The sequence below is a fragment of the Streptomyces sp. NPDC051105 genome (genome assembly GCF_040682795.1).
Taxonomy (GTDB): Bacteria; Actinomycetota; Actinomycetes; order Streptomycetales; family Streptomycetaceae; genus Streptomyces.
Genome location: NZ_JBFBBR010000001.1, coordinates 395,796 through 452,575, shown reverse-complemented (window position 1 = coordinate 452,575; position 56,780 = coordinate 395,796). Strand labels below are relative to the sequence as shown.

The 56,780-nt window shown below is 71.5% G+C and carries 49 protein-coding genes (2 of these 49 cut by a window edge); 28 read left to right on the top strand and 21 right to left on the bottom strand.

Annotated features, from left to right (window positions below):
- Window positions 1-371, top strand: the 3' portion of a protein-coding gene (locus tag AB0N16_RS02105) for a hypothetical protein (protein WP_365792069.1). Its footprint begins 154 nt before the window's first position; 371 of the gene's 525 nt are visible here — the last part of the coding sequence; its start codon lies off the left edge, out of view; its stop codon occupies window positions 369-371.
- A 7-nt stretch (window positions 372-378) separates the two neighbouring features.
- Here AB0N16_RS02105 and AB0N16_RS02100 read toward each other — a convergent pair whose 3' ends face one another.
- Both AB0N16_RS02100 and AB0N16_RS02095 read right to left on the bottom strand, forming a co-directional pair.
- Window positions 379-2,499 (bottom strand): glycosyltransferase family 39 protein, encoded by a 2,121-nt coding sequence (locus AB0N16_RS02100; protein ID WP_365792067.1) that lies wholly within the window; start codon window positions 2,497-2,499, stop codon window positions 379-381.
- Window positions 2,496-3,341 (bottom strand): glycosyltransferase, encoded by an 846-nt coding sequence (locus AB0N16_RS02095; RefSeq protein WP_365792065.1) that lies wholly within the window; start codon window positions 3,339-3,341, stop codon window positions 2,496-2,498. Before AB0N16_RS02095 ends, AB0N16_RS02100 begins: the two co-directional genes overlap by 4 nt.
- Window positions 3,342-3,617: 276 nt before the next feature.
- Between AB0N16_RS02095 and AB0N16_RS02090 the strand changes: the two genes are divergently transcribed.
- From AB0N16_RS02090 to AB0N16_RS02080, 3 genes are read left to right on the top strand one after another with little or no spacing between them, the layout of a single operon-like run.
- Window positions 3,618-4,748: an ABC transporter ATP-binding protein gene (locus tag AB0N16_RS02090; protein WP_365792063.1), complete on the top strand. Its 1,131-nt coding sequence runs from the start codon at window positions 3,618-3,620 to the stop codon at window positions 4,746-4,748.
- Window positions 4,745-5,395 (top strand): ABC transporter permease subunit, encoded by a 651-nt coding sequence (locus AB0N16_RS02085; RefSeq protein WP_365792061.1) that lies wholly within the window; start codon window positions 4,745-4,747, stop codon window positions 5,393-5,395. Before AB0N16_RS02090 ends, AB0N16_RS02085 begins: the two co-directional genes overlap by 4 nt.
- The gene (locus AB0N16_RS02080; protein WP_365792059.1) at window positions 5,392-6,060 is read left to right on the top strand and encodes an ABC transporter permease; all 669 of its coding nucleotides are present in this window, start codon (window positions 5,392-5,394) and stop codon (window positions 6,058-6,060) included. The genes AB0N16_RS02085 and AB0N16_RS02080 overlap by 4 nt, the downstream gene beginning before the upstream one ends.
- A gap of 111 nt (window positions 6,061-6,171) precedes the next feature.
- Here the strand turns inward: AB0N16_RS02080 and AB0N16_RS02075 are convergent, their stop codons facing one another.
- From AB0N16_RS02075 to AB0N16_RS02060, 4 genes are read right to left on the bottom strand one after another with little or no spacing between them, the layout of a single operon-like run.
- Window positions 6,172-6,768: an ATP/GTP-binding protein gene (locus AB0N16_RS02075; protein ID WP_351729130.1), complete on the bottom strand. Its 597-nt coding sequence runs from the start codon at window positions 6,766-6,768 to the stop codon at window positions 6,172-6,174.
- The gene (locus tag AB0N16_RS02070) at window positions 6,755-7,171 is read right to left on the bottom strand and encodes a DUF742 domain-containing protein (RefSeq protein WP_351710291.1); all 417 of its coding nucleotides are present in this window, start codon (window positions 7,169-7,171) and stop codon (window positions 6,755-6,757) included. Before AB0N16_RS02070 ends, AB0N16_RS02075 begins: the two co-directional genes overlap by 14 nt.
- 34 nt (window positions 7,172-7,205) lie before the next feature.
- The gene (locus tag AB0N16_RS02065) at window positions 7,206-7,685 is read right to left on the bottom strand and encodes a roadblock/LC7 domain-containing protein (protein ID WP_351325995.1); all 480 of its coding nucleotides are present in this window, start codon (window positions 7,683-7,685) and stop codon (window positions 7,206-7,208) included.
- Window positions 7,682-10,090, bottom strand: coding sequence for an ATP-binding protein (locus AB0N16_RS02060; protein ID WP_365792056.1), 2,409 nt, complete (start codon window positions 10,088-10,090; stop codon window positions 7,682-7,684). The genes AB0N16_RS02065 and AB0N16_RS02060 overlap by 4 nt, the downstream gene beginning before the upstream one ends.
- 344 nt (window positions 10,091-10,434) lie before the next feature.
- On the opposite strand from AB0N16_RS02060, the gene AB0N16_RS02055 reads away from it, so the two are divergent.
- A complete protein-coding gene (locus AB0N16_RS02055; RefSeq protein ID WP_365792054.1) occupies window positions 10,435-11,397 on the top strand; it encodes an ABC transporter substrate-binding protein in 963 nt (320 codons plus the stop codon).
- A gap of 634 nt (window positions 11,398-12,031) precedes the next feature.
- Here AB0N16_RS02055 and AB0N16_RS02050 read toward each other — a convergent pair.
- On the bottom strand, window positions 12,032-12,487 hold the full coding sequence (locus AB0N16_RS02050; RefSeq protein WP_351729144.1) for a TerB family tellurite resistance protein: 456 nt from the start codon (window positions 12,485-12,487) through the stop codon (window positions 12,032-12,034).
- Between the two features lie 171 nt (window positions 12,488-12,658).
- On the opposite strand from AB0N16_RS02050, the gene AB0N16_RS02045 reads away from it, so the two are divergent.
- From AB0N16_RS02045 to tatA, 3 genes are all read left to right on the top strand, one after another.
- Complete coding sequence (locus AB0N16_RS02045) at window positions 12,659-13,021, top strand: metalloregulator ArsR/SmtB family transcription factor (RefSeq protein WP_351710267.1); 363 nt, start codon at window positions 12,659-12,661, stop codon at window positions 13,019-13,021.
- The gene (mgtA, locus tag AB0N16_RS02040) at window positions 13,011-15,506 is read left to right on the top strand and encodes a magnesium-translocating P-type ATPase (RefSeq protein WP_365792051.1); all 2,496 of its coding nucleotides are present in this window, start codon (window positions 13,011-13,013) and stop codon (window positions 15,504-15,506) included. The genes AB0N16_RS02045 and mgtA overlap by 11 nt, the downstream gene beginning before the upstream one ends.
- 140 nt (window positions 15,507-15,646) lie before the next feature.
- A complete protein-coding gene (tatA, locus tag AB0N16_RS02035) occupies window positions 15,647-15,913 on the top strand; it encodes a Sec-independent protein translocase subunit TatA (RefSeq protein ID WP_365792049.1) in 267 nt (88 codons plus the stop codon).
- 250 nt (window positions 15,914-16,163) lie between these two features.
- On the opposite strand, the gene AB0N16_RS02030 is transcribed toward tatA, so the two are convergent.
- On the bottom strand, window positions 16,164-16,619 hold the full coding sequence (locus tag AB0N16_RS02030) for a DUF6114 domain-containing protein (protein WP_365792047.1): 456 nt from the start codon (window positions 16,617-16,619) through the stop codon (window positions 16,164-16,166).
- Window positions 16,619-17,317 (bottom strand): DUF6230 family protein, encoded by a 699-nt coding sequence (locus AB0N16_RS02025; RefSeq protein ID WP_365792045.1) that lies wholly within the window; start codon window positions 17,315-17,317, stop codon window positions 16,619-16,621. Before AB0N16_RS02025 ends, AB0N16_RS02030 begins: the two co-directional genes overlap by 1 nt.
- A 615-nt stretch (window positions 17,318-17,932) precedes the next feature.
- On the opposite strand from AB0N16_RS02025, the gene AB0N16_RS02020 reads away from it, so the two are divergent.
- Window positions 17,933-18,577: a Tat pathway signal sequence domain protein gene (locus tag AB0N16_RS02020; protein ID WP_365792043.1), complete on the top strand. Its 645-nt coding sequence runs from the start codon at window positions 17,933-17,935 to the stop codon at window positions 18,575-18,577.
- 16 nt (window positions 18,578-18,593) lie between these two features.
- Here AB0N16_RS02020 and AB0N16_RS02015 read toward each other — a convergent pair whose 3' ends face one another.
- A complete protein-coding gene (locus AB0N16_RS02015) occupies window positions 18,594-19,520 on the bottom strand; it encodes a lytic polysaccharide monooxygenase (RefSeq protein WP_365792041.1) in 927 nt (308 codons plus the stop codon).
- A 433-nt stretch (window positions 19,521-19,953) separates the two neighbouring features.
- On the opposite strand from AB0N16_RS02015, the gene AB0N16_RS02010 reads away from it, so the two are divergent.
- The 7 genes from AB0N16_RS02010 (at window position 19,954) to AB0N16_RS01980 (ending at window position 27,558) form a co-directional block, all read left to right on the top strand.
- Entirely contained in the window at window positions 19,954-20,601 is a 648-nt protein-coding gene (locus AB0N16_RS02010; protein WP_365792039.1) for a ScbR family autoregulator-binding transcription factor, read from the top strand.
- A 52-nt stretch (window positions 20,602-20,653) separates the two neighbouring features.
- Window positions 20,654-21,805 carry a damage-control phosphatase ARMT1 family protein gene (locus AB0N16_RS02005; RefSeq protein WP_365792037.1) on the top strand — a complete coding sequence of 384 codons (1,152 nt, stop codon included), beginning with the start codon at window positions 20,654-20,656 and terminating at the stop codon, window positions 21,803-21,805.
- A 251-nt stretch (window positions 21,806-22,056) separates the two neighbouring features.
- The gene (cyc2, locus tag AB0N16_RS02000) at window positions 22,057-24,219 is read left to right on the top strand and encodes a germacradienol/geosmin synthase Cyc2 (protein WP_365792035.1); all 2,163 of its coding nucleotides are present in this window, start codon (window positions 22,057-22,059) and stop codon (window positions 24,217-24,219) included.
- 16 nt (window positions 24,220-24,235) lie between these two features.
- Window positions 24,236-24,559 (top strand): hypothetical protein, encoded by a 324-nt coding sequence (locus AB0N16_RS01995; protein ID WP_365792033.1) that lies wholly within the window; start codon window positions 24,236-24,238, stop codon window positions 24,557-24,559.
- Window positions 24,560-24,650: 91 nt separating this feature from the next.
- On the top strand, window positions 24,651-25,205 hold the full coding sequence (locus AB0N16_RS01990; protein ID WP_365792031.1) for a PDZ domain-containing protein: 555 nt from the start codon (window positions 24,651-24,653) through the stop codon (window positions 25,203-25,205).
- Between the two features lie 215 nt (window positions 25,206-25,420).
- Window positions 25,421-26,551: an aminopeptidase P family protein gene (locus tag AB0N16_RS01985; protein ID WP_365792029.1), complete on the top strand. Its 1,131-nt coding sequence runs from the start codon at window positions 25,421-25,423 to the stop codon at window positions 26,549-26,551.
- A gap of 62 nt (window positions 26,552-26,613) precedes the next feature.
- On the top strand, window positions 26,614-27,558 hold the full coding sequence (locus AB0N16_RS01980) for an aminoglycoside phosphotransferase family protein (protein ID WP_365792027.1): 945 nt from the start codon (window positions 26,614-26,616) through the stop codon (window positions 27,556-27,558).
- A 15-nt stretch (window positions 27,559-27,573) separates the two neighbouring features.
- Here the strand turns inward: AB0N16_RS01980 and treZ are convergent, their stop codons facing one another.
- Window positions 27,574-29,319, bottom strand: a complete 1,746-nt coding sequence (gene treZ / locus AB0N16_RS01975) for a malto-oligosyltrehalose trehalohydrolase (RefSeq protein WP_365792025.1) — start codon at window positions 29,317-29,319, stop codon at window positions 27,574-27,576.
- A gap of 176 nt (window positions 29,320-29,495) precedes the next feature.
- Here treZ and AB0N16_RS01970 point away from each other — a divergent pair, with 176 nt between their 5' ends.
- From AB0N16_RS01970 to AB0N16_RS01960, 3 genes are all read left to right on the top strand, one after another.
- On the top strand, window positions 29,496-30,047 hold the full coding sequence (locus AB0N16_RS01970) for a DUF1707 and FHA domain-containing protein (RefSeq protein WP_365792023.1): 552 nt from the start codon (window positions 29,496-29,498) through the stop codon (window positions 30,045-30,047).
- 160 nt (window positions 30,048-30,207) lie between these two features.
- Window positions 30,208-31,533, top strand: a complete 1,326-nt coding sequence (locus AB0N16_RS01965; RefSeq protein WP_365792021.1) for a M14 family zinc carboxypeptidase — start codon at window positions 30,208-30,210, stop codon at window positions 31,531-31,533.
- Window positions 31,530-31,946 (top strand): SSI family serine proteinase inhibitor, encoded by a 417-nt coding sequence (locus AB0N16_RS01960; RefSeq protein ID WP_365792019.1) that lies wholly within the window; start codon window positions 31,530-31,532, stop codon window positions 31,944-31,946. Before AB0N16_RS01965 ends, AB0N16_RS01960 begins: the two co-directional genes overlap by 4 nt.
- A gap of 54 nt (window positions 31,947-32,000) precedes the next feature.
- On the opposite strand, the gene AB0N16_RS01955 is transcribed toward AB0N16_RS01960, so the two are convergent.
- The 3 genes from AB0N16_RS01955 to glgX all read right to left on the bottom strand — a co-directional run bounded on the left by AB0N16_RS01955 (window position 32,001) and on the right by glgX (window position 38,269).
- Complete coding sequence (locus tag AB0N16_RS01955) at window positions 32,001-33,254, bottom strand: M14 family zinc carboxypeptidase (RefSeq protein WP_365792759.1); 1,254 nt, start codon at window positions 33,252-33,254, stop codon at window positions 32,001-32,003.
- Window positions 33,255-33,596: 342 nt separating this feature from the next.
- Entirely contained in the window at window positions 33,597-35,999 is a 2,403-nt protein-coding gene (gene treY / locus AB0N16_RS01950) for a malto-oligosyltrehalose synthase (protein ID WP_365792017.1), read from the bottom strand.
- A gap of 161 nt (window positions 36,000-36,160) precedes the next feature.
- On the bottom strand, window positions 36,161-38,269 hold the full coding sequence (gene glgX, locus AB0N16_RS01945; protein WP_365792015.1) for a glycogen debranching protein GlgX: 2,109 nt from the start codon (window positions 38,267-38,269) through the stop codon (window positions 36,161-36,163).
- A gap of 196 nt (window positions 38,270-38,465) precedes the next feature.
- Here glgX and AB0N16_RS01940 point away from each other — a divergent pair, with 196 nt between their 5' ends.
- The 4 genes from AB0N16_RS01940 (at window position 38,466) to AB0N16_RS01925 (ending at window position 42,841) form a co-directional block, all read left to right on the top strand.
- Window positions 38,466-39,281, top strand: coding sequence for a Tat pathway signal sequence domain protein (locus AB0N16_RS01940; RefSeq protein ID WP_365792013.1), 816 nt, complete (start codon window positions 38,466-38,468; stop codon window positions 39,279-39,281).
- A 76-nt stretch (window positions 39,282-39,357) separates the two neighbouring features.
- On the top strand, window positions 39,358-40,674 hold the full coding sequence (locus AB0N16_RS01935; RefSeq protein ID WP_365792011.1) for a copper amine oxidase: 1,317 nt from the start codon (window positions 39,358-39,360) through the stop codon (window positions 40,672-40,674).
- Window positions 40,675-40,776: 102 nt separating this feature from the next.
- Window positions 40,777-42,018 (top strand): SAV2148 family HEPN domain-containing protein, encoded by a 1,242-nt coding sequence (locus AB0N16_RS01930; protein WP_365792009.1) that lies wholly within the window; start codon window positions 40,777-40,779, stop codon window positions 42,016-42,018.
- Between the two features lie 103 nt (window positions 42,019-42,121).
- The gene (locus AB0N16_RS01925) at window positions 42,122-42,841 is read left to right on the top strand and encodes a 3'-5' exonuclease (protein ID WP_365792007.1); all 720 of its coding nucleotides are present in this window, start codon (window positions 42,122-42,124) and stop codon (window positions 42,839-42,841) included.
- Between the two features lie 133 nt (window positions 42,842-42,974).
- On the opposite strand, the gene AB0N16_RS01920 is transcribed toward AB0N16_RS01925, so the two are convergent.
- Complete coding sequence (locus tag AB0N16_RS01920) at window positions 42,975-43,838, bottom strand: aminoglycoside phosphotransferase family protein (RefSeq protein ID WP_365792005.1); 864 nt, start codon at window positions 43,836-43,838, stop codon at window positions 42,975-42,977.
- A gap of 195 nt (window positions 43,839-44,033) precedes the next feature.
- Between AB0N16_RS01920 and AB0N16_RS01915 the strand changes: the two genes are divergently transcribed.
- The 3 genes from AB0N16_RS01915 to AB0N16_RS01905 are packed head-to-tail and all read left to right on the top strand — an operon-like array spanning window position 44,034 to window position 47,058.
- Window positions 44,034-44,948 carry a sugar ABC transporter permease gene (locus AB0N16_RS01915; protein WP_365792757.1) on the top strand — a complete coding sequence of 305 codons (915 nt, stop codon included), beginning with the start codon at window positions 44,034-44,036 and terminating at the stop codon, window positions 44,946-44,948.
- Window positions 44,945-45,778 (top strand): carbohydrate ABC transporter permease, encoded by an 834-nt coding sequence (locus tag AB0N16_RS01910; protein WP_365792003.1) that lies wholly within the window; start codon window positions 44,945-44,947, stop codon window positions 45,776-45,778. Before AB0N16_RS01915 ends, AB0N16_RS01910 begins: the two co-directional genes overlap by 4 nt.
- Window positions 45,778-47,058 (top strand): sugar ABC transporter substrate-binding protein, encoded by a 1,281-nt coding sequence (locus tag AB0N16_RS01905; RefSeq protein ID WP_365792001.1) that lies wholly within the window; start codon window positions 45,778-45,780, stop codon window positions 47,056-47,058. Before AB0N16_RS01910 ends, AB0N16_RS01905 begins: the two co-directional genes overlap by 1 nt.
- Window positions 47,059-47,138: 80 nt before the next feature.
- Here AB0N16_RS01905 and AB0N16_RS01900 read toward each other — a convergent pair whose 3' ends face one another.
- Entirely contained in the window at window positions 47,139-49,388 is a 2,250-nt protein-coding gene (locus AB0N16_RS01900; protein WP_365791999.1) for an MMPL family transporter, read from the bottom strand.
- Window positions 49,389-49,770: 382 nt separating this feature from the next.
- Between AB0N16_RS01900 and AB0N16_RS01895 the strand changes: the two genes are divergently transcribed.
- Together AB0N16_RS01895 and AB0N16_RS01890 are read left to right on the top strand one after the other, a co-directional pair.
- Window positions 49,771-50,322, top strand: a complete 552-nt coding sequence (locus AB0N16_RS01895) for a DUF1697 domain-containing protein (protein WP_365791997.1) — start codon at window positions 49,771-49,773, stop codon at window positions 50,320-50,322.
- A gap of 108 nt (window positions 50,323-50,430) precedes the next feature.
- Window positions 50,431-51,462, top strand: a complete 1,032-nt coding sequence (locus AB0N16_RS01890) for a 2-dehydropantoate 2-reductase N-terminal domain-containing protein (RefSeq protein ID WP_365791995.1) — start codon at window positions 50,431-50,433, stop codon at window positions 51,460-51,462.
- Between the two features lie 314 nt (window positions 51,463-51,776).
- Here AB0N16_RS01890 and AB0N16_RS01885 read toward each other — a convergent pair whose 3' ends face one another.
- From AB0N16_RS01885 to AB0N16_RS01865, 5 genes are all read right to left on the bottom strand, one after another.
- Window positions 51,777-52,517: a sirohydrochlorin chelatase gene (locus tag AB0N16_RS01885; RefSeq protein ID WP_365791993.1), complete on the bottom strand. Its 741-nt coding sequence runs from the start codon at window positions 52,515-52,517 to the stop codon at window positions 51,777-51,779.
- 5 nt (window positions 52,518-52,522) lie between these two features.
- Window positions 52,523-53,401 (bottom strand): ABC transporter permease, encoded by an 879-nt coding sequence (locus tag AB0N16_RS01880; protein WP_365791991.1) that lies wholly within the window; start codon window positions 53,399-53,401, stop codon window positions 52,523-52,525.
- Entirely contained in the window at window positions 53,388-54,173 is a 786-nt protein-coding gene (locus AB0N16_RS01875) for an ABC transporter ATP-binding protein (RefSeq protein ID WP_365791990.1), read from the bottom strand. Before AB0N16_RS01875 ends, AB0N16_RS01880 begins: the two co-directional genes overlap by 14 nt.
- A gap of 34 nt (window positions 54,174-54,207) precedes the next feature.
- Window positions 54,208-55,317 (bottom strand): aliphatic sulfonate ABC transporter substrate-binding protein, encoded by a 1,110-nt coding sequence (locus AB0N16_RS01870; protein WP_365791988.1) that lies wholly within the window; start codon window positions 55,315-55,317, stop codon window positions 54,208-54,210.
- A gap of 231 nt (window positions 55,318-55,548) precedes the next feature.
- Window positions 55,549-56,780 carry the 3' portion of a GTP-binding protein gene (locus AB0N16_RS01865; RefSeq protein WP_365791986.1) on the bottom strand. Its footprint extends 106 nt past the window's final position, so the window shows 1,232 of its 1,338 coding nt (coding positions 107-1,338); its start codon lies off the right edge, out of view; it ends in the stop codon at window positions 55,549-55,551.

Genomic DNA, 56,780 nt, shown 5'->3' with positions numbered 1-56,780 from the left:
ACCTCGATCAGTTCCTCGACCGGGTACAGGACTGCGACTTCGACGGTGTTCTGGACCGCATCCGAGTCCGTTGCCTCGACCTCGCCCAGGCCCTCGCCGACGCACAGCGGGAATTCGAGGAACTGGCGGCGAATCTCGAAGGCGCGGACCTCGGGTGGGCCGACAACCTTGATACGGCAAGGCTGGGCGGGCTTCGCTGGAACGAACAGACCCGCTGGCCGTCGAGGCTGGCCGAGCGGATCCGGCGTTCCTCCCACGAGGCGTCCCCGGGGGTGTTCGTCGTCGACCTCGCGTGGTCCGGCGAAGCGGCCGGCAGAGCGGGCATGCAGGAAGGGCGGGCTGCCGGTGGCAGCCCGCCCATTGGTCCGTAGGGGAGTGTCAGCCGACGTCGGACGCGTCCAGCCGGTACAGACCGCTGTAGGCGCTCACCGCGCTGCCGTGCTTCTTCACCCAGGTCGCGATCTCCGAGTTCGTGCCCTGGCCGCCGTCGCTGCTGACGACGATGTAGTGCAGCTTGCCCGCCTTCACCAGGCTCTTGAGCTTGGCGAGGGTCATCGCGTCGTCGCTGCCGGACCAGCCGCCCATGGAGATGACGGGCTGACCGGACTCCAGGATGATCGAGGAGGCCGTCTGGTCGGTGGCCACCGCGACCAGCCAGGTGGCGCCGTCCTGGTGCTTCTTCAGGTACGTGATCATCGCGGAGCTGACCTGGGTGTCGCCGCCCATGCCTCCGGCGGTCCGACCGGACTGCGACTGGCTGCTGGAGCCGGAGCCGGAGCCGGAGCTGGAGCTGGAGCTGGAGCTGGAGTCGGTGCCGGAGCTGGAGCCGGAGTCGGTGCCCGTGCTTCCCGTGCCGGTCGGGGGCTGCCCCATGGACTGCCCGCCGGAACCGCTTGGGGCGGTGCCGGTCCCGGTCCCGCTCGGTGCGCTGCCGCTCGGTCGCTGGCCACCGCCGCCGCCCATACCGCCCCCGGTGCTGGGGCCGGCCGTCGGGTTGGTGCCGTTGGTGCTCGCGGTCGTGGCAGCAGAGACGGAGTAGGCGGCCGGGCCGGCCAGCAGGGCGACGATCGCCGCCACCGCCGCGAAGCCCATCAGCCTCCGCCGTTGCGTGAACCGGCCGACCAGCAGCCCGGTCACCGCCAGCACACCGCCCAGCGCGGCCACCACCTCGGCGACCGTGTACACCGTGCCGGAGCCCGAGACCCGCTGGAGCAGGAAGACCGCCCAGACGGTGCTGGCGGCGACCGCCACCGGCAGCACCCAACCCCACTTGGCGGCCGAGCCGTCGCGGAAGGCGTTGTGAAGCATCACCCCGCCCGCGCCGGCCACGGCCGCGATCCCGGGGGCCATCGCGGTGACGTAGTACGGGTGGAAGGTGCCCTCGGCGAGGGAGAAGGTCAGGAAGTGCAGGACGAACCAGCCGCCCCACAGCATCAGCGCGGCCCGCCTGGCATCGGTGCGCGGTGCCCGGCCGCGCAGCACCAGCGCGCCGGCCAGGGCGATCGCGGCGAACGGGATCAACCAGGAGATCTGGCCGCCCATGATGTCGTTGAACATCCGGTACAGGCCCGAGCTGCCGCCGAAGCCGGCGCCGTTGCCGGCCGAGCCCACCGAGGAACTCGCCCCGAAGATCCGGCCGAAGCCGTTGTAGCCGATGACCAGGTCCCACACGGTGTTGTCGGTGGAGCCGCCGATGTAGGGCCGCGAGGAGGCCGGGATGAGGTCGACGATCACCATCCACCACGCGCTGCTCACGAGCAACGCGACCGTGGCGACGGCGAGGTTGCGGACGCGCCGGCCCAACGACACGTTCGCGGCCCACAGATAGACCAGGAAGAACGCCGGCAGCACGACGTACGCCTGCATCATCTTGGTGTTGAACGCGAAGCCGATCGACACCGCCGACCACACCAGCGGCAGCAGCCTGCCGGTGCGTACCGCCTTCAGCAGCGCGGCGGCGCCGAGCAGCATCAGGAAGACCAGGACCGGGTCGGGGTTGGTGTCACGGTTGATGGCGACGGTGATCGGGGTGAGGGTCAGGACGAGGGCGGCGATCGTGCCCGCCGCGACCCCGAAGTCCCGCTTGACCAGCCGGTACAGCAGGGCGACCGAGCCGACTCCGACGGTGATCATCGGCAGCATCAACTGCCAGGTGCCGTAGCCGAAGGCGCGGGCGGACAGGCCCATCACCCACAGGGCGAAGGGGGGTTTGTCGACGGTGATGAAGCTGCCGGAGTCCAGGGCGCCGAAGAAGAACGCCTTCCAGCTCTTGGTGCCGGAGTAGACGGCCGCGTTGTAGAAGGTGTTGCCGGTGACGGAGGAGAGGTTCCAGGCGTACAGGGCGGTGGCCAGGAGCAGGATCGCCCACAGGGCGGGGCGGGCCCAGCGCGGGTCCTCGGGCGCGCTCATGAACAGCCTTCTGGCGCGGGAGACCGGCGGGGCGGCGGACCGGTGCCGGCCGTCCTGGACCGGGGTGGGCGGCGGGGCGAGGGTCGTCATGACGCGTACTCCAGGGGCTCGGTGGCGGTGGCCGCCGCGGTGGGCAGGACCGCGACGTGCTGCGGGACGGTGGTACGGCGGGGTACGGCGGGGACGCGGGTGCGGCCGGTGACGGTGGCCCGGAACATCCGGCCCATGCCCTTGAGGTCGTCGACGGCGGTGCGGACGATGTCGACCCGGCTGTCGGGGTCGTCGACCCAGTCGACCGGGACCTCGTGCACGCGCAGCCCGTTGCGCTGGGCGAGCACGAGGAGTTCGGTGTCGAAGAACCAGGCGGTGTCCTCGATGTGCGGGGCGAGGACGCGGAAGACCCCGGTGCGCACGGCCTTGAAGCCGCACTGCGCGTCCGAGAACCGGGCGCCGAGGCCCGCGGTGAGCAGCAGGTTGTAGGAGCGCGAGATGAACTCCCGCTTCGGGCCGCGCACCACCGCCGACTGCCGGTGCAGCCGGCTGCCGATGGCGAGGTCGCTGTGCCCGGAGAGCAGCGGGGCGACGAGCGGCAGGAAGGCTTCGAGGCCGGTGGAGAGGTCGACGTCCATGTAGGCGACGACGTCGGCCGTGGACCGGCTCCACACGTGTTTCAGGGCGCGGCCCCGGCCCTTCTCCTCCAGGCGCCGTGCGTGGACGTGCGGCAGGCGCAGGGTCAGGTCGGTCGCCATCGTCCAGGTGGCGTCCGTGCTCGCGTTGTCCGCGATCGTGACGCGGAACGGGAACGGGAAGGAGTCCTCGAGGTATGCGTGGAGACGGCCGATGCTGTCGGCGAGGACATGGGCCTCGTTGTGGACCGGCACCACGATCTCGACCGACCGGCGCCGGACGCCTCCCGCGTTCGTTTCGTTCATGACCATGACGATCGAGGCGCTGTCTGGGGTGGCCGTGAGGCTTCACTGAGCGGGGAATGAGAATCAGGGAACTCACAGGTTCCGCACAGCGGGCGCCGGTCGGGCGCCCAGGAAGCGGCCCGGGGCGGGGCGGCAGGTCACAGACTGAAGACGACCAGTCAGCCGCCAAAGTGCTGAAACACTTGCGGTCTAGACTCTCCCCGCAACGGCCTGCACCACGGCGACCGTGGTCGAAAACTGGGCAGTCTCAGCCACACCCGAAGGGCGTTCGGCGTTTTGATACGGATAGATTCAGTCACCAAGCGGTATCCGGACGGTACGGTCGCCGTCGACCGACTCTCCCTGGAGATACCGGATCGCTCGATCACCGTCTTCGTCGGCCCTTCGGGCTGCGGCAAGACGACGACCCTGCGGATGATCAACCGGATGGTCGAGCCCAGCGAGGGCCGTATCCTCCTCGACGGCGCCGACATCCAGGCGCAGCCGGTCAACACCCTGCGCCGGTCGATGGGTTACGTCATCCAGAACGCCGGTCTCTTCCAGCACCGCACGATCATCGACAACATCGCGACGGTGCCCAGGCTGCTCGGCTGGAGCAAGCAGAAGGCCCGCGTCCGCGCGGCCGAGCTGATGGACCGGGTGGGCCTGGACTCGGCCCTCGCCAAGCGTTACCCGTACCAGCTCTCCGGCGGCCAGCAGCAGCGCGTCGGCGTGGCCCGGGCGCTCGCCGCCGACCCGCCCGTCCTGCTGATGGACGAGCCGTTCTCCGCCGTGGACCCCGTGGTCCGTAAGGGCCTCCAGGACGAACTCCTGCGCATCCAGGGCGAGTTGGGCAAGACCATCGTCTTCGTCACCCATGACATCGACGAGGCGATCAAACTCGGCACGATGGTCGCCGTGATGCGTACCGGCGGCCACCTCGCCCAGTACGCGCCGCCCGCCGAACTGCTCACCGACCCCGCCGACGCCTTCGTCGAGGACTTCCTCGGCGCCGACCGGGGCATCCGCCGGCTGTCCTTCTTCCCCTCCGCGGACCTCGCGTTGCAGACCGCCCCGATCGTCCCGGTCGACGCCGACGCCGCCAAGCTCGGTGCCCGCACCGCGACGGACGCCCCCTACCTCCTCGTGACGGACCTGGACGGCAGGCCGCTGGGCTGGGGCGAGCCGCGCGCCCTCACCGCAGGATCGATCGACCCGGAGCGGCTGCTGCCGTACGGGCGGCCGTTCGTGCCCGGCCGGGACTCGCTGCGCGCCGCCCTCGACGGCTCCGTGCTCTCGCCGACCGGCTGGGCGGTGGCCGTGGACGGCGAGGGACGCGCGGTCGGCGTCGTCTCCCAGCAGGTCATCGGCGCCGCGATCCGCACCGCCCACGCCGAGGGCCGCGACCACACGAAGGTCGGGGGATGAGCGGCTTCTTCGACATCCCCAGCGACCTCCAGAACACCTACTTCGGGCTGATCGGCCTCCACCTCCGCGAGGCCCTCATCCCGGTCCTGGCCGGCCTGCTGGTGTCCCTGCCCATCGCCCAGCTCTGCGTGCGCTTCCGCTGGCTGTACCCGCCGGTCCTGGGCGTGACCACGATCCTGTACGCCATCCCCTCGCTGGCTTTCTTCGTCGTCCTCATCGACTACACCGGCCAGACCGAGACGACGGTGATGATCCCGCTCGCGGTGTACAGCCTGGTGGTCCTGGTCCCGGCGATCGTGGACGGTGTCCGCTCGGTCCCGGCCGAGACCCTCGCCGCCGCCACCGCCATGGGCCTCGGCCCCGTACGCCGTTACTTCCAGGTGCAGTTGCCGATCGCCGTCCCCGCGATCATCGCGGGCCTGCGGGTGGCCACCGTCTCCAGCATCTCCCTGGTCAGCGTCGGCATGCTGATCGGCAACCAGGGCGCCCTCGGCAACCTGCTCAACGACGCCAACATCTACCACCGTCCCGAGCTGGCGGTGAACTCCGTGGTGACGACGGCCGTGCTGGCGATCCTGGCGGACGCCCTCCTCGTCCTCCTGCGCCGTGTGCTGACGCCCTGGATGCCGAAGGAGAGCACCCGGTGAACGTCCTCAACTTCATCCACGCCTTCTTCAGCGACAGTTCGCACTGGCACGGCTACGACGGCATCCCCACCCGGCTTTGGGAGCACATCCAGTACTCGCTGAAGGCGCTCGCCTACGCGGCGGTCATCGGCCTGCCCATCGGCCTGATCACCGGCCACTACGGCCGCGGCGGCAACACCCTCGCCCTGATCGCCACGGCCGGCCGGGCGCTGCCCAGCTTCGGCCTGCTGGTCCTGATGTTCATCTGGCTCGGCTTCGGCATGCTGCCGGTGATGATCCCGCTGGTGATCCTCGCCGTACCGCCGATCCTGGTCACGACGTACGAGGCGATGCGCTCGGTCGACCCGTCCCCGGTGGACGCGGCGCGCGGCATGGGCATGCCGGAGGCACGCGTCCTCTTCCAGGTCGAACTCCCGGTCGCCCTCCCGCTGATCCTCAGCGGCCTGCGTTCGGCGGCCATCCAGATCGTCTCGACGGCGACGATCGCGGCGTACGTCAGCCTGGGCGGCCTGGGCCGCTACATCATCGACGGCCTCTACCAGAAGAACTACGAGAAGGTCGTCGGCGGCGCCACCCTGGTGGCGGCGATGGCCCTGGCGACGCTGGGCATCTTCTGGGCGGTACAGAGACTGACGGTGTCTCCTGGCGTACGGCGGAGCAGCTGAGTCAGGGGCGCGGGACTGTACTGAATATGCGGCTACCGCCGCGTGGGCGCGACCAGCCCCACGCGGCGGTAGCCGCAGTTCCCCACCCGCGGCACTACCCCCCAGGCCGCACTACCCCTCACGCCGCGCCAGCGCCAGTTCCAGCACAACGAGCAGCGCATCCCGAACGGAACCCCGTTCACGCGCGTCGAAGACGACCAGCGGGGTCCCCTCCGCGACGTCCAGCGCCCACCGCACCTCGTCCAGCGTGTGCTCGACATGCCCGTCGAACGCGTTGATGGCGATGGCGAACGGAATCCCGCGGTGCTCGAAGTAGTCGACCGCCGCATAGCAGTCGTCGAGCCGCCGCGTGTCCACGATCACGAGCCCGCCGAGCGCTCCCTCGACGATGTCGTCCCACATGAAGCCGAACCGTTCCTGCCCGGGCGTGCCGAACAGGTACAGCTTCAGCGTCGGGTCGATGGTGATGCAGCCGAAGTCCATCGCCACGGTCGTGGTCGTCTTGCGCGGGGTGAGCGTCAGATCGTCCACGCCCGCCGCGACCTCGGTGATCGACGCCTCGGTGGTCAGTGGCTCGATCTCCGAGATCGAGCCGACGGCGGTGGTCTTGCCCACGCCGAAACCGCCCGCGATGACCATCTTCACCGGCAGCGGCGGCCGGACGGCCGTACGCCCGGTCCCCCGGGTCAGCGAGTCAGTCGGTGTCACGGAGTACCCCTCGGGAGTCTGGGATGGCCCGCAGGCCGTCGATAACCCTGCGCAGGACGGACGAGTCGTGGGTGGCTTCGAAGTCGGGCACATGCACGGTCAGCTGCCCCGCCTCGCGCAGGTCTTCGGCGAGCACCCGGACCACGTTCAGGTGCAGCCGCAGCCGGGCCGCCAGTTCCGCGAGCGACTGCGGAATCCGGCACGCGGCGACGATGTCGTGCTGCTCGAAGGAGAGCCGGGCGAGCGCGTCGAGTCCGGCGGTGGTCGCCACCACCTGGGTCTCGACGGGCATCGCCGGTCCGGAGGCGCTGTCCGCCACCCGGCCGGCGGTGACCAGGAACGGCCGTACGGCGGGGGCGGGGCCGACCGGGTCCGGGCCCGGGGGCGGGAAGCCGTCCGCCATGGCTGTGTCTTCCTCTCTCGACCGGCTCCGCCGGTCAGCGCGTCTGTGGGACGCCGACGCTGTTCTTCAGCTCCAGGACCAGCTGCGGGCTGAGCGCGGCACCGGCCCGGTTGGCGAACAGAGTCATCTCGTAGGCGATGTTGCCGAGCTTGGCCTCGTTGTCGGCGACCACGCCGAGCACGGCGCCGCTGCCGATCGCGGAGACGATGACATGGCCGCCCTCCAGGTCGATGATGACCTTGTTGAGACCGCCCAGGCCGTAGTTGCCGGAGGCACCGGCGGCCAGGCTGGTGATGCCGGAGACGATCGCGGCCAGCCGTTCGGAGTGCGCGCGCTCACGCAGCTCCGACACGGCGATCAGCAGACCGTCGGAGGACACGGCGATCGCGTCCACCACGCCGGCTGTCTCGGTCGCGAAGCGGTTCAGCAGCCAGGTGAAGTCGGCTGCGGCCGCCTGCAGGTCGGTCGGCGTGGCGGCGCCGCCCGTCGGGGTGTCACCTGTCGACGTGCTCACTGCTCGGCTCCTTCCGGAAGGTGGATCTGGTGGTGCGGCGGGTTGGTCTCGGGGTGCGGCGCGGGCCGCTCATGGCTTCCGGTGTCGCTCTCGCGCCGGGCACGCTCCACCGCCGCCTCGAACTCCTCCAGCGCGTCCCGCTCGGCTTCGGCGTCACGGTTGCGCGGAGGCTGGGCGAGGGTCTGGGCGGCGCCGACGGTGGCGCGGAGGGTCGCGCCGCGTACCCGGCGGCGCAGCGGGCGCGCTCCGTCGGCGGAGTCGGCCGGGATCAGCGGGACCGCTGCGGCCTGTGCCTCGGCGGCCGGTTCGCGGCGCGGCACCCGGCGGGGGAGCGGGCCCTCGGGCTCGACGGCGGCCGGGACCGAGGCGGCGGGGGTCGGCCCGGTCGGTTCGGCCGGCGCCGTCGGTTCCACGGCGAGCGGAGCGCCGGCGGTGTCGGCCACCGCGCTCATCGTCAGCAACAGGCGGGAGGGCAGCGTCACCTCGGCGGTGACACCGCCGCCCGGGGTCCGGGTCAGCTCGACGCCGATCTCCCAGCGCCGGGCCAGCGCACCCACCACGAACAGGCCGAGCACCTTGGTCGGCACCAGGTCGAGGCGCTCACGGCGGATCAGCCGGGCGTTCTCCTCGACCAGCCGCTCGGCGCTCATGCCCAGGCCGTGGTCGGTGACAACGATGTGCGCGCCGTCGTCGTTGGTGCGGACGGTCACCTCGACCGGGCTGCCCTCCGGCGAGAACGACACCGCGTTCTCCAGGAGTTCGGCCACCATCAGGGTGAGGTCGCCGATGATGTCCGGCTCGATCATGACGTCGGTGCCGGCGTACAGCCGTACCCGCTGGTAGCCCTCGATCTGGCCGAGTGCGGCCCGGACCACGTTGGACAGCGGGGTGGGCCCGGAGGCCAGCACGGTCTCGCGGATGCCGGCCAGCAGCATCAGGCTGTCGGCGTTGCGGCGCAGGCGGACGGCGATGTGGTCGATGGAGTAGAGGCGTTCGAGAAGGGCCGGGTCGGTCTCCGCGCGCTCCACCGCGTCGATGAAGGCGAGCTGACGGGTGGTCAGGTTGCTGACCCGGCGGCCGACGTTGCCGAACATCTCGGCGGTGTTGCGGCGGCTGAGCACCTGGCGTTCGAGAAGGGCCGCGGCCGTGGTCTGCACCTGGTTGAACGCCGCGGCCAGGTCACCGATCTCGTCGCGGGCGGTCACCGGCATGTCACGCAGCCGGGGCGGGCTGTCGTCCTCGGTGTCGTCGTCGGCGACCCGGGCGAGTTCGCGGCCCGCCACCTCGGCGACCTCGTGCGCGACCCCGGTCAGGGCCTGCACCGGGCGGATCACCGAGCGCCGTACCAGCGCGGCGAGGGTGATCCACAGGACGAAGCCGAGCAGGGTGCCGGTCAGCAGGTAGATGGCGCGCCACTTGGCCGAGTCGGCGGTGGCGTCGGCCCGGTCGGCGATCTGGCCGATGAGCGAGGCGGTGATGTTCAGCCGGGCGGTGGCCTGGACGAGATAGTCCGGGTAGTCGGTCAGCGCGTCGTTGACCGCCCGCCGGATGGCGTCCTGGCTGCCCGCCTCCAGCTTGCTGGGGTCGATCTGCAGCTCGGCGTAGGACTCCGCGATCTTGCCCTGTGCCTTGGTGTGCTCGACGGAGGCCAGCTGGGCCGCCTGCCCCTCGGTGGCGAACCGGGTGAAGCGTTGGGCCTGGTGCTGGTACAGGTCGTAGGCGCCGACCGCGTTGGTGAACTCGATCAGCGCGTTGGTGTCCCCGGTGGTGGCCGCCAGCACGTTGGTCTCGAAGGCGCCGTGGGCGGCGTCCGCACGCAGCAGCGAGTCCAGCAGGTTGCCGGTGAAGGTGGCGGCGAGGTTGGCGTTGCGGTCCAGACCGAGGCCGTCGATCAGGTCGTTGGCCGCGTTGCTGTACGCCGGGTCGATGTTGTCCGCCGGCAGGTACGACTGCTCTACGGACTCGCGCAGGCTGGACAGGCCCTCGACCTGCCGCAGGGCGTCGGACTCGCTGTCCGGCAGCCGGTCGCCGAAGGCGTCACGGACCTTGCGGAGCTGGTCGGTCACCGCTTTCTGGGCCGCCCGGTAGGCGGCCCGCGAGGGGGTGCTGTACCCGGACTCGTACCGGGCGGAGAGCAGGATCGCCTGCTGGTGCTCCGCCTCGACCTTGTCCACGAGCCGCGCCACCTGGGTGCTGTCCCGGACCATCCGTGCCGCGTCCTCCGCGCTGCTGGACTGTTGCACCAGATCGGTGAAGACGTAGGCGAGCAGTACGGCGATGACGGCGAGCGGCACACCGACCAGCAGGTTCAGCTTGCGCCGGAAGGGCCAACGGTCGGCGAAACCCCGAATCCCACCCCGCTCCTGGGCGGGCCGGACGGGCGCGTCCACCTGGTTCGTGGACACCGGGCCTCCTTCATGAGGGTGTCTCGACTGTGGGGGGCGTCTTCACCCCGAGCTGATGCGGAACGACACCGAGTAGCGGGCCCCGTGCACCGCTGTGACCGATATCAACTGCCGTGAGACTACAGCGTTCTTGAAGCGCGATTCCGCTTGGTCTTTATCAAGAATCCGTTACAAAGAGACCGCTCTCCGTCCACAACTGGCCACGGATCGAAGCCAATCGGTGACCCGGAGATACTTGACTGATCGAGAACCGGCTGGATTGGATCGTGCGGAGTGGTTCGCAACAACCCCACGTGGTTCGCAACACCCCCACCCTTCCGCCCACAGCTCCCGGAACGGCAACCGTGACTTCCAACACCCTTCCCAGCAGGTCAATCCGGACATACCGAGGCGTGGCGGCGGTCGCGCTCGCCGCGACGACGGCCCTGCTGGCGGGCTGTTCCTCCTCCGACGACAGCAAGTCCGACCCGCTGTCCGACAGCAAGGCCAGTGGCGACACCGTGGTCGTCGGCTCGAACAACTTCGCCGAGAGCATCCTGATCGCCGACATCTACGGCGAGGCTCTCAAGGCCAAGGGCGTCAAGGTCACTTACAAGTCGAACATCGGCAGCCGCGAGACCACCTACGGTCTGCTCAAGAACGGTTCGATCTCGGTCCTGCCCGAGTACAACGGCGCCCTGCTCGCCTACCTCGACCCCAAGGCCACCCCGAAGACCGTCGAGGAGACCACCAAGGCCGTCGAGGCCAAGCTCGACTCCAAGCTGACGCTGCTGGACCCGGCGGACGCGCAGGACAAGGACACGGTGACGGTCAACGCGGCGACCGCAGCCAAGTACAACCTCACCGAGAAGTCCTCCATAGCCGACCTCAAGAGCATCGCCAAGGACCTGGTCATCGGCGCCTCGCCGGAGTTCCAGACCCGCCAGCAGGGCCTGGTGGGCCTGAAGTCCGTGTACGGGCTGGAGTTCAAGTCCTTCAAGGCGCTGGACGCGGGCGGCCCGCTCACCCAGGCGGCCCTGACGAAGAACGCGGTGCAGGCCGCCGACATCTTCAGCACGGACCCGACCATCACCAAGGAGAAGTTCGTCGTCCTCCAGGACCCCGAGAACCTCTTCGGTTTCGAGAACGTCCAGCCCCTGGTCTACAAGAGCGCCCTGAACCAGACGGCCACCGACGCCCTCAACGCGGTCTCCGCCAAGCTCGACACGGCGACCCTGCTGGACCTGGACACCCAGGTGCAGTCCGACAACAAGGACCCGCTGGATGTGGCCCAGGCCTGGCTGAAGAAGGCCGGCCTCAGCAGCTGACCCGCACCCCGCCCGATCTCCCTTGGAGAACACCAGCGACATACCGCGACAGGTGCCCGCGCGCTCCTGCGTCGTGCTCGACGGCAACGGCCTAGGCCTGCCCGGACTCGTCCGGCTGGCCGACGCCGTCGCCGACCCGGTCGTACCGCCCGAGGCGCTCGACCGGGTCGGTCACGCCCACGAGACCGCCGAAAACCTCGCGGCGCAGGCCTTTGGTACGGCCGTGGCACCGGTGTGGGCGCCCACCGCTCGATCGCGGTCGACCCGTCGGACGCACGATGATCCTGGAGGACACGACCAACTCGGCCCTGGCAGAGATCCGTTCGTTCGTCCGCGTCCCCGGCCTCGGCGGCCACCGCGACGGAACTGCTCCCGAAGCTGGCCGACTTGTGAGATGCGTGAGTCTGCGGGCACTGGCCCTGGTCGGCCCATCCACGGCGACAGCGCCTCCCAGGCGGCCGGCGAGCCGATCCCGGCCCGGTGCGGGCAGGCCGGCATCGAGCGCCGCGGACTCGTCGAACGGCGAGGTGCCGGGCTTTCCGGCGCCGCGGAACAGGACCCTCCGTCGGTGGGCGGCCGGGGATGAGGGCGCGGCCCGAGGCGTCGAGCGCGCCCCCTCACACCTGGCGGACGGTCAGAGGTCGAACTCGTGCGGCGGCAGGTCGAGGGTGAAGCAGGCCTCGCGGACCACGGCCTGCTCGGTCTTGTCGAAGTCGCCGTCCGCGCCGCCGATCACGATGCCGATCTGGATGACGGCACGCGCCTCGGCCGGCTTCTTCTTCGCCTTGGCGACCTCCTGGAGCACACTCACCTTGCCGAAGGCGAAATCGGCGGTCAGCTTGTTCAGATTCTCCTCGAAACGACGGCGCAGGTCGTCCGCCGGGAAGTTCTGCAGCACCTCGTTGGTGGCGATGAGCTGGGCGACCCGCTGCCGCTCCGCCGGATCGATGGTGCCGTCGGCAGCCGCCACGAGCGCGCACATCGCCATGCTCGCATCGCGGAACGCACCGCTCTTCAGGTCGTTCTTCTTCGCCACGAGCTGGGTCTGCATCTGCGTCGCGGAGTCCTTGATGCGGTCCCACAGAGCCATGCGCACTCACTCCTCGGTCGGTATGTGCTTGCCAAGAGCCTTGCTTGCCAGGAATTTACTTCTACAACAACGTAGAAACTGACGTGGTCACGGAGAAGTTCCCGCGTCCTAGACTGTTCCCTTCGATCCGGAACGGGTCCCCTCGACGCGGTGGACAGGAGGAGTACGACAGTGGCGACAGCGCCCGGCAGCGGCCACGACGACCCCTCCGCGGACGTGCTCACGGAGGCGGCAGCGGCCTTCGGGCTGCTCGCCTCGCCCGCCCGGCTGCACATCGTCTGGGCGCTGGCGCAGGGCGAGAGCGATGTCACCGGCCTCGCCGAGCGGGTCGGCGGCGCGCTGCCCGCCGTCAGCCAGCACCTCACCAAGCTGAAGCTCGCCGGCCTGGTCCGCTCCCGCCGGGAGGGCCGCCGCCAGGTGTACCTGGTGGACGACCCGGACGTGGTCGATGTCGTACGCCTCCTCGTCGGCCGCCTCACCGCCCGCACCACCGGCGCCGAACTCCCGGCCCCTCGCCACCTCCGTGGACTCTGAGGGCGAGGCCGCCACCGCGCTGCAGGTGCTGCGCCGGCTGCACACGGGACCGCGAGGACTGACCGAGGCCGAGGCCGCGGCCCGGCTCGCCGAGGCCGGCGAGAACACCCCGCCCCTCCCGCACACCGCCTCCTGGCCGCTGCGCTGTGCCCGGGCTCTGCGCGACCCCTTCACCACCGTCCTGCTCACCCTCGGCCTGGTCTCCGCCGCCGTCGCCTCCTGGGGCACGGCCGTCGTGATCCTCGCCCTGGTCGCGGTCAGCTGCGGGCTGCGCGCCGCCGGGGAACACCGCGCCGACCGCTCCCTGGCCGCCTTGCGCGAACTCGTCGCCGGCACCGCCACCGTGCTGCGCCGCACCGGGAAGGAGACGGAACCGCGAGCCCGGGAGGTCCCGGTCGCCGAACTGGTCCCGGGCGATGTCGTACGGCTCGGCCCCGGCGACCTGGTCCCGGCCGACGTACGGCTGTTGCGCGCCCGTGGGCTGACCGTGCACCAGTCCGCGCTCACCGGAGAGTCGGCGCCCGTCGCGAAGGCCGCCGCCGAGATCCCCGACGCGGCCGACGCGGGCCCCTTCCAGGAGCCGTACCTCTGTTTCCAGGGCAGCGGGGTCGCCTCGGGCAGTGCCACGGCGGTCGTCGTGGTGACGGGGGAGCGGACCCGGTTCGCCGCCGCGCAGAGCGCGGCGGGCGGCCGGCGCGCGGCGAGCGCCTTCGACCGGTCCGTGCACGGCATCTCCTGGGTGCTGATCCGGTTCATGCTGCTCACCCCGCCGCTGGTCCTCATGGCCAACGCCGCGCTGCGCGGCCGGGGTCTGGAGACGCTGCCCTTCGCGGTCGCGGTCGCCGTCGGGCTCACCCCCGAGATGCTCCCGGTGATCGTCACCACCTGTCTGGCCCGGGCCGCCGCCCTGCTCGCCCGCACCCACCGGGTCGTCGTACGACGGCTGCCCGCCCTGCACGACCTCGGCGCGGTCGACGTCCTCTGCCTCGACAAGACCGGCACCCTCACCCAGGACCGCCCCGTCGTCGAACGCGCCCTCGGTCCCGACGGGCAGGACGACCCGGAGGTGCTGCGCTGGGCGGCCGTCGGCGCCTGGTGGACCCTCCAGCTCGCCGAACTGCCCGCCGCCGACGCCCTGGACGAGGCCCTGCTCACCGCGGCCGGACCGGTGGGCGAGGACCACGACGGCATCGGCGCGGTCCCCTTCGACCCCGGGCGGCGTACCGCCACCGCGGTCCTCGCCGGCCGCCTCGGCACCCATGTCCTCGTCACCAAGGGCGCCGCCGAGGACGTACTGGGCCGCTGCGACCTCGACCCCGCCGAACGCCGTCGCCACCTCGCCCTCGCCGCCCGCGAGGCCGGCGCCGGGCTGCGCGTCCTCGCCGTCGCCACCGCCGAAGCATCCGCCCGCACCCGCCCCTACACGGCCGCCGACGAACACGGCCTCACCTTCCGGGGCCTGGTCACCTTCCGGGACGCCCTCGCCCCCGGCGCCGCCGAGGCCCTGCGCGGCCTCACCGGGCTCGGCATCACCGTCCGCGTCCTCACCGGCGACCACCCCGCCACGGCCGCCCGCGCCTGCCGGGACCTCGGCCTGGACGCGGACCGGGTGACCGTGGCCGGTGATCCCCTCGACCTGGACGCCGGCGTCGTCGCCCGCTGCACTCCCGAGGACAAGGCCCGTATCGTCAGCGGGCTGCGCGCCGCCGGGCACACCGTCGGCTTCCTCGGCGACGGCGTCAACGACATCCCCGCCCTGCGCGCGGCCGACGTCGGGATCGCGCCCCGCACCGCCGTGGACCTCGCCCGCGAGACCGCCGACGTCGTGCTCGCCGCGAAGGACCTCGGCGCGATCGGGCACGCCGTCACCGCCGGCCGGCACAGCAGCGCCAACATCGCCTCCTATCTGCGGGTCACCCTCTCCTCCAACCTCGGCAACGTCATCGCGATGCTCTGTGCCGGCCTGCTGCTCCCCTTCCTGCCGATGCTCCCGGCCCAGGTGCTCGTCCAGAACCTCTGCTTCGACGCCGCCCAGCTCGCCTTCGCCCACGACCGCCCCGGCCCGGCGGCACTGCGCCGCCCGACCGTGCTGCGACCGCGCGCCTTCCTGCGGTTCATCACCGGCTTCGGCGTGCTCAACGCGATCGCCGACCTCGCCACCTTCGGCGTGCTCGCGCTCGCCCTGCGCGGCCCCGACGCCCTCGACGACCAGGCCGTCTTCCACTCGGCCTGGTTCACCGAGAACCTGCTCACCCAGGCCCTGGTGATGTTCCTGCTGCGCGGCGGCACCCGGCCCGGGCCCATCGGCCGGGCCGCCGCCGCGCTCGCCGCCGTCGGCCTGCTGGTCCCGCCCAGCCCCCTGGGGGCGGCCGTCGGCATGACCGGGCTGCCGCCCGCCTACCCGCTGCTGCTTGCCGCCGTCCTGGCGCTGTACGCCGCGGCCCTGAGGGCGGTGCGGGCACGCCACGACCGAGGCCGGCCGTAGCGATCACGAGGCCGTGTCAGTGCACCACCTCCCAACCCGGGTTGTACAGTTGCGCAAGGTAGCAATCGTCGCTGCCCGGCCCGGGTGCAGGAAGCACCCTCCGTCGGCACGGAACAACGTGAGAATGGGAGGGGGCGGTCATGCTCCGCAACGGACTCGAACCCTGGCATCTGCTGATCGTCGCGATCGTCTTCATCGTGCTCTTCGGCTCCCGGAAGCTGCCCGACACCGCCCGGGCCCTGGGCAAGTCGATGCGCATCCTCAAGAGCGAGGCGAAGGCGATGAAGACGGACGGCACGGCGGCACCCGTGGAGCCGACGTCGGTACAGAGGTCGGCCGAGCCGGCCTCGGCCCCCGCGCGGCCGGAGCCCGGGACGGCCACCGAGCCGACCGTCACGACGAGCTGACGCCTCCTGATCCCGCACTTGCGGGTAGCTCGGTGATATGGGCGGTGGGGAGCGGGTGCGCGAAGCCGCCGCCGCTCCGCCGGGCCGCCCCGTACGAACTGGTCAGTCGAGTCTGCCTGGCTGCCGTGCGGACGGGAAGCAGAGCCTGCCTGTCACCGGTGGAGCCGGGAAGTGGCGGGGAGAGCGGGCGTCTGCCCCCGCACATGCAAAAGAGGCGGCCCGAAGGTCTCGACCCGCCTCTTCCACGGCTTCAGGCCGGCTCTCCCGCACCGTCCCCGAAACCCTGCGCGTCGGCCGGCGCGGCCTTGCGCCGCTTGCGCCGGCTCACCCGCGGTTCCTGGTCGGGCAGCCAGCCGAAGATCATGCAGCTGCCGACGGCCCCGAGGGCGAGGCCGACGAAGAATCCGCCCAGGTTGGAGGTGACCCAGGAGCCCAGGGAGCACAGGATGCCGACGATGGAGTAGAAGAGGCGCTGCGAAGGGCTGAACAGGGCCAGCAGGCCGCACACCACCATCACCACCGGCAGCAGATAGCCCGCCACGCCCTGCATGCCGACATGGATGACGACCTTCAGCGAGGCCTTCTCGGTGAGCAGGATCCACCCGCCGCCGAGGGTCAGCAGCAGCCCGCCCCAGAACGGCCGACGGGCCCGCCAACCGCGGAAGGCGGGCCGCCACCCCCCATGCGGAGTGTCTGTGCCGGACATCAGCAACCCGTGTCGCTGAAGCTGAGCTTCAGGCCGGGAAGCGTGAACGTCCCGGCGGTGGTCTTGTAGTTGGTCTGCCGCAGGTTGTCGATGTGCACGGTGTCGGCCTGCTGGCTGAAGACGCCCAAAGGTCCCTTGACTCCGGCCTTGGTGAGCGTGCTCGCGTCGTTGCCGATCTCGATGTTGTTGAAGGACGCGTCGCCCGTAAGCAGAGTCGAGTCGGTGGTCAGATCGGTCGCCTGCACCTTCGACGAGCCGCTTCCCGCCTTGATGAGCAGGTTGGTGCCGCCGAGGTCGACGCTCTGGCACAGGCTGTCCAGAGTCGCCTTCTTGATCGCGGAGGTGACGACCAGTACCTGGCCGCCGGTGTCACCGGCGTTCGGGCTGCCGTCGGCCATGGTGTCGAGTGCGCCGAACTGCTCGAAGCCGGTGCCGTCCAGCGACTTGGCGGTGACCGTGAAGGGCATGCCGGAGATGTAGAGCGTCACCCCCAGCGCCCCCTGAGCGGTCAGGACCGCGAGTCCGGCGACGGCCAGGGTGGCCGGCACCGCCATCACGGCGGCGCGGCGTCCGCGGACCCGTCCCCGTCTCTGTCCCCGTCCGGTGTCCCCGGCGGTGTCTGGTGTGTCGGAAAGAGAACCGCTTCCCGGGTTCTCAGGCGTGTTGTCGGCGGACGGAACGTCCGGGGACGAGGCCATGTCTGCTCCCATGCATTAAGACGCGGGTTGGGCTTCAGTGGCACGTTGTCCTGGCGCGGACAGCGGCTGCCGCGCACGCCTCCTCACAACTCCCGGCGGACGCGAGGACCTTCTCGTTACGCAGCAGTAGCCACGCCGAAAGTTACCGGCGGTTACTTTAAAGGGTCAAGGCAGTTGTGAAAAAAGGGTGTTGAATATGCGTCAATTGTGTTCCGACCTTGCATTCCCTTGATCGGTTTCTCAACTCCCCTGATTGACCTTGACGTTGACGGTTGATCAGGTCTACAACTCTCCCTGGTCTCCTTCGGATCCGTGGCGCCGGATCCGCCGAGCGGTATCGGCCGCTTCCCGGCCTCTTCGATCACCGCTCCGCTCACGGCGTCGGCACGGCCGCTTCCCCCCAGGGCCCGTGCCCGCACGCCCTCAACCGGCCCGGCCGGAGGCCTAACCCCCCCAGGCTTTCGGCCGGTGTCCGGCTCGGCTGCCGTTGTCGGTCCGTCACGTACGGAGAAGGCGTCACGGGCCGGCAACGGCTGGCGGCGCAGCCGCGCCCACCCTGAACCCCCCACCTCTCCTCACCCCACGCAAGTCCCCCCAAAGAAAGAGGCAACCCGCATGCGTACGCGATCCCTCCTCGCCCTGGCCGGTACCGTCGTCGCCCTCTCGGTCGCGGCCACCGTGCCCGCCTCCGCCGACGGCGCCGTGCTCACCACCGGCAGCGCCGGCGGCACCGCCGTCGCGGTCGGCGACACCCTCAGCGCGTCGCTGGCCAGCGGCACCACCGCCACCCTCTACTCCAGCGCCACCAGCACCAGCGGCATCACCTGTGCGGCCTCGACCTTCACCGCGACGGTCACCGACAACCCGGCCGCCCCCGGCACCGCCATCGAGTCGGCCACCGCGCAGACCTTCGGCAGCTGCACCAGCAACGTGACCGGCGTGACCGGCGTCTCCAGCATCACGGTCGACAACCTGCCGTACACCACCGCGGTCTCCTCGGACGGCACGGTCACGGTCACCCCGCCGAGCGGCTCGACCATCCAGACCACGGTGAAGCTGACCACCCTCCTGGGCAGCATCACCTGCGTCTACCAGGCCGCAAGCCTGTCCGCTACGAGCTCCAACAGCGACAACAGCCTCGCCTTCAGCAGCCAGGCGTTCACGAAGTCCTCCGGCTCCATCCTCTGCCCCTCCGCCGGCTACTTCACCGCCAAGTACGCCCCGGTCACCGACAACGGCGCCACCGTCTTCGTCAACTGACCTTCACGTAAAGGCGTCAGCGTCGACGCAGACGCAACGCCAGGACGGCGCCCCCGGTGAGCACCAGCACCGCGGCGGCGCCGCCCGCCACCAGTGGCGCCGACGGGCCCGAGCCCGGGTCCGTGTCGGAGGCCACGGGAGTGCTGTCCGCGGCGGCGGCTCCGGTCTTTGGGGAGACCGTGGCCGCCGCCGTGCGCCGTGTCGGGACGGCAACACTCTTCGAAGCGGAGGGAGTCGGGCTTTCGGAAGCTCTCGGAGTCGGCGTGGCACTCGCCCGCGGCCGTGCGCTCGCCGTCGCCCCGCCGTCCTTCTTCGCCGTGAAGACCACGTCGGAACACGAGTAGTAGGTGTCCGTCGTGCTGCTGTTCTGCCAGATCGTGTACAGCATCTGACGGCCTGTCCGGTCGGCAGGCAGCTTCGCGGTGAAGTGGTACGCCCCGTTCGTCAGGGCCGGGTCCTTGAACTCGGCGAACGGCTGCGCGGGCAGCTCGGACCACGTCAGCGGCTTCGTCGGGTCGTATCCCTGCCGCGTCAGATACAGCTTGAACGTGCCGGCGTGCGCGATCGTCGAGGCGTACGTCATCGTCATCCGGGCGCCTGGGGTCAACCGGGTCGCGGGCCAGTCCGCGCGCGCCAGGTCGAGCCCCTTGTACGCCGGCAGGTTGCCGCTGCACAACTTGCCGTCCGGAATCACCTGCCGGTCACGGCCGTTGACCCCCGCCACCCGCAGGTTGTCCCACGCCACGAAGTTCTGCCCGCTCGCCGCGATCGCCGCCTTGCAGGCCGCCGTCGCCGCGCTGCCGCCGCTGGGGGAGCAGGCGTAGACCCGGCTGACCGGGTCGGTGGGGGCGCCGTGCGCCTGGGCGGACCCCGCCGCCCACGACAGGAGCAGCAGCGGAGCCGCGACGGCGGCTCCCGTCAGGCGGGCGGTCGTCCGGGTCATCGGGACGTCTCCTAGGCAGCGCGGGTACGGGGTCTGCTGAGGTGAGTACGGGATCCGGGCGCGTACCGTTCACTGCGGTTGATCACAGGGCAGGGCGGTGTGTGGGGCGCCGACCGGGTCGTCCCGTTTGCGGACTGCGCGGGCGCCATTGAGAACCAACCGTCCGGCTCGTATCGTGGTGCTCGCCGATGTGCGCCCGCCCGCCCGCATCGCCTCGGGAAACCGGCATGAACGCGAGGAAGTGGCGTGTTCTGCTCTCGTGCGTTTGTGCAGTGTGGTCGCCGATCGCGAGGCCACACCCGCGAGTTGCACGGGTCCGTCACCAGGTCTGCACAGGTTGCCACCCGTTCCCTCACGGTGAGCTATCGTGTGCACGGGGTAAAAAACAAACCGCATGCCCCGTCGGTTTGGAGCCGTGAGGAGTGTTGAGTCGATGGCGAGGCAGTTACGCGCGGAGCAGACCCGCGCCACGATCATCACGGCCGCCGCCGACCTCTTCGACCGGCGTGGCTACGAATCCACCAGTCTGAGTGAGATCGTCGAACACGCGAAGGTCACCAAGGGGGCGCTCTACTTCCACTTCGCCGCCAAGGAGGACCTGGCGCACGCCATCATGGAGCTCCAGTCCCGCACCTCCGGCCAGTTGGTGAAGGAGTTGGACAGTCGCGGGTACTCCTCGCTGGAGGCCCTGATGCGCACCACGTTCGCGATCGCCCGGCTCTCCGTCGAAGGCCCGATCCCGCGCGCGGGGTTGCGGCTGGCCACCGCGGACGTCACCGTACGGCCGCCGCTGAGGCATCCGTTCACGGAGGGCCTGGAGTTCGCCACGCGCAAACTCCAGGGCGCGGTCAAGGAGTCCGACGTCCACCCGGACATCGACGTCGGGGTGGTCGCCCACTCCCTGGTCTGCTTCTTCGTCGGCACCCGGGTCGCCGGACGCAACCTGGAGCCGGTGGGACGACTGCCGCGCAGGGTCGCGGAGATGTGGTACCTGATGATCCGTGGCCTGGTCCCGGTGCACCGGCGCGCCCGTTACATGACCCTCGCCACCCAGCTGGAGCGCGAGATCAGAACGGCGTGACCGGCACCGCCGGTTCGGCGGAGCCGGGCATCCCGCGCGATAGCGTGACGCCATGCCCGACTCCGCCGCCGCACCCGTGATCCTCGGCACCACCGGCCCGTTCCCGCGCAGCGTGCTGGCCGAACGGCACCCGGCGATCATCCGTCAGGTGCGGGACGCCTTCCCGTACGGCCCCGGACAGCGGCGCGCCCTCGACGCGCTGCTGCACAACTGCACCGAAGGCGTGATCGAACCCCTGCCCGACGGCGACCGGTGGCGCGGCTGGGGTCTGGACGGTCACCTCGGGCAGTCCTGGTTCGACGTGCCGTGGCTGTGGTCCGAGAGCTACTTCTACCGCCGGCTTCTGGACGCCGTCGGCTACTTCGGCCCCGGCCCCTGGCAGGGCATCGACCCCTTCCGCCCCTTCAAGCTCGCCGAACTCGACGCCAAGGAGACCGACGAGGAACTGGCCGCGCTGGACGCCCTCGATGACGACCCGGACCGCGCCCTGCTGCACGGCTCCCTCTGGGGCAACCGCGCCGACCTGGGATTCCGCCTTTCCGCCGAGTCCGGCGAGGCCGTCTCCGCGCTGGTCGCCGACGACAGCGCCGACCTGTGGCGGCTGCTCCGGGGCGGCACGCTGTGCCTCGTCGCCGACAACGCGGGCCGCGAACTCGTCCCCGACCTGCTGCTGATCGCCCACCTCCTGGACACCGGGCGGATCGCTGACGCGGTCCTGCACATCAAGCCGTACCCCTACTACGTCTCGGACGCCACGACCGCCGACGTGCTCGACGCCCTGCGCAGGCTCACCGCCGCGCCCGGTGCGGCCGCCGGGTACGGCCGCACCCTCTGGTCGGCGATGTCGGACGGCCGGCTCACCGTACGCGCCCACCCCTTCTCCTGTGCCCCGCTGCCGTACACCGAGATGCCCGGGGACCTGCGCGCCGAGTTCGCCTCCGCCGCCCTCACGATCTTCAAGGGTGACCTCAACTACCGCCGTCTGGTCGGCGATCGGCTCTGGCCGCCGACCACCCCCTTCGCCGAGGTCACCGCCTGGTTCCCGGGTCCGGTGGCCGCGTTGCGCACCCTCAAGTCCGACGTGATCACCGGCCTGGCCGCGGACACCGAGGCGGCCTTGGACGCGGCCGAGGGACAGCGCTGGCGTACGGCCGGCACCCACGCCCTGATCCAGGTCAACGCGGGCACATCGGCAGCGACTTGATGCCGTTGATGAGGACGGACGTCGTATGACCGGCTCTGTCAGCGGTGGCGAAGGCCACCTATCCGTTGGTCCGGCGAATGGACCCACAGCGGCGCCTGAAGGATACGGAGACGGGGCCGGGGCGCGAGGAGTGACCGGCGGACGCCACACAGGCCCGCCGAAGTTCCCGGATTCCGCCCCGGTTCACGCGATGGTGTGATCATGTGCCCTGCGGTGGATGGGCGTTGGAGCCCACGGGTAGGGCCCCGGCCATGACGCAGCCGTTCGAACTCCCGCACTTCTACATGCCGTATCCCGCGCGGCTCAACCCGCACCTGGAGGAGGCCCGGGCCCATTCCACCGAGTGGGCCCGCGGGATGGGCATGCTGGAGGGTTCCGGGATCTGGACCCAGGCCGACCTGGAAGCGCACGACTACGGCCTGCTGTGCAGCTACACGCACCCCGACTGCGACGGCCCCGCCCTGTCGCTGATCACCGACTGGTACGTGTGGGTGTTCTTCTTCGACGACCACTTCCTCGACATGTACAAGCGCACCCAGGACCGCGCCGCCGGCAAGGCCCATCTCGACCGGCTCCCTCTGTTCATGCCGCTCGACCCCGCGACGCCCGTGCCGGAGCCCCAGAACCCGGTCGAGGCGGGCCTCGCCGACCTGTGGGCGCGCACGGTGCCGTCGATGTCGGTCGACTGGCGCCGCCGTTTCGCGGTCGCCACCGAGCATCTGCTGAACGAGTCGATGTGGGAGCTGGCCAACATCAACGAGGGGCGGATCGCCAACCCCGTCGAGTACATCGAGATGCGCCGCAAGGTCGGCGGCGCCCCCTGGTCGGCGGGACTCGTCGAGTACGCGACGGCCGAGGTGCCCGCGGCCGCCGCCGGGACGCGACCGCTGCGGGTGCTGATGGAGACCTTCGCCGACGCCGTCCACCTGCGCAACGACCTGTTCTCCTACCAGCGCGAGGTGGAGGACGAGGGCGAGAACAGCAACGGCGTGCTGGTCCTGGAGACCTTCTTCGACTGCACCACCCCGGAGGCCGCCGACACGGTCAACGACATCCTCACCTCCCGCCTCCACCAGTTCGAGCACACCGCTCTCACCGAAGTGCCCGCCCTCGCCGCCGAGAAGGGCCTCACACCCGGCGAGGCCGCCGCGATCGCCGCCTACACCAAGGGCCTGCAGGACTGGCAGTCCGGCGGCCACGAGTGGCACATGCGGTCCAGCCGCTACATGAACCAGGGCGCCACCCGGTCCGCCCCCTGGCAGCACCTCAGCGGGCCCGGCACCTCCGCCGCCGACGTCGGGGCGCTGCTCGCCTCGGCCGCCGCGGAGCGTCTGCGGGCCTACTCCCATGTGCCCTTCCAGCAGGTCGGGCCCTCCCTCCTGCCCGACTTCCACATGCCCTACGAGGTCGAGCTCAGCCCGCACCTCGACGCCGCCCGCCCCCGGCTGACCGCCTGGATGCACGCCACCGGCATGCTCGCCGAAGGTGTCTGGGACGAGGACAAACTCGCCGCCTCCGACCTGGTGCTCTGCTCCGCCGGCCTCGACCCGGACGCCACCCCCGAGGAACTCGACCTCAGCGCCGACTGGCTGGCCTGGGGCACCTACGCGGACGACTACTACCCCCTGGTCTTCGGCACCCGGCGCGACCTGGCCGGCGCCCGGCTCACGACGGCCCGCCTCTCCGCCTGCATGCCCCTCGCCGACGAGCCCGTCCCCGTGCCGGCCACCGGCATGGAGCGCGGCCTGATCGACCTGTGGGCCCGCACGACCGCCGGGATGAACCCCGAAGACCGGCTGGCTCTCAGGCAGTCCGTCGACAGCATGACCGAGAGCTGGCTCTGGGAGATGTCCAACCAGCTCCAGCACCGCATCCCCGACCCCGTCGACTTCCTGGAGATGCGCCGGGCGACCTTCGGCTCCGACCTCACCCTGAGCCTGGCCCGCCGCGGCCAGGGCCCCGCCATCCCCGCGGAGGTCTACCGCAGCGGCCCGGTCCGCTCCCTGGAGAACGCCGCCATCGACTACGGCATGCTCATCAACGACGTCTTCTCCTACCAGAAGGAGATCCAGTACGAGGGCGAGTTCCACAACGCGATCCTCGTCGTCCAGAACTTCTTCGGCGTCGACTACCCGACCGCGCTCCGCGTCGTGCACGACCTGATGACCCAGCGGATGCAGCAGTTCGAGCATGTCGTCGGCAATGAACTCCCGGTTCTGTACGACGACTTCGAGCTGCCCGCCGAGGCCCGTGCGGCCATGGACGGCTATGTCCGCGATCTGCAGAACTGGATGGCCGGAATCCTGAACTGGCACCGACGGGTCGACCGCTACAAGGCGGACCACCTGGCCCGCCGGGCCCACGGGTTCCTGCCGGACCGGCCCCCGCTCGCCCCGGCGCTCCCCGTGGGCTGACACCCACCGGTGAGCGGTGCCATCGCCTCCGGTGCCGGCGCGGGCCCCTCCGGGGGCTCCGCGCCGGCCGCGCGCTGCCCTACGCCGACTCGGGCACCCTCTCCTCGGCGCGCCCGGCCTCGCCCCCGCCGCCGCCCCGACCGGGCCCGTCTACGCCGTCCTCGCGGCCCTTCCCGCCGCGGGCTTCACCCTGTGCGCGCTCGCCCGCGACGACCTCCCGGCCACCGCGTCCCGGCTCGTCCGGCGGGTGGAACTGGTGTGCGGCGGGACACCCGCAGGAGTGGCGGCGTACCTGACGGCAGGCCTTCCCCGCGAGGCCCACGGCACAGGTGGGACCTGAGACTTCCCACCCCTGACCCAGGGCCAGTCTCACTCGTTCGTGTCTCGTCGCGCCCGCGTGCGCCGGGTAGAGCTGCGGCTGGAGGCGAACCATGGAACAGACCGCTTTGCGTCCCAAGCCGATCCCAGGCCAGGAACGCCGGGACGACCCCGAACCCGGGCCGGCCCGGCACCCGCACGCCGCGCGCCGGCGCGGCCGGCGGATCAGGTCCCTGCTCTTCGGCCTGATCGTCGGCACGGTCCTGGTGCTGTCCGGGGTCGGCATCGGCACCGTCGGCGCCACGGTGATCGGCATGAGCAGACTGGCCGAACTGCAGCACCACGCCCCACCGACGCCGACCCGACCCACCCCGTCCGCCACCGCCGGCCCCTCGCGCACGGCCGCGGCGACCCTGGGCGTGGAGGCCGTGGACGCCGAGAAGGTGGGCGCGCTGGTGGTGGCAGTCCATGTGCCGGGTCCGGGCTATACGGCGGGGCTGGTCCGGGGCGACGTCCTGCTCCAGCTCGGCGACCGGCGCATCGACAGCGCGGCCGACCTGGTACGAGCGGTGACCGACGCCCGCCCGGGCCACGAGGCCAAGCTCACGGTGCGCCACGAGAGCGGGGGCTACCAGCAGCTGACCGTGACGCCGGGCGTCGTTACCTGAGAGCACCCGCGCGGACGCGCCCCGAGGGGCGCGGGGCTCAATACAGGTGCCGCTCCGCCGCGTGGACGCGGCCGGCCACCACCCACCCGCACCGGCGGCACTCCCGCACCCCACAACGGCGGCTCTGCCCAAACCGGCTCGCGCGGCCACGCCGCACCCGGCAGGATGCATGCCGAGGCCCCTACAGCCCCCTCACCCGCGCAAGGAGGCCCTGGATGACCGGCACCGCACCCGCCGCGCCCTTCACCGCCGGCGACTACAAGTCCCGCATGGCGCGCGCAGCCCACGCCGCGGCCGACGCCGGACTCGCCGGCCTCCTGATCGCCCCCGGCCCCGACATGGTGTGGCTCACCGGCTACACCCCCACCGCGGTCACCGAACGGCTCACCCTCCTCGTCCTGACCCCCGGCAAGGACCCCGTCCTGGTCGTCCCCACCCTGGAGGCCCCCGACGCCGAGAAGACCCACGGCTCGGCCGCTCTGACCCTGCGGGACTGGACCGACGGCATCGACCCCTACACCGTCACCGCCGGCCTGCTCGCCAAGGACGGCCGCTTCGGTATCAGCGACAACGCCTGGGCCATGCACCTGCTGGGCCTGCAGAAGACGCTCCCCGACACCTCCTACGCCTCCCTCACCGACGCGCTGCCCATGCTCCGCGCCGTGAAGGACGCGGCCGAGCTCGAGCTCCTCGCCGCCGCCGGGGCGGCCGCCGACGCCACGTTCGAGGAGATCCGCGGGGTTCCCTTCGCCGGCCGCCGCGAGTCCGACGTCGGCCACGACCTCGCCGACCTGCTGCGCCGCTTCGGCCACGACCAGGTCGACTTCACCATCGTCGGCTCAGGACCCAACGGCGCCAACCCGCACCACGAGGTCGGCGACCGCGTCATCCAGGACGGCGACATGGTCGTCCTCGACTTCGGCGGCCTCAAGGACGGCTACGGATCCGACACCTCCCGGACGGTGCACGTGGGCCCGCCGACCGCCGAGGAGTGCGAGGTGCACGACATCGTGCGCGCCGCCCAGGAGGCCGGCTTCCGGGCCGTCCGCCCCGGTGCCGCCTGCCAGGACGTCGACCGGGCCGCCCGCGCAATCATCACCGACGCCGGGTACGGCGAGTACTTCATCCACCGGACCGGCCACGGCATCGGCGTCACCACGCACGAGCCGCCGTACATGATCGAGGGCGAGGAGCAGCCGCTGGTGCCCGGGATGTGCTTCTCCGTGGAGCCCGGTATCTATCTGCCCGGCCGCTTCGGAGTGCGGATCGAGGACATCGTCACGGTGACCGAGGAGGGCGGGCGTCGTTTCAACCAAACCACCCGCGAGATGGTCATAGTGGGCTGACCGACCCGGCCCGGGGCGTATCCTCTCGCCCCTACCCCACCCGAACGGCAACGGCGCGATCCATGACCCAGGCACCGACACCCACCGCGGACACCGTCCGCCGACTGGTCCGTTCGCTGCTCAAAGAGAGCGCGACCGAAACCACGGGCCCCGACATCCGGCCCGTCACGGCGGGCGGTGAGCACTCCACCTGGTGGGTCGGCACCCGTTATGTGCTGCGCCTCGCCCCCGACCGCGAGGCCTCCGCGCGCCAGCGCCGCGAACTGCGCCTGCGCGACCTGGTGCGCCCGCACCTGCCCGTCGCCGTCCCGGCCGGGGTCACGCACGGCGAGTGGGCGCCGGGACTGACCTACACGCTGGACACCGCGATCCCCGGGGGTACGGCCGAGGAGCACGACGTCTCCGCGGTCGGCGAGGCCGATCTGGCCGGGCTGCTCACCGGGCTGCGCGAGGTGCCGGCACGGCAGGCCGAGACGCTCGGCGTGCCACGCACCCCGCCACGCTCCCTGGAGGCGCTGCGCCGGATGGCCGTGCCGGCCGCCGAACGCCTCGCCGTCGCCGACGAGTTCGACCCCGCACCCCTGCTCCACTTCACCTCGCCGGGCGCCGCCCAGCTCGCCGCCCAGCCCGGTACGGCCGTGCTGGTCCACCACGACCTCAAGGGCGAGCACCTGGTGGTCAGCGCCGACGGCAGGGTGCGCGGGGTCCTCGACTGGACCGACGCGGCGGTGGGCGACCCCGCCGAGGACATCGCCGGGCTCGCCCTCGCGGTCGGCTCCGGCGCGGCCGTCCGCGCGGCCACCCTCGCCGGCTACGGCCCCCGTCCCTGCCTGCGCGGCCTGTGGCTCGCCCGCTGCGACACCGTCATCCGCCTCACCGACCGCCTCGACGGCCGCGACGACAGCCCCCTGCCCCTGCTGCGTACCCAACTCCGGCGCGCCTGGGAGGCGATCCTCCTCGAGCGCGTGTCGGACCTCCGGGAGGACGACACGGACGGCGAACCGTAGGACACGCGCGTGTGCTCACGCCTGGGTCAGTACCACGCACGACTCGCCTGGCACCCGCAGCAGTCCGTTCGTGTCCGGTGCCGTCACGGTGTCCCACGCGGCCAGGACCTCCACCCGGGCGGTGCCCAGCGGGATCGCGGCCGGCTCCTTGCCCAGGTTCACGGCGACCCGCACGTCACCGCGCCGGAACGCCAGCCAGCGTGCCTCCTCGTCGTACGCCACCTTGGTGTCGGCGAGGTCGGGATCGGTGAGGTCCGGCTGCTCGCGACGCAGAGCGAGCAGCCGGCGGTACCAGGCCAGCACGCGCGCGTGCGGTTCGCGTTCCGGCTCCGACCAGTCCAGGCAGGACCGGTCCCGGGTGGCCGGGTCCTGCGGGTCGGGTACGTCCTCCTCGGCCCATCCGTGCGCCGCGAACTCCCGTCGCCTGCCGCGTCGTACGGCCTCCGCCAGATCCGGGTCCGTGTGGTCGGTGAAGAACTGCCAGGGGGTGCCCGCCGCCCACTCCTCGCCCATGAACAGCATCGGCGTGAAGGGCGCCGTGAGCGTCAGCGTGGCCGCGCAGGCCAGCAGGCCGGGGGAGAGGGTGGCCGAAAGCCGGTCGCCCTGGGCGCGGTTGCCGATCTGGTCGTGGGTCTGGGTGTAGCCGAGCAGCCGGTGCCCGGCCACCCGCGCACGGTCCAGCGGCCGGCCGTGGTGGCGGCCCCGGAAGCTGGAGTAGGTGCCGTCGTGGAAGTAACCGGCGGTGAGGGTCTTGGCGACGGCGGCGAGGGGGGCGCGCGCGAAGTCGGCGTAGTAGCCCTGGGACTCCCCGGTCAGCGCGGTGTGCAGGGCGTGGTGGAAGTCGTCGTTCCACTGCGCGTCCAGGCCGAGCCCGTGCTCCGCGCGTGCGGTGATGACCCGTGGGTCGTTCAGGTCGGACTCGCCGACCAGGAACAACGGCCGGCCCGACTCCGCCGCCAGGCCGGCCACGGCCGACGACAGCTCCTCCAGGAAGTGGCACGCGCGCGTGTCGCACAGCGCGTGCACCGCGTCCAGGCGCAGTCCGTCGATCCGGTAGTCGCGCAGCCAGGCCAGCGCGCTGCCCACCAGGTACGCGCGGACCTCGTCGGAACCGGGCGCGTCCAGGTTGACCGCCGCGCCCCAGGGCGTGTGGTGCGTCTCCGTGAAGTACGGACCGAACGCGGGCAGGTAATTGCCCGACGGGCCGAGGTGGTTGTGGACCACGTCCAGGACGACACCGAGCCCGAGCCCGTGCGCCCGGTCGACAAACCGCTTCAGCGACTCGGGGCCGCCGTACGGCTCGTGCACCGCCCACAGGGAGACCCCCTCGTACCCCCAGCCGTGCCGGCCCGGGAACGGGCAGAGCGGCATCAACTCCACGTGTGTGACGCCCAGTTCCTTCAGATGGTCCAGTCGCCCGGCGGCGGCGTCCAGGGTGCCCTCGGGGGTGTACGTGCCCACGTGCAGCTCGTAGAGCACCGCTCCCGGCAGCGCGCGTCCAGGCCACGCGGCACGCCACTCGTACCGCCCGTGGTCGACGACCGCGCTGAGCCCGTCCGGTCCGTCCGGCTGGCGGCGCGAGCGCGGGTCGGGCAGCACAGGGCCGTCGTCCAGCGCGAAACCGTACCGCGTGCCGTCCTCGGCGTCCGCCTGCCCGGCCCACCAGCCCGGCCGCCGCGGATCACGCTCCAACGCGCGTGCGGCTCCGTCGCAATGGAGCGTCACACGGTCTGCCTGCGGTGCCCACACCTCGAACTGCACGGACGGTTCCCCTTCGTCTGGCTCATCGTGAGGTAGTCCGTCCATCGTGCCGTGAAAAGAGATCAATCCGCTTTGAATCGCGGCTTTGCCGACGGGTGTCGCCGTACGTACGCGCGCCCGACGGCCGTTTCCCCGTTTTCTGGACACCCGGGGTTCACTGACCCAGAATCGGCAATGTGACGTCGTCCTTCGAGTTCAACACCTATCCCGCGCGGCTGTCCGACGCGGAACGCGAGAAGGCGCTGAGTGTGCTGCGCGAGGGCGTTGCCATGGGACGGCTGTCGCACGACACGTTCGTGCGCCGCATGGAACTGGCGCTCGCCGCCCGCCGCGTGGACGAACTGGCCGTACTCACCGCCGACCTGCCCCAGGAGAGCCGCTTCGCGCGTGTGCTCCTCGGCACCGTCGAGGCCGTCTCCGGATTCACGGTGCGGCTGCGCCGGGCCTGGCAGGCCGAGCGGCTGCCCAAGCTGCTGCTGCCGCACCCCGGCACCGGGCACCCGCTGCGCATCGGCCGCGACCCGGCCAGCGGGCTGCGGCTCAACCACGAGACGGTCTCCCGCGTGCATGCCGAACTCCGCCGGCAGGGCGGCCTGTGGGTGCTCAGGGACCTCGGCTCCACCAACGGCACGACGGTGAACGGCCGCCGGGTGATCGGCGCCGCCGTCGTCCGTGAGGGCGACCAGATCGGCTTCGGCCGGGTGTGCTTCCGGCTCTCGGCCCACTGAGTTCGCGCCTTCTCCCACGTGGCTGAAAAACGTTTGTCCGTCGCGGTGTTGACGTACCCCCCAAGTCGTGACTGACTGTGCGTACTCCATACACATCTGGTGAACCGACGGCACAGCATCGTGGAGGTGTGCCCTGCCGCCCCTCCACCGCTTTCCGTCCGTGGACGAGCTGTCCTCGCGCGCGGCCGCACTGGTCGCCGACCACCCCCGGGACGCCCGGCTGCACCGGATCGGCACCTCTCGCGCGGGCACTCCGCTGTGGCTGCTTTCGATCGGTCACGGCAGCCGGCACGCCCTCGTCGTGGCCGGCCCGCACGCCAACGAACCCGTCGGCGGCGCCACCGTCCTCCGCCTCGCCGACCGGGTCCTGGCCGACCCCCGGCTGACCGAGGACGCCGACGTCACCTGGAACCTGCTGCTGTGCCTGGACCCGGACGGCTCGCGCCGCAACGAGGGCTGGCTGGCCGGGCCGTACACGCTGGGCCACTACTTCCGGAACTTCTTCCGGCCCGGCTTCCTGGAGCAGCCCGAATGGCTGCCCGACGGAGCCGACGCCGCCACGCTGCCCGAGACCCGGGCACTGCTGGACCTCCAGGACGGGCTGCGGCCCTTCCTCCAGTGCTCGCTGCACGGTGTGGACGTCGGCGGCGGCTTCGTCGAGCTGACCGATGACCTGCCGGGCCTCGCCCAACGCCTCGCGCACACCGCCGGCCGGCTCGGCATCCCCCGCGAACTCGGCGCCTACGACGCCCTGTACTGGCCCACCCTGGGCCCGGCCGTCTACCGGGTGCCGCCGCCCCGCCGAGGCGACCTGGCCGCCGCCATCACCGAGGCGGCCGTCGAGTCCACCTGGTTCCATCCGCACCGGCACGGCACCGTCACCGCGATCGTCGAGGCGCCCATGTGGGGCGTGGCCGCCGTCCAGGACAGCGCACCGCCCGCCGACCGGGACGCCGCGCTGCGCGCCGTCAGCCGGACCCTGCGGCACGACACCGGCCTGCTGGAGGGCGTCCTGACCCGGATCCGGCCCCAGTTGTCCGGCGCGCCGGACGCGGCCCGGCTGCTCGCGCCGGTGGACGACTACCTGCTGGTCTGCCCGGGTCTCGCCGACGCCTGGGACCCCGGCACCGACGCCGGCAGTGCCCGCCCGCTGCCCCCGCTCAGCACCGCCCATCTGGCCGCCCTGGGGATCGCCGGGCGCCGGCTGGTCCTGCGTGCCGCCGGGCTGCTGCACCGGCTGCTGCGCGGCACCGGCGACGACCCGGCCGGTGCCCTGCCCGACCTGGACCGCCTGATCGACACCTGGTGCGCGGACTACCACCAGGCCTTCGGCGCGCGCTGGATCCCGGTCGCACGTCAGGCCGAGTACCAGACGCGCGTGGTCCTGAGCGCTTTCGAACTGGCACAACGCCATGCGCGCGTGCGTGCTCGTTCGGGTGAGTCGGGCTGGGGCGCGGACGCCGTCGTGCCGATGCACCGGGAATGACCCCTCTGATCAGAGTGACAGCGACCGGCGGTGCCCTGCTGGCGGCAGCCGCCCTCCTCGCCGCCGGACCGGCCCAGGCCGCACCCGGCGCCACCGACGGCGGCGACTACCTGTACCTGACCGTCGCCAAGGGCGACAGCCGGTCCGGCGACACGCCCGGCACGCTGCTGCTGTGCGACCCGCCCCAGGGGCACTCCCGCGCGGCCGACGCCTGCGCCGAACTCGACATGGTGGGCGGTGACATCGCGCGCATCACGCCGGTCAAGAACGCCATGTGCCCGATGGTCTACGCCCCCGTGACCGCGCAGGCGCGCGGGCAGTGGAACGGCCGGCCGATCGAGTACCACGAGACGTTCTCGAACTCATGCCAGATGGCGGCCCGTACCGGGCCGGTCTTCGCCCTCGACAGCTGACCCCGAGGGCGGCGTGCGGCTCCTGGGGGGCTCCACCGGACAGGCCCCAGATCCTCACGCCGCCCGCTCACGGGCGTGCCGCGCGGCCGCCAGCACCGTCCGGGACTGATGTTCCACCTGGCGCTCCAACGGCACCCAGCGGGCTTGGAAGCGCTCCCCGTAGGCGTCGCACCAGGAGGCCACCAGCTCTTCCAGCCGTGGCACCGCACGGTCGTCCGCCTCCCGCAGCACCCGCAGCAGCATCGACGCCGCCCGCAACGGCAGCCGCCGCCCGAAGGCGTCCACGCTGCCGACGTACGCCATCGTGGTGTCGATCGGCGGCCGGCGGATCCAGTCCTCGGCCAGTCCGGGGATCAGGCCCAGGGCCCAGCGGGCCGCCCGCAGCAGCGGGCCGTCCAGGAGGCCGTCCAGCCGGGGCAGCGCCTCGGTCAGCACCCGCTCCACCTCCCGCGAGTCCCGCAGCAGCCGGCCCGCCAGCCGGCGCATCGCCGCGGCCGGCGCCGGATGCGGTGCCGGGTCGTCGACCAGGTCGCTCGCCCACATCGGCACCTCGACCACCGCCGTCAGCCCGCCGTAGCGGTGCGCGTGGTACCAGGTGCTGTGCCGTGCGTCGTCCGGCATGCTCGGGTACGCCACCCCCGACCCCGGTCCCGGCATCACCCGGACCCCGGGACCGGACGCCGGCCAGCCCGCGGCGTCCGAGGCACCCGTCTCCACCGGGATGTGCAGCTCCGCCGCGGACTTGGCGAACGGTTCGGCGAGCCCGGGCACGTCCTTCGTCAGCTGCACCCAGCTGCCGCCCAGGTCGGTGCCGTGCAGGGTCACCTGGAGGTACGGGCGGAGCTCGTCGATCACCCCGAGCAGGGCCAGGGTCTCGGGCGGCAGCCGGTCCGGGGGCAGCACCGACGGCGACCACTCCGGCTGTTCGGGGCCCGCCGGGCGGTAGAAGCCGTGGTGGTAGTCGAGCAGGCTGCGCGGTGCCGGGGTGACGTGCAGGCTCGCCCCGTCCGGGTCGGCGCACAGCAGGAAGTGCCAGGAGGTCTCCGCCCGTAGGTCCCGCTCTTTCAGTACCCGTTCGGCGAGCACCTGGAGGGTGCCGCCCCCGGTCGGCTCGTTGGCGTGGGCGCCCGCGACCACCAGCACCGCCCGCCGGGCGTGCCCGACGGACAGCAGGTGCAGGGGTCTGCCCGCGCGGGAGACTCCGATCTGCCGCAACGTGCACAGGCCGGGCCGGTGAGCGGCCAACGCCCGGGCGTTTGCGATCAGTTCGGGAACACTGGGGTAGCGCAGCTCCGGCAGGAGACTCACCCCCGACTTGTCCGCCCGGCTTCGCATTCCCCAGTCCCGCACGGCATAGGTGAACTGTCAAGAACCTCCCGGGGGAGGCTCCAGGGGGCGCCCAGGTGCATGTGCCGTCGGCCGACGGGGCGGTTGGCGCCGGCGGGGGTGCGAAGCCATTACGGGGCGCGGAACGGCTCCGCGCGCCTTTACGGACGCCGCAGGCGCCCGACGAGTTTCGGCAACCCCCCGACCCGGCCACATATTCACCCGTACGAGTGAATATGCCCCTCGGTGGCCTCGCTGGCCTCGGTGGCCTCGGTGGCCTCGGTGGCCTCGGTGGCCTCGGTGCCCTCAGTGACCTCGGTGCCCTCAGTGACTGTCGTCCTCGTCGTCCGCGCCGTCCGCGCCGTCCACGTCACCCCCGCCGTCCACCCGCTCCAGCAGCGCCACCGGCAACCCCTCGAAGAGCACGTCCACGCGCGCGTGCCCCGTGAACTCGCGTTCCGGCGCCAGCACGTCCGCCCACCGCCCCGGCGGCAGCGGCAGCACCGTGTCCCGCCAGCCGCCCGCCGCGGCCAGCCGCAGCGACAGCAGGGTCACCGCGGTGACCACCTCCCCGGAGCGTGCGAACGCCAGACAGTGCCCCGCGGCCGGGCCCTGGGCCGTCAGCGGCGCGTACGTCGCCGTAGCGCCGAAGACTTTGGGGCGGCGCGCCCGCAGCCGCAGCGCCGCCGCCGTCACCGCGTCCTTCTCGCCCGGGTGCTCGGGCGGGAAGGCGACCGGCCGCCGGTTGTCCGGGTCCACCAGCGCCCGGAACTCCCCCTCCGTGCCCTGGTAGACGTCCGGCACACCCGGCATCGTCAGATGGACCAGAGCCGTGCCGAGGACGTTCGCCCGGACGTGTGCCGCCAGCGAGGCCCGGAAGGCCGCCACACGCTCTCCTGGTGCCCCGCAGGGGCCCGCCGCGACGAACGAGGCCACCGCCTCCTCGTACGGCGGCTCCTGCTCCGTCCAGCTCGTGTACAGGCCCGCCTCCCGCACATGCTTCAGCAGGGCCCCCTGCACCCGCTCCGGGGCCGCCGGGCCGAGCCCGAACACCGTCTGCCAGGCCGCCCACGCCAGCTGCGCGTCCGGTACGCCCGCCCCGTCCCCGGTCACCTCGGTCAGCACGTCCGCCCAGCGCTCCGGGCACTCCGTCAGCACGGCCAGCGCCGCCCGCACGTCGGCACTGCGCTTGGTGTCGTGCGTCGTGACCACCGTCCCGGTGAGCGGCCAGTCGCGCTGCACGCGCGCGCAGTACGCGTGGAAGTCGTCGGGGGAGACGCCCGGACTGCCCGGAGCACCGCCCACCTCGGTCGCGGACAGCAGTGGCACATAGCGGTAGAACGCCGTGTCCTCCACGGACTTGGCCCGCAGCGCCGAGGAGGTCTGCGCGAACCGCGTCCGGAACTCCGTGGGCCCGGGCCCGTCGTCGTCGCCCGCCAGCAGCAGCCCGCGCACCACGTCCACCGCCCCGCCCTCCTCGGGCACCATGAAGGCCGACCTCGCCTCCTCGGCGGCCCCCTCGGTGACCACGGCGGCCGCGTCACCGGAGGCGTACGGCCGGTACACCCGCATCCGCACCAGCAGCTCCTCCAGCGCGATGCGCAGCGCCCAGGGCGCCCGGTCGCGCAGCGCGGGGTCCGGCGAGGTCGCGCACACGCGGGCGGCGGCCCGGGTCAGCCGGTCCGTCTCGGCCGCCAGCTCGTGCGTGAGCACCTTGTAAGCGGCCCGCCGCACGGTCGCCGCCCAGTCACCGCCCCGGTCCGTCTGCGGGGCGGCGAACCGCCGGTAGCCGTCGAGCAGTTCACGGGCGCCGACGGGGTCCGTGAACAGGCCGTCCACCTGCCGCAGCGCGTCGTACCCGGTGGTCCCGGCGACCGGCCAGGCGCCGGGCAGCCGCTCGCCGTCGGCCAGGATCTTCTCCACGACCGTCCAGCGCCCGCCGGTCGCCTCGTGCAGCCGCGCGAGGTAGTCGTCCGGGTCGGCGAGCCCGTCGGGATGGTCGACGCGCAGTCCGTCCACCACCCCCTCGTGCAGCAGCTGGAGGATCTTCGCGTGGGTGGCCTCGAACACCTCCGGGTCCTCCACCCGCACCCCGATCAGCTCCGAGATGCTGAAGAACCGCCGGTAGTTCAGCTCGGTCCGGGCCAGCCGCCACCACACCGGGCGGTACCACTGGGCGTCCAGCAACTCCGGCAGCGGCAGGTCCGCGGTGCCCTCCCGGAGCGGGAAGGCGTGCTCGTGATAGCGCAGCACGTCACCGTCGACCACCAGCTGCCCGAGCACCTCGCCGACCGGGCCGCCGAGCACCGGCACCAGCAGCTGCCCGCCCTGCGCCTCCCAGTCGACGTCGAACCAGCGCGCGTACGGCGAGCTGGGGCCCTCCCGCAGGACCTCCCACAGGGCGTGGTTGTGCCGGGGGGACATGGCCATGTGGTTCGGCACGATGTCCACGACCAGACCGAGACCGTGCTCCCGCGCGGTACGCGCGAGCGCGCGCAGCCCCTCCTCGCCGCCGAGTTCGGCACGCACGCGCGCGTGGTCGACGACGTCGTAGCCGTGCGTGGAGCCCGGCACGGCCTCCAGGACGGGGGAGAGGTGCAGGTGGGAGACACCGAGCGAGGCGAGGTACGGCACGGCGGCTTCGGCGGCCGAGAAGGGGAAGCTGGGCTGGAGCTGGAGGCGGTAGGTGGAGGTGGGCACGGTGGCGGGGATTCGCTCGGCTGTCATGGAGACCTACGTACCCGCCCCGCCGGATTCTCTGTCAACCGGTGCGGGACCGCGCCCCGAAGGGGCGCGGGACTGTATGCCCCTGTGCGGCTCCGTCCGCGTGGGCGCGACAAGCCCCCACCGGCCCGCACCCGTACAACGGCCCATCGGAGCGCGCATCCCTACGCCGGCCTTTTCAGAACGGTCAGGCTCCGCCCCACCAACGTCAGGCGTGTCCCGCCGTCCACCTTCGGCCCGGGGGGCACCGGCTCCGCGCGTGCCGTGTCCACCACCACCTCCCACTGCAGGCCGTGGTTCACCGGCACCAGGAACTCCAGCGGATCCGGTGACGCGTTGAACATCAGCAGGAAGGAGTCGTCGGCGATCCGCTCCCCGCGGGTGCCGGGTTCCGAGATCGCGTTGCCGTTGAGGAACACCGTCAGGGCCGACGCCTGTGCCGACCCCCAGTCCTGCTGGGCCATCTCGTGGCCCTCCGGAGTGAACCAGGCGATGTCGGACAGCTCGTCGTGGGTGCCCTCCACCGGGCGGCCGTGGAAGAAGCGGCGGCGCCGGAAGACCGGGTGCTCCTTGCGCAGCCGCGCCATCGCGCGCGTGAAGGCCAGCAGGCCGCCGTCGTCCTCGGGGTCCGGCCAGTCCACCCAGGACACCTCGTTGTCCTGGCAGTACGCGTTGTTGTTGCCCTGCTGTGTGCGCGCGAACTCGTCGCCGTGGCTGATCATCGGCACGCCCTGGGAGAGCATCAGCGTGGCGACGAAGTTGCGCATCTGCCGCTCGCGCAGCTCGAGGATCGCGGGGTCGTCGGTGTGCCCCTCGACCCCGCAGTTCCAGGAGCGGTTGTGGCTCTCGCCGTCCCGGTTGTCCTCGCCGTTGGCCTCGTTGTGCTTGTCGTTGTACGACACCAGGTCGTGCAGGGTGAATCCGTCGTGGCAGGTCACGAAGTTGATGGAGGCCAGCGGGCGGCGGCCGTCGTCCTGGTAGAGGTCGGAGGAGCCGGTCAGCCGGGACGCGAACTCCGCGAGTGCGCGCGGCTCGCCGCGCCACAGGTCGCGCACGGTGTCGCGGTACTTGCCGTTCCACTCGGTCCACAGCGGCGGGAAGTTGCCCACCTGGTAGCCGCCCTCGCCCACGTCCCAGGGCTCGGCGATCAGCTTCACCTGGGAGACCACCGGGTCCTGCTGCACCAGGTCGAAGAACGACGAAAGGCGGTCCACCTCATGAAACTGCCTCGCCAGCGTCGCCGCGAGGTCGAAACGGAAGCCGTCGACGTGCATCTCGGTGACCCAGTACCGCAGCGAGTCCATGATCATCTGAAGGACGTGCGGGGACCGCATCAGCAGGGAGTTCCCGGTGCCGGTCGTATCCATGTAGTAGCGGGGGTCGTCGGTCAGCCGGTAGTACGACGGGTTGTCCAGGCCCCGGAAGGACAGCGTCGGGCCCAGGTGGTTGCCTTCGGCGGTGTGGTTGTAGACCACGTCCAGGATCACCTCGATCCCGGCCTCGTGCAGTGCCCGGACCGCCGACTTGAACTCCAGGACCTGCTGGCCGCGGTCGCCCCAGGAGGCGTACGCGTTGTGCGGGGCGAAGAAGCCGATCGTGTTGTAGCCCCAGTAGTTGTTCAGCCCCATGTCGACCAGCCGGTGGTCGTTCACGAACTGGTGGACCGGCATCAGCTCCAGCGCCGTGACGCCCAGCTCCGTCAGGTGTTCGATGACGGCCGGGTGCGCGAGACCCGCGTAGGTGCCGCGCAGCTCCTCGGGCAGTCCCGGGTGGCGCATGGTCAGGCCCTTCACATGGGCCTCGTAGATCACCGTGTGGTGGTACTCGGTGCGCGGCCGCCGGTCGTCGCCCCAGTCGAAGTACGGGTTGATCACCACCGAGGTCATGGTGTGCGGGGCCGAGTCCAGGTCGTTGCGCTTGTCGGGGTCGCCGAAGTGGTAGCCGTACACCTCCTCGCCCCAGCGCACCGACCCGCTGACCGCCTTCGCGTAGGGGTCGAGCAGCAGCTTCGCCGAGTTGCAGCGCAGCCCTCGTCCGGGGTCGTACGGGCCGTGCACCCGGAAGCCGTAGCGCTGCCCGGGCATCACCCCCGGCAGGTACGCGTGCCGGACGAAGGCGTCGCTCTCGCGCAGCTCCACCGCCGTCTCGGAGCCGTCGTCGTGCAGCAGACACAGCTCCACTCGGTCCGCGGTCTCCGTGAACACCGCGAAGTTGGTCCCGGCGCCGTCGTACGTGGCACCGAGCGGATATGCCTCTCCAGGCCAGACCTGCATGAAGTCGACTCTTCCAGGTGTGTATTGCGCGCGGGGGCGCCTTGGTCATGAGTCTGCCCGAAAGTAATGGAACCCCAGGTGACTTACACCCCTCTTACCCGGCGACCAGTGCACACAGTGGCCCATGTGGCCAAGTGTGCCGAACCAGTGGGGCAAACACGTACTCCCTGTGACCAAGGGGGAGTAGGGGGAAGATGTGCGCAAGATAGTGCACCGCCATCTGGGCAAAGTGGTGGCCGGTGCGGGCTTGGCGGTCGCGGGGACCGCCGTGATGGTCGGGATCACCCTGCCGGGTACGGCGGGGGCGGACGACTCAGGAGGGAGCGACGGGACCGGCACGGTCGCCGCGCAGCAGGCGGGACAGGGCACGGGCGCCGTCAAGCCGGGCGTGGTGGAACAGGCGCCGGCCGAGGGGAAGAAAGGCACGGGCAGTGACCCGCTGACCGACGACGAGACCAAGCGCGTCGAACAACTCGCTCTGACCAGGCAGATGTTCAACGCCGGGGAGAACGTCGAGGGCCGGCGCGGCCCGGAGCGGATCAGCGTCGACCTGGCCGAGCCGAACGCGAACGAACTGGACGCCACGAACGCGCCACGGCGCGCGGACGTGACGTTCTACGACTACCGGGACGACAGCCTCGTCACCCGGACCGTCAACCTCGACACCGGCAAGGTCGAGCAGACCACCACCCGGCAGGGTGTCCAGCCGCCGCTCAGCCACGACGAGAACGTCGAGGCACTCCAGCTGCTCGTCGCCGACCCGCTCGGCGCCGGCCTGAAGGCGGACTTCAAGGACGCCACGGGCGAGGACCTCACCTCCCCGGAGCAGCAGCTGCTGCTCAACAGCGCGGTGTACCGCGCCACTGAGGGCGCCCAGCCGGCCGCGCTCGACAAGTGCGGCGAACACCGCTGCGTGCGGCTCTTCCCGAAGGTCAAGAACGGGCCCTGGATCGACGCCCGTTCCCTGATCGTCGACCTGAGCGCCCGCAAGGTCGTGAAGCTCGGCCGCTGAGCCGCCGGTTCCGTTCGCCTTTCCCGAACGCCTTCTCCTTTTCGACTGCATCTCCCGTACGAGGAGTCACTTCGTCATGCACCCGAACAGAATCCGCCGCGCCCGCCGGACGGCCGCCGTGGGCCTGTCCGTGGCCGCGCTGGCCGCCGGCGCGACCACCGCGGCCGGACCCGCGGCCGCCCAGCCCAAGCAGGCCGCCGCGCCCGCCGCCGACTGCTCCGCCGCCTACCGGATCGAGCAGAAGCTCTCCACCGGCACCACCTGGCGGATGTGCTGGCGCTACGACAGCAAGGCCGGGCTGGTCCTGGAGCACATCTCCTACCAGCCCAAGGGCGAGTCGGCCCCCATCAAGGTCCTCTCCAGCGCCCGCCTCGCCCAGATCGACGTCCCCTACGACGACGGCAGCGTCGAGTACGACGACCTGACCGGCTTCGGCTTCGCCCAGGGCCTGGTGCCGCTCGACACGGCCGAGTGCCCCGGCGGCACCATCAAGACCGTCAAGGTCCCCGACGCCTGGGACCCTGCCCACCCGAACGTCAACGGCCTGTGCACCACCACCCGTTCGCGCGGACACGCCTACCGGATGCAGGCCGACACCGGTAACCGGGTGTACCAGCAGCAGGGCAAGGACCTGCTGGTCTACACCGTCAACAAGGTCGGCTGGTACGAGTACATGACCGAGTGGCGGTTCCAGGACGACGGCACGGTCAACATGAACGTCGGCGCCACCGGCAGCCTCTCCCCGGGCGACTACGACGCCGGCGACGGCCGCGGCTGGCCGATCGGCAAGGGCGCCCACGCGTACGCCACCAGCCACAGCCACAACGTCTTCTGGAAGCTGGACTTCGACCTCGACGGCTCCTCCAAGAGCCGCATCGAGCAGTACGACTCGGTGGTCAGCGCGCCCGCGCACGGCCAGCAGGCGCCCACCAACAAGACCACCCGCACCAACGTCACCAAGGAACTCGCCGGTGACTACAAGAACATGCGCTGGTGGCGGGTGGTCAGCACGGCCGGCAAGAACAAGGACGGGCACGCCCGTTCGTACGAGATCGTGCCGGGCGCCAGCAACAAGTACCCGGGTCACGGTTTCACCAAGCACGACGTCTACTTCACCCAGTACGACAAGTGCGAGCTGTTCGCCAGCAACAACCCCGGCTGCGCCAACGGCCACCCCAAGACCGTCGACCAGTGGGTGAACGGGCAGACCCTCACCAACCCCGTGGTCTGGGTGAACGTCGGGTTCCATCACATCGCGCGCGACGAGGACCAGCAGCCCATGCCGGTCCACTGGCAGGGCTTCTCCCTCGCCCCGCGCGACGTCACCGCTATGAATCCGCTCACTCCTGCCGCCCTCGCTGATCAGAACGGACAGCCCGGAAACGGTAGTTGAGAAACGACCTGTCCATCCTGCTGCACCGCCGACCGCTCCCGGAGTACCCTTCCTTGATCGTTGGCACAGGGAGAGCTCGGGGGAGCGGAAGGCGGTGCACGGGTGGGCTCGGGAGGCCTGGAGCTGCCCCCTGGTGACGAGGGTCACGAGGGGAACTCCACAGACGTCCCGCCCGGCGCGGTGTCCCTGGCCCGGCCGATGGACGCCTCGGGCTCCATCGGTCCGGAGTTGGACTGGGACGCCGACGCCTGGCTGGAGGTGCGTACGCGCGCCCAGCGGGCCGGCCGTGCCTACATCTGGCTGAACCTCGTCGAGCAGCGGCTGCGGGCGGTCGTGGCCGCCGTGCTGCGCCCCATCTACGAACCCGTCCACGGCGACGAGTGGGTGGTCGCCGCGGCCGGGCCCGCCGGTCAGGAGTGGGTCCAGCGGGCGGTCGCGGTCCGCGAAGTCAGCCGCCGCAAGGGCTACTTGCTGGACCCGGCCGACGACAACGTGATCAGCTTCCTGACCCTGCCGCAGCTGCGCGAGCTGATGGTGCAGCACTGGCCGTGCTTCGAGCCGTACTTCGACGAACGCCGGGACGTCGAACTCGCCCTCGACGAGCTGGAGGTGACCCGCAACGTCGTCTCCCGCAACCGCGCGCTCTCCGAGGCCGTCCTCAACCAGGCCGAACGGGCCTCCGCCCGGCTCCTGGAGATGCTCGGCACCGGCGGCGACGTGCCCTCCGCGCGCCGGCTGCCGGTGGACGCGGTGGAGGACCTGGTGGGCGACCGCTACGCGGACGTCGTCGCCGTCCACCCCGACCGGGTCCGGCTCATGCGCCAGTTCCCGGCCGAGGACCTCTTCGGCGGCGCCCGCCGGCTGGACGCCATCGGCATCGGCCTCAACCTGCTCGTGCAGAACTTCTCCGGCCGCCGCCTGCTCCGGCTCGCCGAGACCGGCTGCCGAGTCCGGCTGCTCTTCCTCAACCCCGCCTCCAGTGCGATCAAGCGCCGCGAGCGCGAACTGGGGATGAAACGGGGCGAACTCTCTCGTTCGGTCGAGATGAACATCCTCCACATGCGCCGGGTCCGCTCCCGGCTGCGCGACCCGGGCGCCTTCGAGATCCAGGTGTACGACGACACCCCCCGCTTCTCCGCCTACCTGGTCGACGGCGACGGCGCCGACGGTGTCGCCATCGTCCAGTCCTACCTGCGCGGGGCGCGGGGCATGGAGTCGCCGGTGCTGGTCCTGCGCAACGGCGACAAGGTGGTCAAGTCGGACGACGTCCTGGAAGCGGGACTCTTCCCGACCTACCGCGAGGAGTTCGAAATGGCTTGGGCGGATTCGCGCCCTGTGTCCTGAAGGTGGCCGCGACGGCAAGTGGAACGCGGTCCTCTGATTGTCAGTGGCGCATGCGAGGGTGGAGACCACTGGGGGAAAGCACCACCAAGAAGGGGGACCGCCCATGGGCTGGCACCAAGAGCTCCTGATCGGCTTCGATCTGGAGACGACGGGTACGGATCCGCGCGAGGCGCGCATCGTCACGGGCGCCGTGATCGAGGTCAGGGCCGGGCAGGAGCTGGGCCGCCGCGAGTGGCTGGCGGATCCGGGCGTGGAGATCCCGGCCGACGCGGTGGCCGTACACGGCATCAGCAACGAGCGGGCGGCGGCCGAGGGCCGGCCCGCCGACCAGGTCGCCGACGCCCTCGCGGACGTCCTCACCGGGTACTGGAAGACAGGCGTCCCGGTCGTCGCCTACAACGCGACCTTCGACCTCACCCTGCTGGCGGCGGAACTGCGTCGGCACGGCCTGCCGTCGCTCTCCGACCGCCTCGGCGGCTTCGACCCCGCACCGGTCATCGACCCGTACACCATCGACCGCTGGGTCGACCGCTACCGCCGCGGCAAGCGCAACCTCGAAGCGGTCTGCGCCGAGTACGGCGTCATCCTCGTCGCCGCCCACAACGCGTCGGCCGACGCGTTGGCCGCGGCACGCCTGGCCCGCGCGATAGCCGACCGCCACCCGAAGATCGCGGCGCTGGGGCCGGCGGAGCTGCACCGGCGCCAGGTGGAGTGGTACGCGGAGTGGGCTGCGGACTTCCAGAGCTTTCTGCGCCGCAAGGGAGAGGCCGGCGCGGTGGTGGACGGGGCGTGGCCGCTGCGGGAGCCGGCCGACGTCGTCTGAGCGCGGGGCTGGCTACGTAGTTCTTTTACCGCGGGCCGGTGGGGGCTGGTCGCGCCCACGCGGCGGTAGCCGCACACCCCATACAGCCCCGCGCCCCTTTGGGGGCGCTGGGGCGCTCCACAGCGGCCGCGGCTCAGAAGGGGTACCACCGCACCGACTCGTCGCCGTCCCGTAGCGACGTCACCCGGCGCTTGAACTCTGTCAGCGCCTTCGGGTTGCTCGGTGCGTGTTGGGCGACCCACGCGCAGCTCGCCGTCTCCCGGGCGCCGCGCAGCACGCCGCAACCCTCCCACTCCCGCACATCCCACCCATAGGCCTCGACGAACGAGTCGTAGGCCCCGGCCGGCAAGCCGTACCGGTCCCGGGAGAGCGCCATGACCACCAGGTCGTGCTCGCGCAGGTCGGACGAGAAGGTCTCCAGGTCGACCAGTACCGGTCCGTCCGGGCCGACGTGCACGTTGCGGGGCAGCGCGTCCCCATGGATCGGTCCCGGAGTCAACCGCGGTGTCAGCGCGGCCGCGGCCGCCGCGAAGCCGTCCCGGCGCTCGCGCAGATACGCCGCGTCGGCGGGGTCGATCGCGTCGCCGGCGAGCCGCAGCCAGCGGTCCACACCGCCCAGCAGTTCACGGGGCGGCAACGCGAAGGGAGGAGCGGGGAGTGCGTGCACGATCCGCAGCAGTTCGGCCAGATCGCGCGGCTCGGCCGGCCGTACGGGATCCGCCAGCCGGTGCCACACGGTCACCGGGTGGCCGTCCACGAGCCGCGCCTTCGGCTCGGCGGCCCGGACGGCCGGGACGCCCGCCTCCGCCAGCCACCCGGCGATCTCCAGCTCACGCCGGGCCCGGTCAAGGAGTTCGGCGTCCCGGCCCACCTTCACGACCAGGTCCCCGGCGCCGAACACCGCGTTCTCGCCCAGGGCGAGGAGCGGGGCGTCAGCCGCCGCACCGGGCAGCACACCCGCCGCGGCCAGTACGTCCCGCGCCCTTGCCTCGTCCATCGTCCGCCTCCGTGTCCGCTCCCGGTGCCCGCGCCCGCGGCTGTGCGGGTGCACACGGCGCCGTCTTCCAGCCATCCGCCGGCCAGTCTCGCATCCACGGAGGTCGCGGCGCGTGCGCGGTGCCTTGACGGGACAACCGGCCTTCACGACCATGACCAGGCCCGACCGGGCCGCGCGAAGGGGGATGACGTGGCATTGGCGACGAACGTGGCCACCGTGCGGCGACCGGCCGCCGCACGCCTGACCGGCCACGGCGCCTGGTTCCTGGTCCTGCCCGCCGTGATCCCGATCCTCGTCCTGAGCGTCGGCCCGCTGCTCTACGGGATCCTGCTGGCGTTCACCGACGCCCAGTCCGGCCGGACCGCGGCCACCCGGTGGATCGGCGGCCTGAACTTCCAGGACCTCCTGCACGACACGCTCTTCTGGGAGTCGTTCCGGATCGGCCTGGTCTGGGCCGTCGGGGTGACCGTGCCCCAGTTCCTGCTCGCCCTCGGCCTGGCACTCCTCCTCGACCAGGAGTTACGGCTGCGCTGGCTGGCCCGCGCCCTGGCGATCGTGCCCTGGGCGATGCCGGAGGTAGTCGTCGGGATCATGTGGCGGCTGGTCTACAACCCGGACGCGGGGATCCTCAACGAGACCCTGCGCGACCTCGGTCTCGGCGACGGCCGGGACTGGCTGAGCGGCCTCGGCACCGCCCTGCCGGCCGTGATCGTCGTCGGCGTCTGGGCGGGGCTGCCGCAGACCACGGTCGCTCTGCTCGCCGGACTGCAGAACACCCCGCGCGAACTGCACGAGGCCGCGGCCGTGGACGGGGCCGGCGCCTGGCGCCGCTTCCGCACGGTCACCTGGCCCGCCCTCAGACCCGTCGCGCTGGCCATCACCGCGCTCAACCTGATCTGGAACTTCAACTCCTTCGCCCTGGTCTACGTCCTGACCAACGGCGGTCCCGGCGGCAAGACCCGGCTGCCGATGCTGTTCGCCTACGAAGAGGCCTTCCGCTACGGCCAGTTCGGGTACGCGGCGGCGATGGGCTGTGTGATGGTCGCGGTGATCGCGGTGCTGCTGGCCGTCTTCCTGGTGGGCCGGCTGCGGGGAGGCGAGGACGCGTGAGGACCCGCACCGGTGCCCGTGCCGCTCAGTACGCCGCCCTGCTCGGCTACCTCGTCTTCCTGGCCTTCCCGCTGCTCTGGCTGCTCTCCACGGCCTTCAAGTCGCCCACCGAGCTGGGCAGTCTGCACCCCACCTGGATCCCCCGGCATCCGACCCTCGCCAACTTCCGCCAGGCCTTCGACGAACAGCCCCTGCTGCGTGCCGGCCTCAACTCCCTGCTCGCCGCGCTCGGCGCCGCGCTGATCGCCGTACTGCTCGCGACCCCGATGGCGTACGTCATGGCCAGGCGGCGCGGGGCGCTGTCCCGGGCGGCCACCGGGTGGGTGGTGGTCAGCCAGGCCTTCCCGTTCGTGCTGGTGATCATCCCGCTGTTCCTGGTGCTGAAGCACCTGCGGCTGATCGACTCCCTGTTCGGGCTGGTGATGGTGTATGTGGTGTGGGCGCTGCCGTTCGCGCTGTGGATGCTCGTCGGCTACGTCCGGGCGGTCCCCGTCGAACTGGAGGAGGCGGCGGCCGTGGACGGGGCCGGGCGGCTGCGGACGCTGGTGTCGGTGACGGCACCGCTGCTGGCCCCCGGAATCGTGGCGACCGGGCTGTTCGCCTTCGTCACCGCGTGGAACGAGTTCTTCTTCGCGCTGGTGCTGCTGAAGACACCGGAGAAACAGACCCTGCCGGTCGTCCTCACCCACTTCATCGGCGCGGAGGGCGTGGCCGACCTCGGACCCCTCGCCGCGGCCGCCTTCCTGGCCACGCTGCCCTCGCTGGTCGTCTTCGCACTCGTCCAGCGGCGGATCACCGGCGGGATGCTCACCGGGGCGGTGAAGAGCTGATGCGGACCAGGGCCACCACGGCAGTCGTCGTCACCGTCCTCCTGCTGCTCGCGGGATGCTCGGGCACCGCTCGGAAGGGCGGCCCGATCACCCTCCGTTTCCAGTCCCTGGCCTGGCAGGAGGACTCGATCGCCGCCAACAAGGAGCTGGTGAAGGAGTGGAACGCCACCCATCCGGACGTCAGGGTCGAGTACGTGCAGGGCAGTTGGGACAGCGTCCACGACCAGCTGCTCACCTCCTTCGAGGGCGGTGAGGCCCCGGACATCATCCACGACGCCTCCGACGACCTCGCCGACTTCGCCTACGGCGGCTACCTCGCCGACCTGACCGACCTGCTGCCCGGGCGGCTCAAGTCCGATATACCGCAGCGGAGCTGGGAGGCGGCGACCTTCGGTGACGGCGTCTACGGCGTGCCGTTCCTCCAGGAGCCGCGGGTGCTGATCGCCAACACCACCTGGCTCGCGAAGGCGGGAGTGCGCATTCCGACGCCCGGACAGCCCTGGAGCTGGGAGGAGTTCCGGCAGGTCACCGAAGAGCTCAGCGGCGACGGCAAGTACGGCGTCGCCTGGCCGCTCAAGGAGCCCGTCTCCGCCACGCTCAACCTCTCCCTGTCGGCGGGTGGACGGCTCTTCCACCGGGGCGCGGACGGCAAGGTGACCGTGCGTTTCGAGGCCGCCGACCAGGTCGTGCCCCGCACCATCCACGACCAGGTCGGCATCGACCACAGCGCACCCGGCTCCACCCTGGGCAGCGGCGGCTCGGACACCCTGCCGGGCTTCTTCGGCGGCAGGTACGCGATGGTCCCGCTCGGCTTCTCCTACCGTCAGCAGATCGTCCAGCAGGCGCCGAAGGGCTTCGACTGGGAGGTGCTGCCCGCCCCGGCCGGCGTCGACGGGCTCGCCCAGGGCGTCAGCCCGCAGACGCTGTCCGTCGCCGAGGACAGTCACCACAAGAAGGAGGCGGCCGAGTTCATCGACTTCCTGCTCCGGCCGAAGAACATGGTCCGGCTCGCCCTCGGCGACTGGATGCTGCCCACCGGCACCCAGGCCCTGCGGGACCCGGCCCTGCACACCGCCAGGTACGGCTGGGCCACCGGCACCGCCCTGGCCGGCCGGCTAAGCCCGGCCCCCGCCCAGACGGTCCGCGGCTACCCCGAGTGGAAGGACAAGGTGGCCACCCCCGCCCTCCAGTCGTACTACAGCGGCGCCATCGGCCTCGACGAACTCCGCCACCGCCTGGAGAAGGACGGCAACCTGGTCCTGGCCCGCTACCAGCGCTGAGCACCCGTAGGCAGCGAACAGGGCCCGTTGGCTCCCCCGGGAGACCAACGGACCCTGGGTCAGAGGGTGGTACCCGGAACTCAGACCGGCAGCCGGTCCTGCTCGCCCCGGGTCACCGGCGGCGCCACCGGCTCCGGCGACTCGTCGTGGGTCAGGTCCGGCAGCCAGCGCAGCCAGCGGGGCAGGTACCAGTTGCGTTCGCCGAGCAGGGCCATCACCGCCGGCAGCAGCACGCCCCGGATGACCGTCGCGTCGATGAGGACCGCGGCCGCCAGGCCCACGCCCATCTGCTTCATGGACTGCATGGACAGCGTTCCGAAGATCGCGAAGACGGCGACCATGATGACGGCGGCGCTGGTGACGACCCCGGCCGTGGTGACCACCCCGTGCTGGATCGCTTCCCCTGTGGACCGGCCGCGCAGCCGGGCCTCGCGGATCCGGGAGACCACGAACACGTGGTAGTCCATCGACAGGCCGAACAGGATCACGAAGAGGAACAGCGGCAGCCAGCTGACGATCGCGCCGACGCCCTCCGCACCCACCAGGGAGGCACCCCAGCCGTGCTGGAAGACGGCGACCAGGATGCCGTAGGCGGCACCCACCGAGAGCAGGTTGAGCAGGATCGAGGTGATCGCGACCGTCAGCGACCGGAACGACAGCAGCATGAGGAGGAAGGCGAAGACGACCACGAAGGCGAAGACCGGGACGACCGAGCCCATCAACTGGTCGTTGAAGTCCTCGTTGCCCGCGACGTTCCCGGTCACCGGTGCCTGCACCCCGTCGACCCTGCCGAGGGTGGCGGGCCGTACCTGGTCGCGCAGCTTGTCCAGGCTCTTGCCGGCCTTGTCCAGGTCGGAGCCGCCGACCAGCGGTACGGAGATCAGGGCGACGTTCTGGGCGTCGTGCATGGTGATCTCGACCGGGCCGCGCGAGGCGCCCGAGCTGATCGCCCGCGCCTTGAAGCCGGCGAGCGCCTCCCGCACCTCGGGGGCGTTGATGTCCTTGGCCTTGACGACCACCTCGGCCGGCTGGGAGCCGCCGGGGAAGGCCTGGTTGACCCGGTCGTAGGTCTGCACGATCGGCAGCGAACCGCCGAACTCCTGGTCCAGGGTGAGCTGCGAGGTCTTCATGCCCAGGGCGGGTGCGGCGACCGCGAGCAGCGCGCCGACCGCGACGAGCACGGAGACCAGCGGCTTGGCGAGCACGCCCCGCAGCACGGCGGTCCAGAAGCGGCTCTCGGAGGTGCCGTGGGCGCGCTCGCGGCGGCGCAGGAACGGTATACGACCCTTCTCGACCCGGTGGCCCAGCAGGGAGAGCAGCGCGGGCAGGACGGTCACCGAGCCGACCATGGCGACCGCGACGACCATCAGGGAGGCCAGGCCCATCGCCTCGAACTCGGCGAGGCCGGTGAACAGCATGCCCGCCATCGCCACGCAGACCGTGACACCGGAGACGATGATGGCCCGGCCGCTGGTGGCGGCGGCGATCCGCAGCGCCGCGCCCGCGTCCCGGCCGGCCTCCCGTTCCTCGCGCTCCCGGCGCAGGTAGAACAGGCAGTAGTCGACGCCGACGGCCATGCCGACCAGCAGCATCACGGAGTTGGCGGTGTCACTCATCGGCTGCAGATGGCTGACCAGGCCCATCAGGCCCATCGTCGCCATGATCGCGGTGATCGCCAGGCCGACCGGCAGCAGCGCGGCCACCAGCGCGCCGAAGGCGATCAGCAGGATGCCGAAGGCCACCGGCACGGCGGAGTACTCGGCCCGTTTGAAGTCCTTGCCGAAGGCGTCGCCGTACTGCTTGTCCATGCTGGCGCCGCCGATCTCCGCGATCCGCAGCGTGCCGTGTGCCTTCTGCACCCCGGCCACCGCGTCCAGTACCGGCTCGACCCGGTCGGCGGCGGTCTCCGCGTCGCCGCGCATGTCGAACTGGACCAGTGCGCTGCGGCCGTCCTTCGAGATCGTCCCGGTGGCGTAGGGCGAGGTGATGCCCGTGACCTTGCCGGTGCCGTCGACGGCTTTGACGACGTCCGCGACGGCGGACCTGAAGTCGGCGTCCGTGGCCCTGACCGACGGATCCTTGGACTGGATCAGGACCGTCTCGGCGGCCGGCTCCTTGATGCCCGCGTCGTCGATGATCTTTGCAGCGGTGTGCGTCTCGCCCTTGAGCTGGTCGCTCTCGTCGACGTCGACCCGGCCGGCCGCCGAGCCGAGTCCCATCGCCAGGACGACGAACAGTACCCATATGCCGACGGCGGCCCAGCGGTGCCGGGCGCTCCAGCCGCCGGCCCGGGCGGCCAGGCCCCGCACCCGCGTCTCTCCGTTCCCCATGACGGGATTGCCCCCTCGTGTGCGGTGACGGCCCCGGCCGCCACGGTTTCTTCACGACTTCCTTCGTTCGATTCGAAGGTATGGGCCGGATAAGACCGACTCCTCGTGCTGCCCGGTGAAGTACGGCGGCCGGCTCTCATCGCCTGGGAGGATGTCGGGCCCTTACATCTATCGACCCATCTCGGGGGTGTTGATCAGGGGTGTCCCTTCCGACGACGCGGATCCGCTTTGTGATTACAGAACCTTGTTGAACAAGTCACAGGTGCGTGCAGGAGTTGATCCGGAGCGGTCCGATCGGCCAGAGTTTCGGGCAGTCCGGCCCGCCCGGCACGGCCGTCGCGCCCACCCCCACGGGGCACGACGGCCGTTCTAAGGTGTTCGAATGACGAGGTATGCGGCACTGCTGCGCGGGATCAACGTGGGCGGCAGGAAGAAGCTCCCGATGGCCGAGCTGCGGGCGCTCATGACCGGCCTGGGGTACGAGTCCGTGGGGACCTACCTCCAGAGCGGGCAGGCCGTCTTCGCCGCGGCACACGGGGACACGGAGTCGCTGGCCGCGGAGCTGACCGAGGCGGTCGAGGAGCGGTTCGGGTTCTCCGTCGACGTGCTCGTCCGCGACCACGCCTACCTCAGGGCGATCGCCGAGGCCTGCCCGTTCCCGGCCGCCGAGCTGGAGGCCAGGCAGCTGCACGTCACCTACTTCTCGGCGCCGGTCACCCCGGAGCGGTTCGCGGGCATGGACCCCGCCGCCCACCTCCCGGAGGAGTTCCGCCTGGGCGACCGCGCGCTGTACCTGTACGCCCCGGACGGGCTCGGCCGCTCCAAGCTGGCGGAGGCGCTGTCCCGGCCGCGGATCAACAAGGGGCTGATCGCCACCACCCGGAACTGGAACACGGTCGTCAAGCTGGTGGAACTCACCGCCCCGGGAGCGTGACCGCCGGCGGGCCGGGGAAGGGCGCCGGCGACATGATCGCGCGCGGTACGGCGAGCAGCGGGTCCCCTGCCCCCAGGGCAGGGGCAACGCCTGTGCGAGGCTGCTCCCATGCGCTACATCATCATCGGGGCAGGGGCCGTCGGCGGTGCGATCGGCGGGCGGCTGGCGGGATCGGGGCATGACGTCGTGCTGGTGGCGCGGGGTGCGCACCACGCGGCGCTGCGGGACGGCGGGCTGCGGCTGAAGGTGCCGGACGGCGCGTACACGTACCGGCTGCCGGCCGTCACCGGGCCCGGGGAGCTGGGCGAGCTGCGGGAGGACGACGTCCTCGTCCTCGCCGTCAAGACACAGGACACCGTGACCGCCCTGGGGGCCTGGGGGGCGGCACCGGTCGCGGGCGGCGGCACGGCGGCGGAGCGCCTGCCCCTGTTCTGCGCCCAGAACGGCGTGGAGGGCCAGCGCCTTGCCCTGCGCGTCTTCCGGCACGTCTACGGCGTCTGCGTCTGGCTGCCGTCGACCTTCGTCGAACCGGGCGTCGTCTCCGCCGGCGGGGCCCCGCTCACCGGCATGCTGCATCTGGGCCGCCACCCCCACGGCACCGACGCGACCGCCCGGCTGGTCGCCGCCGACCTGGAGAAGTCGCACTTCGAGGCGCCGGTCGTGCCCGACGTGGCGCGCTGGCAGTACGCCAAGCTGCTGTCCAACCTCGGCAACGCGCTGGAGGCCGTCGCCGGGCCCATCGCCGACGACGCGGCCGTGACCCTGTTCCGGCGCGTGCGGGCCGAGGGCGAGGCCGTGCTCGACGCCGCCGGGATCGCGTATGCGAGCGTCGAGGAGCAGCAGGCGCTGCGTGGCCACAAGGTGGATCTGGTCCCGCTGGACGGCGCCCCGCGCGGCGGCGGCTCCTCCTGGCAGTCCCTCAGCCGCGGCACCGGCACCATCGAGGCCGACTACCTCAACGGCGAGATCGCCCTGCTGGGCCGCCTGCACGGCGTCCCCACCCCGCTCAACGACCTCCTGCAGCACCTCGCCAACACGTTCGCGCGCGAGCGCCGGGCGCCTGGCTCGATGCCGGTCGGGGAGCTCGGCCGCCTCGCCGACGAGGCGGCGCGCAGCGCGGGCAACGCCCCGAGGAGCTGACGGCCCGCGACCTGACCGCGGACTCCGACCGGCGTTCCGGACGATGCCCTGACCTCGGCCGCGCGCTCGCCCCCGGTGGGGTGGCCCGGCGCGGCCGACGGTCAACTGACCGGCGAGGACAAGTCGTTGGCAGACTGAACAGGTGAAGCCCCCGGTGTGACACGTTCGCGGACCGCGGCGCAGAAGTAAGAGCCGGCCATCGCGGTGGCGCTCGCGAGAGCCCCGCCGTGGGCCGGCTGTTCGCGGTCCGACGTCACAGGGGAGCGCCGGACCGCGAACCCCGAGGGCGCCTCGTCGACCGAGCGCCGGAGGGCTCAGGCCCCCACGGCCGCCAGGGCGGGTGTGCGGGCCGCGTCGTACCGCTCCAGCAGCACCCGCGCCACCTCCGGCGCCGGACCGAGCACCTCGGCCAGCACGTCCGCCTCCGCCGCGCCCCGCGCGATCCGGTCGGGCAGGAAGCCGGGGGCGAGGACGTACGGAGCCACCGCCACCCGGGCACAGCCGAGGTCCCGCAGCTCCCGGACCGCGTCCTCGGTTCGGGGAAGGGATGCGGAGGCGAACGCGGGCCGCACGGCGCACCAACCGGTGTGCCGCCACTCCCGCGCGATTTCTGCGATCACCGCGATCGCCTCCGGGTCGCTGGACCCCGCCGAGGCCAGCACGACCCCGGTCGAGGACTTGTCGGCGGGGGTCAGCCCGGCCTCGTACAGCCGCCGTTCGAGGGCCGACAGGAGCAGCGGGGACGGGCCCAGCACCTCGGCCTGGCGGATCCGCAGCTGTGGCGGCGCGTCCCGCAGTACGGCCGGGATGTCGGCCTTCGCGTGGAACGCGCGGGTGAGCAGCAGCGGGAGGGCCACGACGTCACGGACGCCCTCCGCCGCAAGGGACTCCAACACCGCGTGCACCGACGGGATGTTGAAGTCCAGGAAGCCCGTCTCCACGCGCAGCCCGGGCCGCAGCGACCGCACCCGCCGTACCAGGGCGTGCACGGTCGCGGCATGCCGCGGGTCACGGCTGCCGTGGGCGATGACGAGGAGAACGGGCTTCGTACGCATGGACCTCAGCTCTTCACCAGCAGACCGCGGCTGCGCAGCACCCACCGCTCCAGCGGGCTGAAGATCAGCAGGTCGATCGCGATGCCGACGAACAGGATCAGGAGGATGGCCTCGAACACCATGGCCATGTCGCTGGCGGTGCGTGCGTTCTCCAGGAGCTGGCCGAGGCCCACGCCGAGGTCGGGGAAGCTCGCGATGATCTCCGCCGCCATCAGCGAGCGCCAGGAGAACGCCCAGCCCTGCTTCAGGCCCGCCACATAGCCGGGCAGCGCCGCCGGCAGCACGATGTGCCAGATGCCCTTGACGCCCGTCGCGCCCATGGTGCGTCCGGCGCGCAGGAACAGCGGGGGCACCTGGTCGACGCCGGACACCAGGCCGGTGGCGATGGAGGGGACCGCGCCGAGCAGGATCACGGCGTACATCATGGAGTTGTTCAGGCCCAGCCAGATCACGGCCGGCGGCACCCACGCCACCGACGGCAGCGACTGGAGGCCGGACAGGATCGGGCCGATCGCCGCGCGCACGAACTTCACCCGGGCCACCAGCAGCCCCAGCGGGGTGCCGATGACCAGTGCGAAGAGGAAGCCGAGCAGGCCGCGGCTGACGCTGGTCCAGATGTAGCCGAGCAGGTCGCCCTTGAGCCAGGCGTCCTTGAACGTGTCGCCCACCGCGGCCGGCGAGGGCAGCTTGGACGGGTCGTCGACGACCGGGACGAGCAGCGTCCAGACCACGAGGACCACGGCGAGCGCGATGATCGGGGGCAGGATCTTGCCGGTGAAGGTCTGGCGGAGGGTCGGGCGGCTGGTGGCCGTCGTCTCCAGGGCGTCGAGGCCGGCCTCGACACTTCCGGCGTCCTTGGCCGGTGTCGTCTCAGTGCTGGCCATGACGGCGGATCTCCCCACGCAGTACATCGGTGATCTCGAGGGACAGTTCGGCCACGGGCGCGTCCTCGATGCGGCGCGGCTGCGGTATGCCGACCTCCCACTCGCGCGCTATCCGGCCCGGCCGGGACGACAGCAGGATCACCCGCTGGGCGAGCCGCACCGCCTCGCGCACGTTGTGCGTGACGAACAGGACGGAGAGCCCCGTCTCCTCCCAGATCCGGGTCAGTTCGTCGTGCAGCACGTCCCGGGTGATGGCGTCCAGGGCCGAGAACGGCTCGTCCATCAGCAGCAGTCTGCTCTCCTGGGCGAGCGCGCGGGCCAGCGCGGCCCGCTGGCGCATACCGCCGGACAGCTCGTGGACGCGCTTGTCGTACGCGCCCTTCAGCCGGACCAGTTCGAGCAGCTGCTCGGCCTTGGCACGGCGGTCGTTCTTGGGAACCCCCCTGAGCTTCAGGGCGAGTTCGATGTTCTTGCCCGCGGTCAGCCACGGGAAGAGGGCGTGCTCCTGGAACATCAGGGCGGGCCGCCCGTCCGTCGCGATGGAGCCCGCGGTGGGCCGGTCGAGCCCCGCCACCAGGTTCAGCAGCGTGGACTTGCCGCAGCCCGAGGCTCCCAGGAGGGTGACGAACTCGCCCGGCGCGACATCGAGGGTGATGTCGTCCAGGACGAGCTGCTGCCCGCCCGGTGTCGCGAAGGACTTCGAGACATGCTCAAGGCGTGCCGCGTACTCGACCGACTCGTCGGCCTTGGCGAGTGTCGTGGTCGTGGCCATGGTCGTCACCTCCTGGGAACTCGTCGGGGCCGGATCAGCTGCTGCCGAGACCCGCGGCGCTGACCGTGCTCGCGCCGTCGGCCTTCAGCACCTTGTTGAGGAGCGTCAGGTCGTAGATGTTCTTCAGCAGCGGATCGGTGAGCAGACCGGCCTTGACGGCGTGCTCGGCCTCGGTGTTGAGGGTGGAGGCCAGCGGGTCGTCGGTGAACTGGATGGACGACCAGGCCGAGTTCAGGACGTCGTCGGGCAGCGCCTTTCCGGAGTCGACCGCCAGCTGCTTGTTGGCCGAGGCCTTCGCGGCGTCCGGGTTGGCGTTGATCCACTTGTTGGTCTCGACCGAGCCCTTCAGGACCGCCTCGACGACCTTCGGGTGCGCCTTCAGGAACTTCTGCGACACGATGATGTTCGTGATCACGAACTTCTTGTCGGGCCACAGCGTGGACTCGTCGAGCAGCACCTTGCCGCCCTCGGCGACCAGCTTGGACGCGGTCGGCTCCGGCACCCAGGCGCCGTCGATGGAACCGGCCTTGAAGGCGTCCGGGGTGATCTTGTTGTCGGTGCGGACGACCGTGACGTCACCCTTGCCGCTCTGCGCGTCGACCTTCCAGCCCTGGTCGGCGACCCAGTTGAGGAACGCCACGTCCTGCGTGTTGCCCAGCTGAGGCGTCGCGATCTTCTTGCCCTTGACGTCCTTCAGGGACTTGATCTTCTTCGGGTTGACGACCAGCTTCACGCCACCGGACGCCGAACCGCCGATGATCTTCAGGTCGGTGCCGTTGGACTTGGTGTAGCCGTTGATCGCAGGCGAGGGGCCGATCCAGCCGATGTCGATGGAGCCCGAGTTGAGCGCCTCGATCTCGGACGGGCCCGCGTTGAAGATCGCGTACTTGGCCTTGGTCGCGCCGAGCTCCTTCTGGAAGAAGCCCTTCTGGTTGCCCACCAGCGCGGTCGCGTGGGTCAGGTTGCCGAAGTAGCCGATCTTGACGGTGTCGAGGCCCTCGATCTTCTTGGCCCCGGCGGCGACCTTGGTGGTGTCGCTCTTGTCGGAGTCCGACCCGTACCCGCAGGCGGCGAGCGTGAGCAAGGGGAGTGCGGCGAGCGCGGCTATGCCGCGACGCAGGAGCTTGGAGCGGTTGGCAGGCACGGGAGGCTTTCCTCTCGTTGGCCCGGCGGTCACGGTCTTTCAGGTCGTGGCCGGGAGGTCGGCAGGTCTTCGTCGCATCCGGGACGTCGGGTGGGGGGCCGGGGCGCGCAGGCAGTGCGCGTACGTCAGCACGCACATCGCGCCACCCCGCCCTGCCCGCTTCCGAGGTCGCCGCTGCCGACGCGGCCGCCCTCCTTCGCGAACGTCGAGTAGACGTCGGTCATCGTCATGTCAGAAGTCCCACCCGTCGTCCTCGGCCTCGTCCTTGACGGGCTCGGGGGAGGCGAACGACTCGCCGACCATGCCCGCGGTGAGCGTGGTGCCGTCGGCGGGGTCGATCAGGATGAACGAGCCGGTGCGGCGCGAGTCGGCGTAGGAGTCGACCGGCAGCGGCTCGGCGGTACGGATCTTCACCCGGCCGATGTCGTTGGCGACGAGCTGCCCCGGGTGCGGGTGCAGGGACAGGTCGTCGAGCGTGAGCCGGGACGGGATGTCCTTGACGATGGCCTTGACCGTGCGGGTGCCGTGCTTGAGCAGCACCCGGTGCCCGACGGTCAGCGGCTGGTCGGCCACGTGGCAGACGGTCGCCTCGACCTCCTGGGTGGTGGCAGGGGCATCCTTCGTGGGCACGATCAGGTCGCCGCGCGAGACGTCGATGTCGTCGGTGAGCAGGAGGGTCACCGACTGGGTGGTCCACGCCGCGTCGACCGGCTTGCCCAGGAGGTCGATGCCCGAGATCGTCGTCGTACGACCGGACGGCAGGACCGTGACCGGCTCGCCGACGTGGAAGGTGCCGGCGGCGATCTGGCCGGCGTAGCCCCGGTAGTCCGGGTGCTCGGCGGTCCCCGGGCGGATCACGTACTGCACGGGCAGCCGGGCGTGGCAGTGCGCCAGGTCGTGGCTGACCGGGACGGTCTCCAGGTGCTCCAGGACGGTCGGGCCGCCGTACCAGTCCATGGTGGCGGACGGCTCCACGACGTTGTCGCCGACGAGCGCCGAGATCGGGATCGCGGTGACCTCGGGGACGCCCAGCTCGGTCGCGTACGCCGTGAACTCCTCGGCGATCCCGGCGAAGACCGTCTCCTGGTAGCCGACCAGGTCCATCTTGTTGACGGCGAGGACGACGTGCGGAACGCGCAGCAGGGCGGCGATCGCGGCGTGCCGGCGGGTCTGCTCCACGACCCCGTTGCGGGCGTCGACCAGCACCACGGTCAGCTCGGCGGTGGAGGCGCCGGTGACCATGTTGCGGGTGTACTGCACGTGGCCGGGCGTGTCGGCGAGGATGAACCGGCGCTTCGGGGTGGCGAAGTAGCGGTAGGCCACGTCGATGGTGATGCCCTGCTCGCGTTCGGCGCGCAGTCCGTCGGTGAGGAGGGCCAGGTCGGGGGCGTCCTGCCCGCGTGAGGCGGAGGCGCGCTCGACGGCTTCCAGCTGGTCGGTGAGGACCGACTTGGAGTCGTGCA

Excerpts from the sequence above, each read along its gene's own strand:
- AB0N16_RS02100 (WP_365792067.1), bottom strand. The coding sequence starts at position 2,499 with ATGACGACCCTCGCCCCGCCGCCCACCCCGGTCCAGGACGGCCGGCAC.
- AB0N16_RS02095 (WP_365792065.1), bottom strand. The coding sequence starts at position 3,341 with ATGAACGAAACGAACGCGGGAGGCGTCCGGCGCCGGTCGGTCGAGATC.
- AB0N16_RS02085 (WP_365792061.1), top strand. The coding sequence starts at position 4,745 with ATGAGCGGCTTCTTCGACATCCCCAGCGACCTCCAGAACACCTACTTC.
- AB0N16_RS02070 (WP_351710291.1), bottom strand. The coding sequence starts at position 7,171 with ATGGCGGACGGCTTCCCGCCCCCGGGCCCGGACCCGGTCGGCCCCGCC.
- AB0N16_RS02050 (WP_351729144.1), bottom strand. The coding sequence starts at position 12,487 with ATGGCTCTGTGGGACCGCATCAAGGACTCCGCGACGCAGATGCAGACC.
- tatA (WP_365792049.1), top strand. The coding sequence starts at position 15,647 with ATGCTCCGCAACGGACTCGAACCCTGGCATCTGCTGATCGTCGCGATC.
- AB0N16_RS02030 (WP_365792047.1), bottom strand. The coding sequence starts at position 16,619 with ATGTCCGGCACAGACACTCCGCATGGGGGGTGGCGGCCCGCCTTCCGC.
- AB0N16_RS02025 (WP_365792045.1), bottom strand. The coding sequence starts at position 17,317 with ATGGCCTCGTCCCCGGACGTTCCGTCCGCCGACAACACGCCTGAGAAC.
- AB0N16_RS02020 (WP_365792043.1), top strand. The coding sequence starts at position 17,933 with ATGCGTACGCGATCCCTCCTCGCCCTGGCCGGTACCGTCGTCGCCCTC.
- AB0N16_RS02015 (WP_365792041.1), bottom strand. The coding sequence starts at position 19,520 with ATGACCCGGACGACCGCCCGCCTGACGGGAGCCGCCGTCGCGGCTCCG.
- AB0N16_RS02010 (WP_365792039.1), top strand. The coding sequence starts at position 19,954 with ATGGCGAGGCAGTTACGCGCGGAGCAGACCCGCGCCACGATCATCACG.
- AB0N16_RS02005 (WP_365792037.1), top strand. The coding sequence starts at position 20,654 with ATGCCCGACTCCGCCGCCGCACCCGTGATCCTCGGCACCACCGGCCCG.
- cyc2 (WP_365792035.1), top strand. The coding sequence starts at position 22,057 with ATGACGCAGCCGTTCGAACTCCCGCACTTCTACATGCCGTATCCCGCG.
- AB0N16_RS01990 (WP_365792031.1), top strand. The coding sequence starts at position 24,651 with ATGGAACAGACCGCTTTGCGTCCCAAGCCGATCCCAGGCCAGGAACGC.
- AB0N16_RS01985 (WP_365792029.1), top strand. The coding sequence starts at position 25,421 with ATGACCGGCACCGCACCCGCCGCGCCCTTCACCGCCGGCGACTACAAG.
- AB0N16_RS01980 (WP_365792027.1), top strand. The coding sequence starts at position 26,614 with ATGACCCAGGCACCGACACCCACCGCGGACACCGTCCGCCGACTGGTC.
- AB0N16_RS01960 (WP_365792019.1), top strand. The coding sequence starts at position 31,530 with ATGACCCCTCTGATCAGAGTGACAGCGACCGGCGGTGCCCTGCTGGCG.
- treY (WP_365792017.1), bottom strand. The coding sequence starts at position 35,999 with ATGACAGCCGAGCGAATCCCCGCCACCGTGCCCACCTCCACCTACCGC.
- glgX (WP_365792015.1), bottom strand. The coding sequence starts at position 38,269 with ATGCAGGTCTGGCCTGGAGAGGCATATCCGCTCGGTGCCACGTACGAC.
- AB0N16_RS01935 (WP_365792011.1), top strand. The coding sequence starts at position 39,358 with ATGCACCCGAACAGAATCCGCCGCGCCCGCCGGACGGCCGCCGTGGGC.
- AB0N16_RS01925 (WP_365792007.1), top strand. The coding sequence starts at position 42,122 with ATGGGCTGGCACCAAGAGCTCCTGATCGGCTTCGATCTGGAGACGACG.
- AB0N16_RS01920 (WP_365792005.1), bottom strand. The coding sequence starts at position 43,838 with ATGGACGAGGCAAGGGCGCGGGACGTACTGGCCGCGGCGGGTGTGCTG.
- AB0N16_RS01905 (WP_365792001.1), top strand. The coding sequence starts at position 45,778 with ATGCGGACCAGGGCCACCACGGCAGTCGTCGTCACCGTCCTCCTGCTG.
- AB0N16_RS01900 (WP_365791999.1), bottom strand. The coding sequence starts at position 49,388 with ATGGGGAACGGAGAGACGCGGGTGCGGGGCCTGGCCGCCCGGGCCGGC.
- AB0N16_RS01895 (WP_365791997.1), top strand. The coding sequence starts at position 49,771 with ATGACGAGGTATGCGGCACTGCTGCGCGGGATCAACGTGGGCGGCAGG.
- AB0N16_RS01890 (WP_365791995.1), top strand. The coding sequence starts at position 50,431 with ATGCGCTACATCATCATCGGGGCAGGGGCCGTCGGCGGTGCGATCGGC.
- AB0N16_RS01885 (WP_365791993.1), bottom strand. The coding sequence starts at position 52,517 with ATGCGTACGAAGCCCGTTCTCCTCGTCATCGCCCACGGCAGCCGTGAC.
- AB0N16_RS01880 (WP_365791991.1), bottom strand. The coding sequence starts at position 53,401 with ATGGCCAGCACTGAGACGACACCGGCCAAGGACGCCGGAAGTGTCGAG.
- AB0N16_RS01875 (WP_365791990.1), bottom strand. The coding sequence starts at position 54,173 with ATGGCCACGACCACGACACTCGCCAAGGCCGACGAGTCGGTCGAGTAC.